Raw genomic sequence first — 57,671 nt, 5'->3', positions numbered from 1 at the left:
CCTCGCCTACGCCACCACCGCCGCGGTCGCCCGCAGGATCGGCGCCGGCGACCGGAAGGCCGCCGTCCAGCAGGGCGTGGACGGCATCTGGCTGGCCCTGCTGCTCTCCGCGGGCCTCGCACTGCTCATGGTGGCGTTCGCCCCGCAGACGGCCGACCTGCTGGGCGCCTCCCCGACCGCCGCCCCGTACGCCGTCACCTATCTGCGGATCAGCGCACTGGGGGTCCCCGCCATGCTGGTGGTGATGGCGGCCACCGGCGTCCTGCGCGGCCTCCAGGACACCCGCACACCGCTGCTGGTCGCGGTGGGCGGCTTCGCCGCGAACGCCGTCCTCAACCTCGGCCTGGTGTACGGCGCCGGCCTCGGCGTCGCCGGCTCCGCCTGGGGCACCGTGCTGGCCCAGAACGCGATGGCCGCCGCCTACCTGGTCGTGGTGGTCCGCGGCGCCCGGCGGGAGGGCGCGAGTCTGCGGCCCGACCCGGCGGGCATCCGGGCCGGCGCCAGGGCCGGGGGGCCGCTGCTGGTCCGCACGCTCAGCCTTCGGGCGGTGCTGCTGATCGCGACCGCCGTGGCCGCCGGCCTCGGCGACACGGAGATCGCCGCCCACCAGATCACCATGACCATCTGGGTGTTCGTGGCCTTCGCGCTGGACGCCATCGCCATCGCCGGGCAGGCCGTCATCGGCCGCTTCCTGGGGGCCGGCGACGTGCCGGGCACCCGGGCGGCGACCCGGCGGATGGTCGAGTGGGGCCTCGGCGCCGGGGTCCTGCTCGGCCTGCTGATGGTGCTGGCCCGGCCGCTGTACGTGCCGTTGTTCACCTCGGACCCGCAGGTGCAGGCGCAGCTCTCCACCGTGCTGCTGCTCGCCGCGCTCACCCAGCCGGTGGGCGGCCTGGTGTTCATCCTGGACGGGGTGCTGATGGGTGCCGGGGACGGCGGCTACCTGGCCGCCGCGATGCTCGGCACGCTGCTGGTGTTCGCTCCGGCCGCGTTCGCGGTGCCCGCGCTGGGCGGCGGGCTGGCCGCCCTGTGGTGGGCGATGAACCTCTTCATGCTGACCCGGGCGGCCTTCCTGGTACTGCGGGTGCGGACCGGGCACTGGCTGGTCACCGGGGCCGTCCGCGCGTAGCGGTGCTCGGGAGCGGGCCGGGCGGAGCACCGCAGCGGCTGACCCCGCGGGCAAAGGCCGAGGGCCGGCCTCCCTGGCGGGAGACCGGCCCTCGGACCGCTACCGGAGCGTTCAGCCGGCCACGACGTTGACGTCGAGGTTGGCCTGCACGTCGGAGTGCAGCTTGACCGAGACCTTGTGGGTGCCCACGGTCTTGATCGGCGAGGCGATCGCGACGGCGCGCTTGTCCACGGCCGGGCCGTCGGCGGCCTTGATGGCGTCGACGACGTCGGCCTGGGTCACCGAGCCGAACAGGCGGCCGGCGTCGCCCGAGCGGACGGCCAGCTTGATCTGCAGGCCCTCGAGCTTGGCCTTGACCTCGTTGGCCGCCTCGAGGGTCTGGATCTCGTGGATCTTGCGGGCGCGACGGATCGCGTCGACGTCCTTCTGGCCGCCCTTGGTCCAGCGGATGGCGAAGCCGCGCGGGACCAGGAAGTTGCGGGCGTAGCCGTCCTTGACCTCGACGACCTCACCGGCGCTGCCGAGACCGGGGACCTCGTGAGTGAGGATGATCTTCATTCTTCGGTCACCCTCTCTTAGCGCGTGGTGGAGGTGTAGGGCAGCAGCGCCATCTCACGGCTGTTCTTCACGGCCGTGGCGACGTCACGCTGGTGCTGGGTGCAGTTGCCGGTCACCCGGCGGGCACGGATCTTGCCGCGGTCGGAGATGAACTTCCGCAGCAGGTTCGTGTCCTTGTAGTCAACGTAGTTGACCTTGTCCTTACAGAAGACGCAAACCTTCTTCTTCGGCTTGCGAGCAGGCGGCTTCGCCATCATGTGCTCCATTGGGGATGGACGGTCCGGACGCGCGAGGCGGATCGGACCGCACGAAATCTCTCAGCATGCCGGGGCCGGCCTCGGGGGCCGACCCGGCGCGCACCGCTTAGAACGGAGGCTCTTCCGAGTAGCCGCCACCCGACGGGGCACCCCAGCCACCGCCGCCGCCGCCCTGGTTGCCACCAGAGGGAGCGGAGGAAGCCCACGGGTCCTCGGACTGGCCGCCGGAGTTGCCACCCCAGCCACCGCCGCCGCCGCCCTGCTGGCCGCCGCCCCAGCCGCCGCCGGACGGAGCGCCGCCCTGCTGGCCGCCGAAGCCGCCGCCACCGCCGGGGCCGCCGGACCGGTTGGCCCGGGTGACCTTGGCGGTCGCAGACCGCAGGCTCGGGCCGACCTCGTCGACCTCGACCTCGAAGACCGTCCGCTTCTCGCCTTCCTTGGTCTCGTAAGACCGCTGGCGCAGTCGGCCCTGCACGATCACGCGCATGCCGCGCTGCAGCGACTCGGCCACGTTCTCCGCCGGCTGGCGCCAGACGTTGCACGTGAGGAAGAGGCTCTCGCCGTCCTTCCACTCGTTCGTCTGGCGGTCGAAGGTGCGCGGGGTGGACGCGATGCGGAACTTCGCGACCGCGGCACCCGACGGGGTGAAACGCAGCTCGGGGTCGTCGACGAGATTGCCGACGAGGGTGATGACGGTCTCGCCTGCCATGGTGGTGATGACCTCTCGGAAAAAGGAGTTCTGCGGTGCTCGCTCGGTGTTTCACGTGAAACACCGAGCGTGAGTCACCTGACGCCGTCAGGCGTCAGCGGTGGCTCAGTGGGTGTCCGGGCGCAGGACCTTGGTCCGCAGAACCGACTCGCTCAGGCTGAGCTGGCGGTCGAGCTCCTTGACGACCTCAGGCGTGGCCTTCAGGTCGATGACCGAGTAGATGCCCTCGGACTGCTTGTTGATCTCGTAGGCCAGACGACGACGACCCCAGGTGTCGACCTTCTCGACCTTGCCGCCACCGGTGCGGACAACGTTGAGGAAGTTCTCGATCAGGGGGGAGACAGCGCGCTCCTCGACCGAGGGGTCGAGGATCACCATCACCTCGTAGTGACGCATGGGTAACCCACCTCCTTTGGACTCAGCGGCCACGGTCTCTCCGTGGCAGGAGGGTTGTGCAGCGTCGCACCGATGCGGTGACGACCTCCGACCACCGTAGTGGCGGGGTCTGACAACCGAGCCCGGCGAAGGGCATACGGGGGCACACCTACACCAGTGCAGACCGCACAGCCTACCGGGCCGGAGGGTCCGACCCAAAACGCATAGGGGTTGTGATCCAGGGCATACCGGCCTCAATCTGGACGGAACGGCACGCTGTCCGGTCCGTGCCGCCGACGGGCACCCGCCCGTCCCGCCCGTAGTCCACCCGGGAGGTGGGTCCCATGGCTCAGACCGTCCGCCGGTTTCCGGCCCTCACCCTCAACACCGACGGCCACGCGCACCCGCGCGAGAACACGATGGTCGCGGTGGCCGCCGTCTTCGGCGTACTGGCGTTCGTCAGCTGCTTCTTCCACAACCTGCACATCATGAGCTCCTGGACGGGGCTCTTCGGCATCGTCACCGGCATGTGGGGCCAGTTCATCTCGGTGACCACGGCCGAACGGTTCGCCCTGGTGATCTCGGTCGGCATGTCGGCGGTGGGGTTCTACCTGGGCCTCGCGCACGGGGGCTTCTTCGGGGGCGTGTGGTGACACCCGTACGCCGGAGCGCTGCGTGACCTCCGGTGCCCTCCCCGCGTAACTACTTGTGCTCAGGTATGCGGGGAGGGCACCGGCACGTCGGCGCCAGCCCCAGCGGAAACGGACCATTCGGGCGATAGGGTCGCCGTGATCCCGCCCTGGACCGCCCGACCGAGGAGGAGCACCCCAGCATGAGCCTGCGCCTGAGGACGATCAGCCGCGAGGAACACCTCGCCTTCATCCAGTCCCGGCCCTCCGCCAGCCACATGCAGGTACCGGCCTGGGCGGACGTCAAGGCGGAGTGGCGCTCGGAGAGCCTCGGCTGGTTCGACGGGTCGGGCGCGATCGTCGGCGCCGGCCTGGTGCTCTACCGGCAGATCCCCAAGCTCAAGAAGTACCTGGCCTACCTCCCCGAGGGCCCGGTGATCGACTGGTTCGACCCGGACCTCGACAGCTGGCTGCAGCCGATGCTGGCGCACCTGCGGACCCAGGGCGCGTTCTCCGTGAAGATGGGCCCGCCGGTGGTCGTCCGCCGGTGGGACGCCGCCACCATCAAGGGCGCCATCGCCGCCCAGCAGGCCAAGCGGCTGCGCGACGTCGACCCCGACTGGTACGAGCCGCGCGCCTTCGACGTCGCCGAGCGGCTGCGCAAGGCGGGCTGGCTGCAGGGCGAGGACGGCGGCGCCGGCTTCGGCGACGTCCAGCCCCGCTACGTGTTCCAGGTGCCGCTCGCCGACCGCTCCCTCGACGACGTGCAGCGCGGCTTCAACCAGCTGTGGCGGCGCAACATCAAGAAGGCCGAGAAGGCCGGGGTCGAGGTCGTCCAGGGCGGCTTCGACGACCTGTCGGTCTTCCACCGCCTCTACACCGTCACCGCCGAGCGGGACCGCTTCACCCCGCGCCCGCTGGCCTACTTCCAGCGGATGTGGAAGTCGCTCACCGCCGAGGACCCGAACCGGATGCGGCTCTACATCGCCTACCACGAGGGCGAGCCGCTGGCCGCGACCACCATGCTCGTGGTCGGCGAGCACGTCTGGTACTCCTACGGCGCCTCCGCCGACCACAAGCGCGAGGTCAAGCCGTCGAACGCGATCCAGTGGCGGATGATGCGGGACGCCTACGCGCTCGGCGCCACCGTCTACGACCTGCGCGGGATCAGCGACACCCTGCAGGAGGACGACCACCTCTTCGGCCTCATCCAGTTCAAGGTGGGCACCGGCGGCCAGGCCGCCGAGTACCTCGGCGAATGGGACTTCCCGCTGAACAAGCTGCTGCACAAGGCGCTCGACCTCTACATGTCGCGCCGCTGAGGCGCCCTCACCCTCACCACATCCCCGGGGAGTGACCGATGACCCTGTCGCTGTACGTGGACACCGCCCGCTGGCGGGCGCACCAGCAGGCGGTGCTGGCGGAGTTCCCCGGCCTGGTACCGGTCGCCAAGGGCAACGGCTACGGGCTCGGCAACGCCCGGCTCGCCGAGGAGGCCGCACTCCTGGGCACCGGCATCCTGGCGGTGGGCACCGCTCAGGAGGCGGCCTCCGTCTCCTTCCCCGGCGAGCTGCTGGTGCTCACCCCGTACCGCGTCGGCGAGGAGACGGCCGGCGTGCCGGAGCGGACGGTCCGCACGGTCGCCCATCTGGACGCCCTGCGCGCCGTGCCCCCCGGCACCCGGGTGGTGGTGGAGTGCATGACCGGCATGAGACGCCACGGCATCGCCCGCACCGACCTGCCCAAACTGCCCTTGGTGGGCCCGGTGGTCGAGGGCTTCGCCCTGCACCTCCCGCTGGACCGGCCGGACGGCTCGGACCCGGTGGCGGAGGTCGCCGACTGGATGCGGGCGATCTCCGCGGCCGGGCCGCCGCCGGCCACCGTCTACCTGAGCCACCTGGGCTCCGCCGACCTCGCCCGGCTGTCGGGGACGTTCCCGGACACCGTCTTCCGCTCGCGGATCGGCACCCGGCTGTGGCTCGGCGACGTCGGGGCGCTGCACGCCGCGGCCACCGTCCTGGACGTCACCCCGGTGGCCAAGGGCGACCGCTACGGCTACCGGCAGCACAAGGCGCCCTCCGACGGGCACCTGCTGGTGGTGACCGGCGGCACGGCGCACGGGGTCGGCCTGGAGGCGCCCAAGTACCTGCACGGAATGCTGCCCCGGGCCAAGGGCCTGGCCCGGGCCGGCCTCGCCACCGTGAACCGCACCCTCTCCCCGTACGCCTGGGACGGCCGGCAGCTGTGGTTCGCCGAACCGCCGCACATGCAGGTGTCGATCCTCTTCCTGCCCTGCGACGTCAAACCGCCGGTGATCGGCGACGAACTCTCCCTGATCGTCCGCCACACCACCACCCACTTCGACCGCGTGGTGTACCGCTAGGGCACGTCTTACGACGCGCCCCGGGCGTCGTCCTCGGGCGCCGGGGTGCCCCATTCAGGGGCGGCCCCCTGCCGGGCCGTCGGCTCTTCCCGCCGTTCCTGGGCGGCCCGGTGTTCCGCGGCCATGGCCACCAGCCAGTCCGCGTGCGGGGCGTAGGCCCCGTAGGTGGCCTCCTCGCGCAGGCGGCGGGCGGTGCCGAGCACGAACTTGTCCGGGGCGCCGTCCAGCACACCGCCGGAGGGGTCGTCGCTGCCGTCCCACCGGACGGGGTCGCGGTCCGGGTGCAGGATGTCGCGGACCACCATGGCGCAGAGGTACAGGGTGCCGATCAGGTGCAGCGCGATCGCCAGGTGGTACCAGTCCTGGCCGATGCCGTGCTGCTTGGAGTCGCCGGTGTAGGCCAGGTACGACCAGACGCCGAGGAAGTACAGCACCTCGCAGGTCTGCCAGATCAGGAAGTCCCGCCAGCGCGGCCGGGCCAGCGCGGCGAGCGGGATCAGCCACAGCACGTACTGCGGCGAGTAGACCTTGTTGGTGAGCACGAAGGCGGCGACCACCAGCAGCGCCAGCTGGGCGAAGCGGGGGCGGCGGGCGGCGGCCAGGGCGAGGAAGCCGATGCCCAGGCAGCACAGCACCAGCAGCACCGAGATCCAGGTGTTGAGGGTGGGCAGCTGCTGGTTGCGGTCCTGCATGAGGATCAGCCAGAACGAGCCGAAGTCCTCCTTCCGGACCTGGCTGAAGGTGTAGAAGGTCGCCCAGCCCTTGAAGTTGGCCACCATGATGGGCAGGTTGACGATCAGCCAGGCCGCGGCCGCGCCGCCGGCCGCCCGGCCGAAGTCGCGCCACTTCCCGGCCCGCCAGCAGAGCACCAGCAGCGGGCCGAGCAGCAGCACCGGGTAGAGCTTGGCGGCGGTGGCCAGGCCGATGAAGACGCCGGCGGCGGTGGGCCTGGAGTTCGCCCAGTACGCCATGGCGACGGCGGCCAGCGCGACCGCGAGCATGTCCCAGTTGATCGTGGAGTCCAGCGCCAGGCAGGGCGCCACGGCGAACAGCAGGGCGTCCCAGGGGCGGCGGCGGTGGGTGCGGGTGAGCGCGACGACGACCACCACCGCGCAGACCATCAGCATTCCGGCGTTGACCATCCAGAACCACTGCTCGCGGCCCTGGAGCTCACCGCCGGTCGGCGTGAGCCAGGCGGCGACCTGCATGAACAGGCCGGTCAGGACGGGGTACTCCAGGTACTGCATGTCCGCCGTGGGGAACGGCAGCGGGTCCAGGTACGGGTGGCGCCCGCTGTCGAAGCCGCGCCCGGAGAACAGGTGCGGGATGTCGCTGTAGCAGGCGTGCGTGTACTGGGTCGTGGCGCCGTGGAACCATCCGCCGTCGTAGCAGGGGATCTTCTGCACCAGGCCGAGCACGTAGGTCACGATGACGACCAGGGCCAGGAAGCGGGCCGGCGTCCACCAGGAGACGCCGAGCAGGGCGCGGCGTCCGGGCGGGCCGCCGAACACCTCGCTGCCGGCCGCCGCGACCGGGTCCTCGTCTGCCGGCACGACGACGGTGTTGGGCAGCGGGCCGGCCGCCGGGACGGGGGCGGGCCCGGCGGTCTCGTGGGTGCTGGACGTCATGGCGCACATACTGCCGCACCACCGCTCCCGCGACGAGGAGACCCCGGCAAAGACTCCGGCGCCGGCCCGCCCCCGAAGGGGTGGACCGGCGCCGGGGTTCCGTCACTGCCGGAGTTCCGTCACTGGGCGGGTGCCTGGACCGCCTGTGTGGAGGTGTCCGTGGCGGTCGGCGTGGGTTTGCCCGGCTTGGTGGGCGGGTTGCGGGTCGGGCAGAGGAGGAAGCAGCTGTCCGTCGCGGACGGCGACGGCGGGCCGCCGGACGGGCCGCCGGACGGGCTCGGCGTGGTCGACGGGGAGGCCGAGGCCGAGGCGCTGGCCGAGGCCGAGGCCGAGGCGGACGGCGACGCGGTGGACGGGGCACCGGAGGCGTCCAGCTTCACGCCGCTCTCCTCCGGGTCCGGGAAGTTCTTCGGCTTGCCCGGGCCGATGACCTTCATGTAGCGGGTGAAGACGTCGGTCGGGAAGTCACCACCGTGGATCTCGTTCTTGTTGGCGGTGCCGTTGAGCGAGAGCAGGCCGGGCTTGCCCGGCTCCTCGCGCCACATGCCGACCGAGGTCACCAGGCTCGGCGTGTAGCCGACCCACCAGGCCGAGGTGCCGGCGTCGGTGGTACCGGTCTTGCCCGCCACCGGGAAGCCCAGCTCGTTGGTCTTCTTGCCGGTGCCGTTCTTGGCCACGTTCTCCAGCACGTCGGTGACGTTGTCGGCGACGGCCTGCTCGAGCACCTTCTTCGCCTGCGGCTTGGCGAACTTCGGCACCTCGACGCCGTCCTTGAGCACCTTGCTCACCGAGTACGGGTCGGTCTGCTGCCCGCGGGCGGCGAACACCGAGTACGCCGAGGCCATCCGGATCGCGCTCGGGGTCGAGGTGCCGAGCGGGAAGGTGATGGTGCTGGACGGCGCCAGGCTGCCCTTCAGCAGGCCCATGCTCGTCACCAGGCTCTCGACGTTCTTTCCGCCGACGTCCTGGTTGAGCTGCACGAAGGGCACGTTGTAGGAGTTGCGCATGGCCTCCTTGAGCGTCACGTACCCGGGGCTGGAGGTGCTGTCGTTGCGCTGCTTGTAGGGCTGGCCGTTGTCGCCGATCACCGGGCTGCCGTCCGGCTTGAAGATCTCGGAGAGGTTGTTGGCCATGTAGCGGCTGTCGGTGCTGATCCGGGTCGGCTGGCCGTCCGAGTCCATCTTGGTCTGCACGCCGAGCTGCATGGCGGCGGCCAGGACGAACGGCTTGAAGGTCGAGCCGACCGGGATGCCGAACGCGTCGGCGTTGTTGGTGTAGTGGCCGTTCTCGACACCGGCGCCGCCGTAGATCGCCACGATCGCACCGTCGTTGGGGACGACCGAGGCCGCACCCATCTGCACGAACTTGTCCTGCTCGCGCTTGTCCGGCTTGAGGTTGTCCTTCTGGAAGCCGTCCACGGCGGCCTTCAGCGCGTCCACCTTGTCCTTCTGGAAGGTGGTGTAGATCTTGTAGCCGCCGCGCTGGAGAGCCAGATCGTTGATGGTCGGGTCCTTGGCGGCCAGGTACTTGTTGGCGGTCTGCACCAGGTAGTAGATCTCACCGGTCATGTTGGACGCGGGCTTGGGCGGGATCGGCTCCGGGAAGCTCTTCCCGCACTTGTCGCGCTCGTCCTTGGTGGTGAGGCCCGCGATGACCATCCGGTTGAGGACGTAGTCCCAGCGCTCCTCCATGCGCTTGTGGTTCTCGGGGTTGATGGAGGGGTCGTAGAGGCCCGCGCCCTTGAGCAGGCCGGCCAGCATGGCGCCCTCGCAGAGGTTGATCTTCGAGGCGTCCTTGCCGTAGTACGCCTGCGCCGCCGCCTGGATGCCGGTGGAGTTCCGGCCGTACCAGCTGGTGTTGAGGTAGCCCTGGAGCACCTCGTCCTTGCGGTCGGCGATCTTGAGCGTGATGAACATTTCCTTGACCTTGCGGGTCAGGGTCTGGTCCTGGCTCAGGTAGTAGTTCTTGACGTACTGCTGGGTGATCGTCGAACCGCCCTGGGTCTCGCCGCCGGTGGCCATCTTGTAGACGGCTCGGGCGATGCCCTTGGGGTCGATGCCCTTGTCGGTGCGGAAGGTCTCGTTCTCGGCCGCGATCGTGGTGTCCTGCGCGGCGCGGCTGATGTCGGCGAGCGGGACGATCTGGCGGTTGGTGGCGCCCTTGCGGGTCATCTCCGAACCGTCGGCCCAGAAGTAGATGTTGTTCTGCTCCTCGAACTGCTTGTTCGCGTCGGGAACGGGTGTCATCGCGAAGGCGACACCGACGACCGCGACAGAGCCGCCGAAGAAGACCAGGAACAGCGTGAGGATCTGCTTCCACGAGGGGATCCAGCGGCGGAAGCCGCTCTTGCCCCAGCGCGGGTAGTCGATGAAGCGCTTCTTGCCGGGGCCGCCGGCCCCCGCGGCTCCACGGCCACCACCACCGCCGCCGCCCTTCTGGGCCTGGCGGCGCATCTCGGCGCGGGTCAGCCGCGGCTGCTGCGCGGTCTCGCGGGGGCCGGCCGCACGGGCGCGGCGCAGCCCCTCGGAACGGACCTCGTCCGAGCCGCGTCCTTCGCCGTAGGAGGGCGCACCCTGCGGCGGCATGCCGTGGGGACGCGGCTGCCGGCCGTCGCCCCGACCGCCCGGGGGCCGGTCGCCGCCGCCGTTCGGCGACCTTCGCCGGTGTTCGCTCATCTCTCAGCAACTCCTCGGTCGGGCTCTTCGGGCCCGAAGGCAGGGTTCACTTCCGATGCCCGCAACCGCCTTAACCCCGGAGGTGGTCCTCGTGCACACGCGACAGCGTACGCACCCTTGAACTGTCAACAACTGGACATTAAAGGGCAAAAGGTACATAAGTCCGGCAGATCATTACATGGCCGTTGCCTAGCGGGCCGCGTCAGGCCTTGACCCGGGCCCTCCGCGCACTCCACGAGCACCTTGTGATCACGTTCACGCGCGCCCCCCTTGCCCGTTCCGGGACCCCGGTTTACTGTTCTCGATATATCGAGCCGATACATCGGGGCGGCATAGCCGCCGTTCGGGGGTCGGCCCACGGCCACGGGGAGAGGAGGCGGCAGGGGATGAGCAGGCGCTCCGGAGTGCTGGAATTCGCCGTTCTCGGCCTGCTGCACGACGCCCCGATGCACGGCTACGAGCTGCGCAAGCGCCTCAACGTCCTGCTCGGCTCGTTCCGCGCGTTCTCGTACGGCACGCTGTACCCCTGCCTGAAGAACCTGGTCGCCCAGGGCTTCCTGGTCGAGGACAACCCGGACACCGAGTACGTGCCCGCCACCGCACTCAACGGCAAGCGGTCGAAGATCGTCTACCGGCTCTCGGCCGAGGGCAAGCAGCGCTTCGAGGAGCTGCTCGCCGACTCCGGTCCGGACGCCTGGGAGGACGAGCACTTCGGCGTCCACTTCGCGTTCTTCGCGCGGACCGACAAGGCCGTGCGGATGCGCGTCCTGGAGGGCCGCCGCAGCCGGCTCGAGGAGCGGCTGGAGCGGATGCGCAGCTCGATCGCCCGCACCCGCGAGCGGTTCGACGACTACACGCTCGAGCTCCAGCGGCACGGCCTGGAGTCGGTCGAGCGCGAGGTCCGCTGGCTCAACGAGCTCATCGAGACCGAGCGGGCCAACCGCACCGGGCGCAACGGCGCGCCGTCGGGTGCGTCACAGACTTCGGACGGCCGTGGCCAGGAGGCCGGGTCCTCGGACCCGCCGGGGCCACCGCACGACCGCCCGGGGCGCTCCGCACAGGAGCGCTGAGACCCGAGGCCCCGGTGCCCACCGGTACCGGACCACGGGAGGAGTGGGCGCCGCGCGCCCGTCAGACAGTCATACCAGTAGGGATTCGAGAACCGCCTCACGGCGGGGCTCATGAGAACACAGGGAGCAACCGGAATGGGTTCGGTTCGCGTAGCCATCGTGGGCGTGGGCAACTGCGCCGCGTCGCTGGTGCAGGGTGTCGAGTACTACAAGGACGCCGACCCGGCCGGCAAGGTCCCCGGGCTGATGCACGTGCAGTTCGGCGACTACCACGTCCGTGACGTGGAGTTCGTCGCCGCGTTCGACGTCGACGCCAAGAAGGTCGGCTTCGACCTGGCCGACGCCATCGGCAACAGCGAGAACAACACCATCAAGATCTGCGACGTGCCGCCGACCGGCGTCACCGTGCAGCGCGGCCACACCCTGGACGGCCTCGGCAAGTACTATCTGGAGACCATCGAGGAGTCCGACGAGGCTCCGGTCGACGTGGTGCAGGTCCTGAAGGACCGCCAGGTCGACGTCCTGGTCTGCTACCTCCCGGTCGGCTCCGAGGCCGCGGCCAAGTTCTACGCCCAGTGCGCCATCGACGCCAAGGTCGCCTTCGTGAACGCCCTCCCGGTGTTCATCGCCGGCACCAAGGAGTGGGCGGACAAGTTCACCGAGGCCGGTGTGCCGATCGTCGGTGACGACATCAAGTCCCAGGTCGGCGCCACCATCACCCACCGTGTGATGGCGAAGCTGTTCGAGGACCGCGGTGTCATCCTCGAGCGCACCATGCAGCTGAACGTCGGCGGCAACATGGACTTCAAGAACATGCTCGAGCGCGAGCGCCTGGAGTCCAAGAAGATCTCCAAGACCCAGGCCGTCACCTCGCAGATCCGCGACCGCGAGCTGGGCTCCAAGAACGTCCACATCGGCCCGTCCGACTACGTCGCGTGGCTCGACGACCGCAAGTGGGCGTACGTCCGCCTCGAGGGCCGCGCCTTCGGCGACGTCCCGCTGAACCTGGAGTACAAGCTCGAGGTCTGGGACTCCCCGAACTCCGCCGGTGTCATCATCGACGCCGTGCGCGCCGCGAAGATCGCCAAGGACCGCGGCATCGGCGGCCCGATCCTGTCGGCCTCCTCGTACTTCATGAAGTCCCCGCCGGTCCAGTACTTCGACGACGAGGCCAAGGAGAACGTCGAGAAGTTCATCCGCGGCGAGGTCGAGCGCTGACCAGCGGTCGACGCCCGGCGCCGAGGCGCTGAGCAGGACCACCCGTGAGGGGCCCCGGTCGTGGACCGGGGCCCCTTCGGCATTCCGGCATCAATGCCGCGATGTTTCACGTGAAACTGCGCCGCCCGGCATGGCAACCTGTCCGGGTGGCGATCACCGAGGACAACGGCATGCAGGCACCCCACCGCGCCACCCTCCGCGGGCTGCTGCGCGGACGCGGATTCCGGCGGCTCCTCGTGGTCAGAATGCTCAGCCAGCTCTCCGACGGCACCTTCCAGGTCGCCCTCGCCGCATACGTGATCTTCTCCCCGGAGCGGCAGTCCTCCCCCGCCGACATCGCCGCGGTGCTGGCCGTCATGCTGCTGCCGTTCTCCGTCGTCGGCCCCTTCGCCGGCGTGCTGCTCGACCGGTGGCGCCGCCGCCAGGTGCTGTACCACGGCAACCTCGCCCGGTTCGGGCTCGGACTGGCCACCGCCGCCCTGCTGCTCGGCCGCGCCCCGGACTGGATGTTCTTCGCCGCCGCCCTGCTGGTCACCGCCCTCAACCGGTTCATCCTGGCCGGCCTCTCGGCCTCCCTGCCGCGGGTCGTCGAACCCGAGCAGCTGGTCACCGCCAACGCCGTCTCCCCCACCCTCGGCACGGTGGCCGCCACCCTCGGCGGCGGCCTCGGCTTCGTCGTCCACCAGATCCTGCCGCCCAGCCCCCGCGCCGACGCCGCTCTGGTCACCATCGCCGCGCTGCTCTACCTCTCCGCCGCGCTCGCCGCCCTGCTCATCGACCGCGACCTGCTCGGCCCCGAGGACCACCCCGGCCGGCCGCCCCTGAGCAAGGCCCTGGTCACCGCCGCCCGCGACCTCGGCACCGCCCTGCGGCACCTGGTGCACGACTGCCGGCCCGCCACCCACGCGCTGGGTGCCGTCACGCTGGCCCGGTTCTGCTACGGCGTGCTGATCGTCGTGGTGCTCATGCTCTCCCGCTACACCTTCAACCGGCCCGAGGACGCCGCCGGCGGACTGGTCAGCCTGGGCCGCGCGGTCGGCTTCTCCGCCGTCGGCTTCTTCCTGGCCGCCCTCGTCAGCCCCTGGTGCACCCGCCGGCTCGGCCTCACCGGCTGGATGGTCACCTGCCTCGCCTCCGCGGCGGTCTTCGTCCCCGCCCTCGGCCTCACCTTCCAGGAGGGCCCGGGGCTGGTCGCCGCCCTGCTGCTCGGCGTGGTCACCCAGGGCACCAAGATCTGCGCCGACACCCTCGTCCAGGAGTCCGTCGAGGACGCCTACCGGGGCCGCGTCTTCGCCGTCTACGACGTGCTGTTCAACGTCTCCTTCGTGGCCGCCGCCGGGGTGACCGCCCTGGTCCTTCCGCTGAACGGGCGCTCCGTGGCAGTGGTCTGCGGGGTCTCCCTGCTCTACGCCCTGGGCGCCCTGCTGTACGCCCGCGCGGCCCGTTCCGACCGCCGCCGCGGCGACCTGACGTCCCGTCGGCCCGCCCCGAGTCGCTAAGGTACGTCCGCGCACCGGCGCGACCTCAGCAGCCCACGGGGGGATCGATGAGCACACCGCACAATCCGTACGGCCAGCCGCAGTACGGCGGAGCACCGCAGCCGCAGCCGCCCTACGGGGCACCCCAGCCGCCGCCGGCGTACGGGCAGCCGCCCGCCTACGGACAGCCTCCGGCGTACGGGCAGCAGCCCCCCGCGTACGGGCAGCCCCCGGCCTACGGCCAGCCCGCACCGCCCCCGCCCGCGTACGGCTACCCGGGCCCGGGCCAGCAACCGCCCGCACCGCCGGCAGGCCCGCAGCCCCCGTACGGCGGCGGCCCCGGCCACCAGGCCCCCGCCTACCCGCCGCCGCCCGGCCCCGCGGTGCCCGCCGCGCCCAAGCCCAAGCGGGGATTCCGCTTCTGGCTGCGCGTCTGCGCGGTGGCGGCCGGCGCGGTCGTGCTGATCGTCGGCTTCTTCATCGCCGACTCCTCGCCCTCCTCGGCGAAGGCCGGCGACTGCGTGGAGAAGACCGGCTACAAGAGCGTCTCCAAGATCTCCTGCACCGACCCGAAGGCCAACTACAAGGTGCTGAACAACATCAGCGGCGGCAGCGTGGCCGCCTGCGACGGCACCCCGGGCACCACGGCGACCTTCAGCGGCAGCACCGGGCGGCGCTGGCGGAAGAAGCACTACGTGCTCTGCCTCGGCCCGGTGAACGGTACGGTCAAGTCCCCGACCTCGTCCGCCTCGCCGAAGAAGTTCTGACACCCGGTCGGGCTCGCCCGGCACTCGCCCCGGGGACCTTCGGCCACGCCGGCGACCGCCGCCTGGAGCGAGCCCTCGGGCCACCGGGGTGCGTTGTCCACAGGCTGCACGGCGCTGTCCACAGCCGCCCTGCGCGCAGCCCGTTCGGCGTCCAGCAGGTAGCAGCGCACCTGGCGTGCGGTCTCGCTGTCCCGCAGCAGCATGGCGACATTGAGCACGGTGCGCCGGGTGAACAGGGCCAGCGAGCGGGCGCGCGACTGAATTCCACTGACCTCCTTGAAGGAGGTCAGTCGCGGACCGGTCAGGACGGTGTGTCCGCTCGCCGCCAGTTCCGCCCTGTGGTCGGTCACCAACGAGTAGACCGCCTTCTGCCCCACCCCGAAGTACGCCGTCACTCCCTCGGTCGTGACGTGCACGCCGTCGGGCAGCAGTTCCAGTGCCCGCACCCGGTCGAGCACCTCGACCCGGTCCGCGACCGTCGCCCGCATGGTGGGCGATTCCAGAAGCACAGCATCCACAGCCACGGCCGTGTCCCTCCGTCCGGGGAAGGGCAGGTCCCCTCCCTCGGACGGAGCAACGCAGAGGCACCTATCCGGTTACGCTCCGCCATGCTCGGATGCGAGCCGGGTTGTCAGCCCTGCTGGGCGGCCCACCACTCCTGCAGGGCCGCGACGGCCGCCTCGTGGTCCATCGGCCCGTGCTCCAGGCGGAGCTCCAGCATGTGCTTGTAGGCCTGGCCGACCTGCGGGCCGGGCCTGATGCCGAGCAGTTCCATGATCTGGTTGCCGTCCAGCGCGGGCCGGATCGCGTCCAGCTCCTCCTGCTCCTTGAGGAGCGTGATCCGCTCCTCGAGCGAGTCGTAGGTGCGGGCGAGGGCGGCGGCCTTCTTGCGGTTGCGGGTGGTGCAGTCGGAGCGGGTCAGCTTGTGCAGGCGCTCCAGCAGCGGGCCGGCGTCGGTGACGTAGCGGCGCACCGCGGAGTCCGTCCACTCGCCGCCGCCGTAGCCGTGGAAGCGCAGGTGCAGCTCGACCAGCCGGGCGACCTCGTCGACCATCTCGTTGGAGTACTTGAGGGCACGCATCCGCTTGCGGGTCATCTTCGCGCCGACCACCTCGTGGTGGTGGAAGGAGACCCGGCCGTCGGGCTCGAAGCGGCGGGTGCGCGGCTTGCCGATGTCGTGCAGCAGCGCGGCGAGCCGCAGCGTCAGGTCCGGGCCTTCCTGCTCCAGCGCGATTGCCTGCTCCAGGACGGTCAGCGAGTGCTCGTAGACGTCCTTGTGGCGGTGGTGCTCGTCACTCTCCAGCCGCAGGGCGGGCAGCTCCGGCAGGACGTGCTCGGCGAGGCCGGTGTCGACGAGCAGCCGCAGGCCCTTCACCGGGTGGGCGGCGAGCAGCAGCTTGTTGAGCTCGGTCTGGACGCGCTCGGCGGACACGATGGTGATCCGCTCGGCCATCGCGGTCATCGCGGCGACGACCTCGGGCGCAGGAGTGAAGTCGAGCTGCGCGGCGAACCGGGCGGCCCGCATCATCCGCAGCGGGTCGTCGGAGAAGGACTCCTCCGGGGTGGCCGGGGTGCGCAGGACCCGGGCCTCCAGGTCGTCCAGGCCGCGGTGCGGGTCGACGAAGCCGCGGCCCGGCAGGTCGACGGCCATCGCGTTGACGGTGAAGTCCCGGCGGACGAGGTCCTGCTCGATGGTGTCGCCGTAGGTGACCTCGGGCTTGCGCGAGGTGCGGTCGTACGCCTCGGAGCGGTAGGTGGTGATCTCGATCAGGAAGGAGCCGTCGGCGGTGTCCTTGCGCGCGCCGACGGTGCCGAAGGCGATGCCGACGTCCCAGACCGCGTCGGCCCAGCCCTTGACCAGCTTGAGCACCTGCGGGGGGCGGGCGTCGGTGGTGAAGTCCAGGTCGTTGCCCAGCCTGCCGAGCAGCGCGTCCCGCACGGAGCCGCCGACCAGCGCCAGCCGGAAGCCGGCCGCCTGGAAGCGGCGGGCGATCTCGTCGGCGACCGGCGAGACCCGGAGCAGTTCCTGCAGGCCCAGGGTCTGGGCCTCGCTCAGCCCTGGCAGGGCCGTCGGCACGGTGGAACTGGAATGATGCACGCTGGAGTCATTGGCAGTGGACACGGCTCCCTAGGGTACGTGCCCGGCAGGTCCCGCCGCCCGTCCGTTTCCCGGCCGTGGCGCGTCGCCGCCGGGGGCGCGCCACGGGTGCTCGGGAGGGCAGTCGGCGGCCCGCACCACCGGCGGATCGGGCACGTCGTTACCATGCCGGGAGAGCCCGGTACGGGCGGCGCCCGCGGGTGCTCCGGTCGGTCGGGGCTGCCCGGCGCCGGACGAGCCCCCGACCGGGTCTGCGGTGGTCATGGCTATCCACGAATTCGAACGAGAAACGGCGAGGGCACAGCACGTGGGCGAGGCGCGGCACGGCCTGACAGCGTACGGACGCGTGGGACGGGCGGCCCGCCGCCTGGCCGCGGTGCTGGCCGGCGGCACCGTCCTGCTGTCCGCCGTGCCCGCCGCCTCGGCAGCCGCGCCCGCGCGGACGGGCTTCCCCGCCGCCTCCCCCGAGTACCCGGCGACCGTGCAGATCGACTCGCTCTCCGCGCCGGTCGCGGGCGAGGGCACGATGATCACCGTCTCCGGCCGGGTCACCAACTCCGGCTCGTCCACGGTGAAGGCGGCGCACGTGGTGCTCCGCTCGCCCAAGGAGCAGCTGGACACCCGCAGCGCGATCAACCTGGTCGCCGGGCGCACCGGCCCGGGCAGCAAGGACGGCACCGTCCTGCCGGGCCACAAGGCCGACCTCGGCGACCTCGCGCCCGGCCAGTCCCGTCCGTACAGCATCCAGGTGAACCCCGGCGACCTGGGCCTGAAGTCGGCCGGCGTGTATGAGCTGGCGGTGGACGTCCGCGACGAGGACGAGGACCGGCCGCTGGGCATCGCCCGCACCTTCCTCCCGTACAACACCGCCCCGGGCGGCAAGCAGACGCAGGTCGCCACGCTGTGGCCGATCACCCACTCCCCCGAGCTGGTCGCCCAGACCATGCCGGACAACGACCAGATGCCGGTGCTGCGCGACGACAGCCTCGCCACCGAGCTCGCACCGGGCGGCCGGCTCGGCAGGCTGGTGAGCATCGGCCAGACCCTGCCCAACCTGACCTGGGTGATCGACCCGGACCTGCTCGACACGGTCTTCGCGATGACCAAGCCGTACCGGGTGCAGAAGCCCGGCACGGCGGGCGAGTCGGCGAAGGAGGAGAACACCGTCGCCGGCGTCGGCCAGAACGCGGCAACCGCCTGGCTGGCCCAGCTGCGCACCGCGGTGGCCGCCAACGGCTCGCAGGTGGTCGCGCTGCCGTACGCCGACCCGGACCTGGCCTCGATCGCCCACAACGGCAGCGGCCTGCCCGGCATGGACACCGCGCTGCGCAAGGCCGCCACGGCCGGCAAGGTCACCGCGGAGGGCCGGCTGGCGGTGGACGTCCGCGGCGGGGTCGCCTGGCCGTACCAGGGCCGGCTGGACCAGGCCACGGCCGGCGTGGCCCGCACCACCGGCTCCGACCTGGTGCTGGTGAACGGGGAGAGCATGCCGGAGTCCCGCTCCCTCTCCTACACCCCGAACGCGGCCCGGCCGATCGGCAACGGGCAGACCGCGGTGGTCGCCGACCCGGTGCTCTCCTCGCTCTTCGCCGGCGACCTCGACTCCGACCAGGCACAGAGCCTCGCCGAACAGCGCTTCCTCGCCGAGACCATGACGATCACCGGGCAGCGCCCGGACGACCAGCGCAGCCTGCTGGTGATGCCGTCCCGGACCCTGACCGTCGGCACCGCCGAGGCGCTCGCCGAGGCCCTGCGCGCGGCGTCCCAGCCGAACGGCTGGGTGGCCCCGACCCGGCTCGACGCGGTCGCCACGGCGCCCGCCGACCAGGACGCCAACAGCTCCGTCCCCGGCGACTACCCGGGCGACCTGCGGGGCTCCGAGCTGTCCTCGGCCGCGCTCGGCTCGGTGATGGGCGTGCAGACCGGGCTGGACCAGCTGCTGCTGATCCTGACCCAGCCGCAGCGCGTCCGGGGCCCGTTCAACGCGGCGATGGTCCGCTCGATGTCCACCCAGTGGCGCGACCACACGGAGGCAGGCGCCGCCTACCGGGACGGCGTGCAGAGCTACCTCGCCAACCTGGCCGCCGCGGTGAAGGTGCCCGCGAAGAGCGTGATCACGCTGCCGGGCGACAACGCCACCCTGCTCATCAGCGTCAAGAACGACCTCAACCAGGCGGTCGGCAACCTCCAGCTGCGGGTCTCCTCCTCCCAGGTCAACCGCCTCAACGTGGGCGAGGCCGCGACCGTGGTGCTGGACGCCACCACCAGCCGTACCTTCCGCTTCCCCGCCGAGGCGCAGGTCAACGGTCCGGTGCAGATGACCGCCCAGCTCTGGACGACCGGGCCGAACTCGCAGCCGTACGGCAAGCCGATCACCTTCACCGTCGAGGTCACCTCGGTGGCCAGCGGCGTCATGTACGTCATCGGCGGCGGTGTGGTGCTGATGGCGCTGGCCGGTGTCCGGTTCTACCTTCAGCGCAAGAAGCGCTCCGCGGCCGGCGAGGTCGACCTCGACCCGGAGCGGCTGCTGGAGGCGGACGAGACCCCGGCGCCCGGGGAGGACGCGGCCGAGGCCGAGCCCGTCACCGGACCGGTGTCCCGGGCGGCCGCCGAAGGCCCCGGCACCGCACCGGACGGGCCCCCGGGGGAGCCGTCCGACTCAACACCGGAGTCCGCCTCAGATGCCCGGGATCGGGCCACCGGTGATGAGAAGGTTGGTCACTGAGGGAACCCCGTCCGGGCTCCACCGACCAGCGAAGAGGTGGCATGAGCAGCGGTCCGCGCGAGGAGCGAGCACAGGGCCGGGGCGGCACCGGCAGCACGGGCGCGCCGGAGGCCGCCGAGCCCGCCGCCACCGACTGGTACGTGGACGACACCTACTCCCGTGATCCGTACGCCGACGACGCTTTCGGCAGCGCGGCCGAGCAGGACCCGTACGGGCTGCGGGCCGCCGAGGCGGCCGCGGCGCTGCCGCCGCAACAGCACGGCCCCCAGCCGGCCGAGACGCAGGCGCCGCCGCTGGGCAAGCCCGTGCCGCACTGGGCGGCCACCCCTGTCCTGACCGCCGAGCAGCCGGACGGCCCGGACGGCGACTCCGAGGACGCCGCCGACGGGCCCGGCCCGGACGACGAGGACGAGGCGGCGGCCCGGGCGGAGGCCGAAGCAGAGGCCGAGGCGGAGGCCGCCGACTACCTGGGCGTGGACGCGCTGCTCAGCGGCGACCGCAGCGCCCCCGAGCCGCAGCCCTTCGTGCCGCCGATCGAGTTCGACCCGCCCCTCACCGCGGAGGAGGCGAGCCTGCACGAGGCCCTCGCCGAGGGCACCCCGCCGCCGCCTCCGACCGCACCGCCCCGCCCGGCCGCGGCCGCCCCTCCGCCGGCCCCCGCCGAGGTCGCACCCGCCGCCCCCGCCACCGGATCGCCGGCGGCCGGCCGGATGGCGAGCCTGGTCAACTCCAGTGCGGTGATGGCCGCCGGCACGCTGGTCTCCCGCGGCACCGGCTTCCTGCGCACGATGGTGATCGCCGCCGCGATCGGCGTCGGCACCATGGGCGACTCGTACAACGCCGCCAACACCCTGCCGACGCTGCTCTACATCCTGATCGGCGGCGGCGCGCTGAACGCCGTCTTCGTGCCGCAGCTGGTCCGCAGCATGAAGAACGACGAGGACGGCGGCACCGCGTACGCCAACCGCCTGCTGACCCTGGTCGTCACCGGCCTCGCGGGGGTGGCGTTCGTCGCGGTGCTCGCCGCCCCGCTGCTCGTCCAGCTGATCTCGCACTCGCTGATGCGGGACGCCGACAGCGCCGCGACCACGGTCGCGCTGGCCAGGTACTGCCTGCCCACCATGTTCTTCATGGGGGTGCACGTGGTGATGGGGCAGATCCTCAACGCCCGCGGCCGGTTCGGCGCGATGATGTGGACGCCGGTCCTGAACAACCTCGTGGTGATCTTCACCTTCGGCGCCTACATCTGGATCTACGGCACCTTCCAGCACAGCCAGGTGACCCCGCAGACGGTCTCCCCGGAGGGCGTCCGGCTGCTCGGCATCGGCACCCTGCTCGGCCTCGCCGTCCAGGCCCTGGCGATGATCCCCTACCTGCGCGCCTCCGGGTTCTCCTTCAAGCCGCGCTTCGACTGGCGGGGCCACGGCCTCGGCAAGGCCGCCCGGCTCGCCAAGTGGACGTTCCTGTTCGTCCTCGCCAACCAGGCCGGCTTCCTGGTCGTCACCCAGCTCGCCACCGCCGCGGGCATCGCCGCCGAGGCCGACGGCCACCTCGGTGTCGGCCTCGCCGCCTACTCCAACGCCCTGCTGATCTGGCAGCTGCCGATGGCCGTGGTCACGGTGTCGGTGATGAGCGCCGTCCTCCCCCGGCTCTCCCGGGCGGCCGCCGACCACGACGCCGGCTCGGTCCGCGACGACCTGTCGTACGGGCTGCGCACCTCCGCCGTCGCGATCGTGCCCGCGGCCTTCCTCTTCCTCTCCCTCGGCCCGGTCATCGGCTACGCGGTCTACGGCCTCGGCAACGGCGGCGACGCGGCGCACGGCGCCCTGTCCATCGGCTACATGCTCTCCGCCTTCGCCCTCGGCCTGATCCCGTACTCCGTGCAGTACGTGCTGCTGCGCGGCTTCTACGCCTACGAGGACACCCGCACCCCGTTCTCCAACACCGTCTGGGTGGCGGCCTGCCAGGCCGCCACGGCCGTGCTGTGCTGGCTGGTGCTGCCCGCCCAGTGGGCGGTCACCGGCATGGCCCTGTGCTACGGCGCCTCGTACGCGGTCGGCGTCGCCGTGGCCGTCCCCCGGCTGAAGGCCAGGATCGGCGGCCTGGACACCGGCCGGATCGGCCGGACGTACGTCCGGCTGGTGATCGCCTCGCTGCCGGCCGTCGCCCTCGGCCTGGCCGTCGAGCTGCTGATGCTCGACCTGCTGGACGGCTGGCCGGCCGGCGTGCTGACCCTGGCGGTCGCCGCCGCGCTGCAGATCGGGACGTTCCTGCTGGTCGCCCGGCGGATGCGGATCGAGGAGCTGAACTCGATGCTCGGGATGGTGCGCAGCCGACTCGGCCGCTGAGCATGACATGACGTCAACCCGGTGCGGCCCGAGCGTCCGCGCCGAGTGGGGACCCCGATGACGGGCCGTCCACCGGATCGCGGATGATTGCGCAACCGGTAGGGCGGCCCAGCGGTCGTACCAGGGGAGAAACAGTGGGCACAATTGTCCTGGCGGGACCCGGGGCCCCGGCGGCCGGGCAGGCCGATTTCTCAGGACCGGGCCGGAACTAAGGGGAGGCAGGACCACGGTGGCTGATGGCACCAAGGCGGTCGTCGACACGTCCGTCGCGGACGGGGCGGCGCTGGCCGTGGCAATCGAGGACATCGCCGAGGACGGCACCGGGTCGACCGGGCCGGCGCCCGCCGACGGGGACTCTGACGACGCCTCGGACGCCGCTGACGCCGCCTCCGGCACCGCCGCAGCCACCACCCGCGACGAGGAGGCCGAGGAGGCCCGCGCAGGGTCCTCCGAGGCCGCTGGGGGGCCGTCCGGCGCCGAGGAGGGCGAGGAGGCCGGTGCCGTCCGGAAGGCCGCCTCCGAGGCCCTCGTGGCGGCCGTGACGGCACGTGAGTCCGCCCTCGAATCCGACCTCGGCTCCGACCCCGGCTCCGACGCCTCCGCCGGCGACCGGCCCGCGGCCGCCGCGCCCGCCGAGCGCGCCGAGGACGCCGAACAGCCCGAGGCGGCCGAGGAGCCCGAGGAGTCCACCGCCCAGCTCTCCGCCTCCGAACTGGCCGCCGAGCTCACCGCCCGCGGCGCTGCCGCCCCCGCCCGCCGCCCGTCCGGCCGCTCCGTCCGCACCTCCCCGACCCCGCCGGAGCGCGAGGCCCGACCCGCCGTCAGCACCGAGACCCTGGATGCGGACACCGGCACCCTGCCCGCCGCCAAGCCCGCCCCGCTCCGGCACAGCGGCGACAAGATCGGCGGCCGCTACCGGCTGGAGGAGTGCATCACCCAGTCGGAGACGTTCAGCAGCTGGCGCGCGGTCGACGAGAAGCTCCGCCGGGCCGTCGGCGTCCACCTGATGGCGGCCGGCCACCGCCGGGCCAAGGCCGTCCTCACCGCCGCCCGTGCCGCCGCACTGCTGAACGACCCGCGCTTCGTCCAGGTCCTCGACGCCGTCCAGGAGGGCGACCTGGTCTACGTCGTCCGCGAGTGGCTGCCGGACGCCTCCGACCTGGCCCAGCTGCTCTCCGACGGGCCGATGGAGCCCTACGACGCATACCAGATGGTCCGTCAGGTCACCGATGCGGTCGCCGCCGCCCACCGGCGCGGCCAGGCCCACCTGCGGCTCACCCCGCGCTGCGTGCTGCGCACCGACACCGGCCAGTACCGGATCAACGGCATCGCGGTGGACGCCGCACTGCGCGGCCTGCCCACCGAGGAGGCCGAGCGAACGGACACCCGCGCCATCGGCGCCCTGCTGTTCGCCGCGCTGACCCACCGCTGGCCCTACCCCGAGGACCGCTACGACCTGCGCGGCATGCCCAAGAGCATCGGCTGCGTCCCCCCGGACCAGGTCCGCGCCGGGGTCCACAAGGGCCTCTCCGAGCTCGCCGCCCGCGCCCTGTGCGAGCACCCGCCGCACCACCAGGACCCGATCACCAGCCCCGAGCAGCTGGCCAAGGCGATCGCGCTGATGCCGAAGATCCGGCAGCCCGAGCAGCCCGCGCCCGCGTTCACCGCCAAGCCGAAGCCCAAGCCGCAGCCCGCGCCGCACACCGCGGCCGCCCGGCCCGCCCCGCACCCCCGGCCCGGGCACCACCCGGCCCACCAGGACACCACCGCGCCCGCCAGCCCGCGGCCCCGTCGTCGGCGCCGCAGGCTGCTGCGGACGGCGCTGCGGGCCACCGCCTCGCTGGTGGCGCTGACCGCGATCGTCGTCGGCTCCTGGCAGGCCGTCGAACACCTCAACCGGAACAAGGACGAGCAGGGCGCCCCGCCCGCCCGGCAGTCCTCCGCGGCGCCGGCCCAGCAGTCCTCCGCGCCGCTCGCGGGCGTCACCCTCGACTTCACGCCGATCTCGTTCAACGCCTACGGCGACGAGAAGGCCGAGCACGCCGGCGCGCTGCCCAACGTCAAGGACGGCAAGACCGACACCGTCTGGTCCACGCAGTCCTACCAGGACCCCTTCACGGCCGGCGGCTACAAGCCCGGCACCGGCCTGCTCCTGGACCTCGGCACCGCCCGTGCGGTCGGCTCGGTCGACGTGAAGACGGCCGGCGGCAGCCACACGGTCGAGCTGAAGGCCGCTCCCGGCGCCTCCTCCGCACCCCAGGTCAGCGCTGCGGGCTTCGCGTCCTTCGGCAACGCCGTCGCCACCGAGAGCGGCACCGACCTCCACCTCAAGCCCGCGAAGCCGATCACCACCCGCTACCTCTTGATCTGGCTGACCGCCATCCCCAACGATGGTGGCGGCTACCAGGGCAAGGTCGCCGAGATCACGGTGAACGGCTGAGCGAGAACGGGCAGGGGGTGGCGGACATGGCGGAGGAGTCCTCCGACGCCGATCTGCTGGCCCGGCACGTCGCCGGCGACCCCGACGCCTTCGGCCTCCTCGTCCGGCGCCACCGGGACCGGCTCTGGGCCGTCGCACTGCGCACCCTCGGCGACCGCGAGGAGGCCGCCGACGCCCTGCAGGACGCGATGGTGTCCGCGTTCCGGTCCGCCCACACCTTCCAAGGCCGCTCCCAGGTCACCACCTGGCTGCACCGCATCGTGGTCAACGCCTGCCTCGACCGCGCCCGCCGGGCGGCCTCCCGCCGCGCCGGATCGCTGGACGAGGACCCGCAGCGGCTCGACGCCGCCCTCGGCACCGCCGAGGCCACCGACACCGCGGTCGTCCGGGCCGAGCTCCAGCGCGAGGTCACCGACGCGCTGTCCGCGCTGCCGGTGGAGCAGCGTGCCGCGCTCGTCCTGGTCGACATGCAGGGGTACTCGGTCGCCGAGGCCTCCGCGGTGCTGGGCGTGCCCGTCGGCACCGTCAAGAGCCGCTGCGCCCGCGGCCGGGCCCGCCTCCTGCCGCTCGTCCGCCATCTGCGCGGCGGCGATGTTTCACGTGAAACCGCCGAGGACGGCTCCCCCGGCGACGCGGCCCGCGCACGTGTTTCACGTGAAACGGCGGCGAAGCGCGGGAACCCGTCCGGCCCCGGCACCGTCCCAGGTACGGACGCCGCCGGACGCCGAACACTGCTGGAAGGAGATGCGAAGAAGCGATGACGCCGCACACGCCTTCCTCCCCGTCCGCACCCGAGCCCCGGCATCCCGACATCGAGGCACTGGCCGACCTCGCCGAGCAGCTCACCGACCCGGCCGACGAACCGGCGCTCCGCGCCCACCTCGCCGAGTGCGCGGAGTGCGCGGACACCTTCGCCGCGCTCGCCGAGGTCCAGGATCTGCTCGGCTGCGTCGACGCCCCGCCCATGCCCGAGGACGTCGCCCTCCGGATCGACACCGCCCTCGCCGCAGCCCGCACCGAGGCCGCCGACACCGCGGCCGGCCCTCCCGGCGGGCCGGGGAAGGCCGCCGGCCGGCTCCCCCGGACGGCAGGGCGTACCTCCGCCGAGACCGGCCCCGCGGGCCCCTCCGGCACCGCGGGCACCGGCCCAGGCCGCGGCCGCCGCAGGCGGCGTGCCCGCATCGCCCTCGCCACCGCCGCTGCGGCCGTCGCGATCGGCTTCGGCGCGCTGCTCGTCCCCATCACCTCCCAGAACGGCGGCACCGCGAGCGACGCACCGGCCGACAGCGCCGCCCGGCCCGCCGTCGGCGGGGCACAGCAGCCCGCCCTCGGCAGCAGCACCGAATTCAGCGACCAGGCCCTCGCGGCCCAGGTCCGGCAGCTGCTCGACGCGGCCTCGGCCACCCCCTCGGCAGGCACCCCCAAGACACCCGAAGGACTGACCCAGGGCGGCGGCCGGCCGGCCGCCGGCGCCTCCGCCCCGGCCTGCGCCGCCGCGATCACCGGCCAGGGCGAGCGAGCCCCGCTCGCCGCCGCGCCCGGCAGCTACCACTCCTCCCCCGTCACCGCCCTGGTCTATGCCGTCCCCGGTACGAGCGACGAGGTCGACGTCTACCTGATCACTCCGGACTGCTCGGCCCCGGGCGTCCTGCTGCACCGCACCCTCCCCGCCCGCTGACCTCACCCGCCCGTCCGGGCCCGGGTCCGCCACCGGAAAGCGGTCACCCATCGGAACATCCGCTCCCACAGTGCGGTCACGTGGTACAGCCGGGCCCGGGAATGCGGGAGACTGGGCAGTCGTTGTCCCGGGCGGCGGAGCAGGACCGCCCTCCCCGCACCAGCGCGGGTCGCGAAGCGAACCAGGAGACTCAGTGAGCGACGTCCGAAACGTGATCATCATCGGTTCCGGCCCCGCCGGGTACACCGCTGCGCTGTACACCGCACGTGCCTCCCTCAAGCCGCTGGTCTTCGAGGGCGCGGTCACCGCCGGCGGCGCGCTGATGAACACCACCGAGGTCGAGAACTTCCCCGGCTACCGCGACGGCATCATGGGCCCGGAGCTCATGGACAACATGCGCGCCCAGGCCGAGAAGTTCGGCGCCGAGCTCGTGCCGGACGACATCGTCTCCGTCGACCTCACCGGCGACGTCAAGACCGTCACCGACTCCGAGGGCACCGTCCACCGCGCCCGCGCCGTGATCGTCGCCACCGGCTCCCAGCACCGCAAGCTCGGTCTGCCCCGCGAGGACGTGCTCTCCGGCCGCGGCGTCTCCTGGTGCGCCACCTGCGACGGCTTCTTCTTCCGCGACCAGGACATCGCGGTCGTCGGCGGCGGCGACACCGCCCTCGAAGAGGCCACCTTCCTCTCCCGCTTCGCCCGCAGCGTCACGGTCGTCCACCGCCGCGACTCGCTGCGTGCCTCCAAGGCGATGCAGGAGCGCGCGTTCGCCGACCCGAAGATCACCTTCGCCTGGGACAGCGCCGTCCAGGAGATCCACGGCGACCCGAAGCTCACCGGCCTGACCCTGCGCGACACCACCACCGGCGAGACCCGCGAGCTCCCGGTCACCGGCCTGTTCATCGCCATCGGCCACGACCCGCGCACCGAGCTCTTCACCGGCCAGCTCGACCTGGACGCCGAGGGCTACCTCAAGGTCGAGGCCCCCTCCACCCGCACCAACATCCCCGGCGTCTTCGGCGCCGGCGACGTCGTCGACCACACCTACCGCCAGGCCATCACCGCGGCCGGCACCGGCTGCGCCGCCGCCCTCGACGCCGAGCGCTACCTCGCCTCGCTCGCGGACCTGGAGGCCCAGGCCGCCGCCGTCGCGGTCTGACCGCCGCCCCCGAAACAGAACAGCCCTCGCGGTTGTTATCCCGTCCGAAGGTGCCGAGCCGCCCGCAGAGGCGGCCAGGCACCGCCTCGTCCGTGACCCCAAGGAGAGTTCCGTGGCCGGCGCCACCATCAACGTGACCGACGCGACCTTCGACGCCGAGGTGCTCAAGAGCGACAAGCCCGTCCTGGTCGACTTCTGGGCCACCTGGTGCGGCCCGTGCCGCCAGGTCGCCCCGATCCTGGAGGAGATCGCCGCCGAGCACAGCGACAAGCTGACCATCGCCAAGCTCGACGTCGACAACAACCAGCAGACCGCTGCCGCCTACAACGTCATCTCGATCCCGACGCTGAACGTGTACCAGAACGGCGAGCTGGTGAAGACCATCACCGGCGCCCGCCCGAAGGCCGCCCTGCTCCGCGAGCTGGCCGAGTTCATCTGAGCCGACGCCGTTCGCCGCGGAGGGCCCCCGGAGGATCCGGGGGCCCTCCGGCGTTCCTGCGGTCGGACGCACCCACGGCACGTGGCGCCGGCGCGACCCGCACGAGCCGCTCAGAACGGCCGCAGCGCGGGTTCCTTCCGCGCCCCGCCCAGCAGCCGCTCCAGCGCCCCCTCGACGTCGCTGCGCCAGGTGAGCGTCGTCCGTGCCTCCAGCCGCAGCCGCGGGTAGCGGTGGTGCGGCCGCACCGTCTTGAAGCCCACCGCGAGCAGGTGGTCGGCCGGCAGCACACAGCTCGGTGTCGGGCGCCCGACCGCCCCGAAGGCCTCGATCGCCCGCACTCCCCTGTGGAGCAGGTCCTTGGCCACCGCCTGGACCAGCACCCGGCCCAGCCCCTGCCGCTGGTAGCCCGGCACCACCCGGCTGATCATCAGCTGAACGGCGTCCGGCGAGACCGGGCTCGTCGGGAACGACTGCGACCGCGGCACGTACGCGGGCGGTGCGTACAGCACGAACCCCGCCGGGACGTCGTCCACGTAGACGATCCGCCCGCAGGAGCCCCACTGCAGCAGCACCGCCGAGATCCACCCCTCCTTCTCGAGCTCCCCCTTGCCCCCGTCCACCGCCGCCCGCCCGCTGACCGGGTCGAGTTCCCAGAACACGCACGAGCGGCAGCCGTCCGGCAGATCGGCCAGGTTGTCCAGCGTCAGCGGAGCGAGCCTGCGACCCACGCCCCACACCTCCTCCGGCTCGGTCCCACACCACGAGCTTGCTCCGAAAAACGCGAGGGGTGCACGTTTCACGTGAAACATGCACCCACTCGTCCGTTTCCCGGCGGGCCGCCGGTCAGCCCTGGGAGAGTCGCAGCCCGTCCTCGCCGGGGGCGAGGCTGTCGAGGATCCGGTTCAGATCCTCGACCGAGCCGAACTCCAGCACGACCTTGCCCTTGCCGAGCTTGCCGTTGCGCTGCGAGACCTCGACCTTCACCCGGGTCTCGAACCGGTCGGAGAGCCGACCGGCGAGGTCGTCGAAGGCCGGCGAGAGGACCCGCCCGGCTCGCGGCGCCGCCGACCGCTTCGGCTTCTCCTCGGCGGTCATCAGCCTGACGATCTCCTCGGTGGTGCGCACCGAGAGGCCTTCCTCGTTGACCCGCTTCGCCAGCGCCTCCTGCCGTTCGGCGTCCGGCACTCCGAGCAGCGCCCGGGCATGCCCGGCGGTCAGCACACCGGATGCGACCCGGCGCTGCACCACCGGCGGGAGGTTCAGCAGCCGCAGGGTGTTGGAGACGTGCGACCGCGAGCGGCCGATCCGGTCGGCCAGCTGGTCGTGGGTGCAGGAGAAGTCCCGCAGCAGCTGGTCGTAGGCGGCCGCCTCCTCCAGCGGGTTGAGCTCCGCCCGGTGGAGGTTCTCCAGCAGCGCGTCCAGCAGGAGCTTGTCGTCCTCGGTGGCGCGGACGATCGCCGGGATCACGTCGAGCCCGGCCTCCTGGGAGGCCCGCCAGCGCCGCTCGCCCATGATCAGCTCGTAGCGGTCCGCCCCGACCTGCCGGACGACCACGGGCTGGAGCAGGCCCACCTCCTTGATCGAGGTGACCAGCTCCCTGAGCTTGTCCTCGTCGAAGACCTCGCGGGGCTGCCGGGGGTTGGGCGTGATGGCGTCCAGCGGCAGCTCGGCGAAGCGCGCGCCGTCGACCGGGGCCAGCGCGGGCTCCGGCAGGCTGCGCGCATGTGCCTCTGCCGCCAGCTCCCGCAGGCTCTCCGCGGCGGCCTGGGCCGCCACCGTGCCGCGACCGGCCGGCAGGACGGGGACGGCCGTCGCCGCTGCCCCGTCGGCCACCGGCACCGTCTCCGGCACCGCCGCTGCGGGCCCGGCCGGCAGAAGCGCCCCCAGACCCCTGCCCAGTCCCCTGCGACCACCACTCACCGGTTGCCCTCCATCGTGCCGTGCTGTGCCACCGCGGCGCTCGCCGCTCCGGCAGCGGTCCGCTGCTGCCCGACCGCACCGTAGCCCGCCGCGGCCCCGGCGGCGAAACCGACCTCCGCGGCCCGCAGCGCGATCTCCCGGGCAGCCTCCAGGTAGGAGAGCGCGCCGGTGGAGCCGGGGTCGTAGGTGAGGACGGTCTGCCCGTAGCTGGGCGCCTCGGAGATGCGGACGGAACGCGGGATGGCCGTCCGCAGCACCTCGTTCTCGAAGTGGGTGCGGACCTCCTCGGCGACCTGGGCGGCCAGCCGGGTGCGGGCGTCGTACATGGTGAGCAGGATGGTGGAGACGTGCAGCGCCGGGTTGAGGTGGGCGCGCACCAGCTCGACGTTCCGCAGCAGCTGGCCCAGACCCTCCAGCGCGTAGTACTCGCACTGGATCGGGATCAGCACCTCCTGGCCGGCGACCAGGGCGTTGACGGTCAGCAGGCCGAGCGAGGGCGGGCAGTCGATGAGGATGTAGTCCAGCGGCTGCTCGTAGGCGGCGATGGCGCGCTGGAGGCGGCTCTCCCGGGCGACCAGCGAGACGAGCTCGATCTCCGCGCCGGCCAGGTCGATGGTGGCCGGGCAGCAGAACAGCCCCTCCACGTCGATCACGGGCTGGACGACGTCGGCGAGCGGCTTGCCCTCCACCAGGACGTCGTAGATCGACGGCACCTCGGCGTGGTGGTCGATGCCGAGCGCCGTGGAGGCGTTGCCCTGCGGGTCGAGGTCGACGACCAGCACGCGCAGTCCGTGCATGGCGAGGCCGGCGGCCAGGTTGACGGTGGTGGTGGTCTTGCCCACCCCGCCCTTCTGGTTGGCCACCACGATCACCCGGGTCGCGGCCGGCCTGGGCAGCCCCTCCTCTGCCCGCCCGATGGCCTGGACGGCAGCCTGGGCGGCGCGCCCGATCGGCGTGTCGTCGATCTGGTGGATGGTCTCCGAGTCCTGCATGGGGGTCAGTGTTTCACGTGAAACCGGAGCGGCAACAGTCACCGCCATGGCGCGGTCGAGGATTCCGGGGAGCATTGAGCGACGTTTCACGTGAAACACCATGCCCGGAATGTCATAAATCTGACGGTGCGACACTCCGTACCCGCCCCGACGCCACCCGGTCGGCGAACAGCCACCCACGGACAGCCGAACGAGGGCTCCCACCAGGGGAAACAGCGGAGCGGGCAGCCCGAGGGCCACCCGCTCCGAAATCCCTGCCGCGCCCCGGTCAGCGCCGGCGGCGCGCCCCGCCGCGGCCGCCCTCCCGGGCACCCCGGCCGGCCCGCGCGGCCTTCGCCCGCCGAGTGGCGGCCTTCACACCGCCGGGGCTCTCGCCCGCCTCCACCCGGACCACCCGGGTCGAGGTCTCCAGCGTCCCCTCACCGACCGAGATCACCGACCAGCTCACCGCACCCAGCCGGGTCAGTGCCGAGCGCGAGTCCGCGATCTCCTGCTCCGCGGTGTCGCCCTTGAGCGCCAGCATCTGGCCGTACGGGCGCAGCAGCGGCATGCCCCAGCCGGCCAGCCGGTCCAGCGGGGCCACGGCCCGCGCCGTCACGACGTCGACGGCGACCTTGCCGACCATCTCCTCGGCCCGGCCGCGCAGCACGGTGACGTTCTCCAGGCCGAGCTCGCGGACCACCTCCTCCAGGAAGGTCGTCCGCCGCAGCAGCGGCTCCAGGAGCGTCACCGAGACGTCCGGGCGGGCCATCGCCACCGGGATGCCCGGCAGGCCCGCCCCGGAGCCGACGTCGCACAGCGAGGCGTTCGCCGGCAGCAGTTCGGCCAGCACGGCGCAGTTCAGCACATGGCGGTCCCACAGCCGGGGCACCTCCCGCGGGCCGATCAGCCCGCGCTGCACGCCGGCCGTGGCCAGCAGTTCGGTGTACCGCACCGCGACCGGCAGCCGATCGCCGAAGATGCCGCTCGCCGAGGCCGGGGGCTCGCCCGGACCCTCCGCCGCCGCGGCACCGCTCCCCTCCACGCCCTCCGCCGGAGCACCCGCGCCGGGCGCGTCCTCCGACGGCCCGCCCTCGGTCGCCACGCCGTCCGTCTCCATGTCAGCCTCTCCGCTCACCGTATCCACCCCACATCAGGCATCCCATCCTCACGCGGGCCCCGGCCCCGCGCGCAAACCGGGCCGTACGAACCGTCCCCGAAGGGACGACGACCCCGCCCGCACACGGCGGACGGGGTCGCTCGACACGGCACCGGCGTCAGTTCGGCAGCACGACCACGCACCGCTGGGGCTCCTCGCCCTCCGACTCGCTGCGCAGCCCGGCGGCGGCGACGGCGTCGTGCACCACCTTGCGCTCGAACGGGGTCATCGGCTTGAGCTTCACCTGCTCGCCGGTGGACTTCGCCTGCTCGGCGGCCTTGGCACCCAGCGCCGCCAGCTCGGACCGCTTGCGCGCCCGGAAGCCCGCGATGTCCAGCATCAGGCGGCTGCGCTCGCCGGTCTCCCGGTGCACCGCCAGGCGGGTCAGCTCCTGCAGCGCCTCCAGCACCTCGCCGTCCTGGCCGACCAGCCGCTGCAGCGCCCGGTCGGTGCCTTCGCTGACGATCGAGACCAGCGCCCGGTCGCCCTCGACGTCCATGTCGATGTCGCCGTCCAGGTCCGCGATGTCCAGCAGACCCTCCAGGTAGTCGGCGGCGATGTCGCCCTCGCGCTCCAGCCGGGCCACGAGGCCTTCGCCGGACTCCACTCCTGCCTCGACGTCGACGGCGGAGGTGGTGCCTTCCGTCACTGATGGACTCCTTCGGGGATGGGCCCTCGGGTGGGGCCGAGAGGGAAGATCTGGGGCCGCTCGGACCGGCTACGGCCGGTCAGGACTTCTTCTTCGGCCGCTGGCCGCCGCCCTGGCCGCCGCGCTTGGGCTGCTGGCGCGGGCCCGGCTTGCCCGCCGGCTGCTTGGCCGCGGACCGGCCGGCCGGCACCGCGTCCTGCTTGGTGAGGGCCACCGGCTGCTCCCCGGCCGCCGACTCCTCGGCGTGCTCGGCGGTCGCCTGCGCCCCCTGGTGTCCGGCGGCCTGCTGGCGCTGCGCCTTGCTCTGCTTGCGCGGCTGCTGGCGGCGGACCTGCACGGTCTCGGCGACCACGGCCTCGGCGCTCACGGCGGGCTGCTTGTTGCCGCCGGTCAGCGCGGCCACCCAGCCGGCCTTGCGCACGGAGCCGTCCGGGTTGAGCCGGCCGGCCTTCTTCAGGCGCGCCTGGCGCTCGTCCCAGGCCTTCGAGCCCGGCGTCGGGTTGTTGCGGATGACGATCAGCTGCTGGCCCATGGACCAGACGTTGGTGGTCAGCCAGTAGACCAGGACACCGACGGGGAAGTTGATGCCCATCACCGCGAAGATGATCGGGAAGACGTACATCAGCATCTTCTGCTGCTGCATGAACGGCGTCTTGACCGTCAGGTCCATGTTCTTGGTCATCAGCTGGCGCTGGGTGACGAACTGGGACAGCGACATCAGGACGATCATCACGGCGACGACGATCTTGACGCTCAGCTCGCTGCTGCCGAGGAAGGTCGCCGACAGCGGGGCGCCGAAGATGTGCGCCTGCTTGGCGCTGTCGAGCAGCTGCTCGTTGATCACGCCGATCGTCTTGTCGGCGGCGACCGAGGCCAGCACGCCGTAGAGGGCCGTGAAGAACGGGGCCTGCACCAGGATCGGGAGACAGCTCGAGAAGGGGTTGGTGCCCGCCTCCTTGTAGAGCTTCATCATCTCTTCGGACTGGCGCTGCCGGTCGTTCTTGTAGCGCTCCTGGATGGCCTTCATCTTCGGCTGGATCGCCTGCATGGCCCGGGTCGCCTTGATCTGCTTCACGAAGAGCGGGATCAGGCAGATCCGGATGACGACCACCATCGAGACGATCGACAGACCCCAGGCCCAGCCGCCGTCAGGATCGAAGACGTGGCTGTACAGCGAGTGGAACTGGACGATGATCCAGGACACCGCTGTGTAGAGGGGATTCAGGAAGGAGAAGGTCACCGGTCAGGCTCCTTGGACATCAGGATTGGCCACCGGCTCCGGCCCGGCGGTCCCACTCTTCGGGCTCAGCAGATTGCGGACCCGGCGGTGCCACACCGGGTGCTTGCGCGGTGGCACATGGTCGACCCCGCCCGGCGACCAGGGATTGCAGCGCAGGATGCGCCACGCGGTCAGACCGCTCCCCTTGATCGCACCGTGCAGGCGCACCGCCTCGTACCCGTAGTGCGAGCACGAGGGGTAGTAACGGCACACCGGCCCGAGCAGCGGACTGATCGTCCACTGGTAGAGCCTGATCAGCCCCATCAGCAGGTACTTCATCGCCCTGCTCCCGTCGGCGCACTGCCGGTCGGCTCCGCCCGGAGCAACCGCCGCAGCGCCGCGTCCAGGTCGTGTTCGAGATCGAGGTACGACGCCGACCCTGCCGGGGGCAGCGCGCGTACCACTATCAGGCTACCTGCGGGCAGCCGGGGCAGACGCTCACGGACCAGGTGACGAAGCCGACGCTTCACGAGATTCCGCACGACCGCGGATCCCACGGCCTTGCTCACGACGAAACCCGCACGCGCCGAAGGAAGCCCCTCGGCGACGTGCGGGCCACAGTCGCTGTCCCGGTCCGCCCGCCCCGGCCGACCGCCCTCTCTGTCGAGATGGACGACCAGCAGGGGCTTTCCGGCCCGGCGACCGCGTTTCACCGCGGTCGAGAAGTCCTGGCGCCGCCGCAGCCGATTCTCGGAGGGCAGCACGGTCAGAACCTGCGCGCCGGATCAGGCGGACAGGCTGGCGCGGCCCTTGCCACGGCGGGCGGCCAGGATGGCGCGGCCGGCGCGGGTACGCATCCGCAGCCGGAAGCCGTGGGTCTTGGCGCGACGACGGTTGTTCGGCTGGAAGGTGCGCTTGCTCACTCGGGGGCTCCTGAGGTGAATCGTAGGATGACGGGACGTCGCTTGGCCGTCACCGTGCGTCCGCGCGATCTCCCCTTCGCGGGAAATCCGCCCCAACGGCCCAGGTCTGCTGGTGTTGAGGCCATCCACGGCGCCCGTGCTGCGCGCCTCGTGGAAGCGGGTGGACCCGCGGGCATGCGGCAGCGGCCATCGACAACTCGACCTGGTTACGGTACGCGGCGGCGGCCCGGAGGGTCAAACCGGCAGCCCCTGTGCCCGCCGCCCACAGCCTGTGGACAACAACTTGAATCAGCTCTGTCCGCTGACTACCGTTGCAGGACTTGTCGGGTTTGTTCATCGATCGGACCGGCACCCCGAGTCCCCTTGACACCCTCCCCCGCGCCGGAGGCACCCCCGGCCGAAGACCGGGGGGCGGAACGAGAAAGCGTGCACCAGTGGCTGATGTCAACAGCGATCTCGTCCCGCTCTGGGCGAAGGTCGTCGAGCGGCTGGTCAACGACTCCGGGGTCGGGGACAGCGACAAGATGTGGCTGCGCCGCACCCAGCCGATGTGGATGATGCACGACACCGCCCTGCTGGCGGCCCCCAACGAGCGGGCCAAGCAGGTGCTGGAGGGGCGTCTCCTCCCCCAGCTCACCGAGGCGCTCACCTACGAGTTCGCCCGCCCCGTCCGGATCGCCGTCATGGTGGACGCCAATGCGCTGCCCGTCCCGGCCGCGCCCGAGCCGCAGCCGGCCGAGCCGCCGCGCGCACCGGCCGCCGACGAGTGGTCCGACCGCCCGTACCACGGCGAGTCCGCCCCCGAGCGCTACGAGACCACCCGCTACGAGGCCCCACGCCACGAGCAGCACCAGCCCGAGCGGTACGAGCCGCCCCGCTACGAGCAGGCCCCGGCGCCGTACGCCGAGGAGCAGCGCCCGTGGGGCGAGCAGCCCGCCGCACCGGCCGGCTGGGGGCAGCCCGGCTACGAGCAGCCGCCGGCGGCCGCCGAGCAGCACCCCGAGCCGCCGCGGGCGAAGGGCCTGCCGGCGGGCACTCCCGCACAGGGCGACCTCTTCGGCGGCGTGCTCGGCCCGGACCCGTCCGAGGCCCGGCCGCGCTCCGGCGGCGCGGGCCGCCGCACCGCCGCACCCCGGCCGCCCGTTCAGCCGCCCGCGGCCGCCCCGGCACTGCCCGAGCGCACCCCCGCCCCCGGCGTCCCCGCCCCGCCCGGTGCTCCCCCGGCCGGCGGCACCCGGAAGGACGAGCCGGCCCGGCTGAACCCGAAGTACCTCTTCGACACCTTCGTCATCGGCGCGAGCAACCGCTTCGCGCACGCGGCGGCGGTCGCGGTGGCCGAGGCCCCGGCCAAGGCGTACAACCCGCTCTTCATCTACGGCGAGTCCGGGCTGGGCAAGACCCACCTGCTGCACGCCATCGGGCACTACTCGCGCAGCCTCTTCCCGGGCACCCGGGTGCGCTACGTGAGCTCCGAGGAGTTCACCAACGAGTTCATCAACTCGATCCGGGACGGCAAGGCGGACGCGTTCCGCAAGCGGTACCGGGACATGGACATCCTGCTGGTGGACGACGTCCAGTTCCTGGCGAGCAAGGAGTCCACGCAGGAGGAGTTCTTCCACACCTTCAACACCCTGCACAACGCCAACAAGCAGATCGTGCTCTCCTCGGACCGGCCGCCCAAGCAGCTGATCACCCTGGAGGACCGGCTCCGTAACCGCTTCGAGTGGGGTCTGATCACAGACGTCACCCCGCCGGAGCTGGAGACCCGGATCGCGATCCTGCGGAAGAAGGCGATCCAGGAGCAGCTGAACGCGCCGGCCGACGTGCTGGAGTTCATCGCCTCCCGGATCACCCGGAACATCCGCGAGCTGGAGGGCGCACTGATCCGGGTGACGGCCTTCGCCAACCTCAACCGGGCGCCGGTCGACCTGGAGCTCGCCGGGATCGTCCTCAAGGACCTGATCCCCGGCGGCGACGAGGACGCCGGCCCGGAGATCACCGCCCAGGTGATCATGCAGCAGACGGCCGCCTACTTCGGCCTGGGCGTCGAGGACCTCTGCGGATCCTCGCGCAGCCGCGTCCTGGTGACGGCCCGCCAGATCGCCATGTACCTCTGCCGGGAGCTGACGGACCTTTCGCTGCCGAAGATCGGGGCGCAGTTCGGCGGCCGGGACCACACCACGGTGATGCACGCCGACCGGAAGATCCGCTCGCTGATGGCCGAGCGCCGGTCCATCTACAACCAGGTCACCGAGCTGACCAACCGCATCAAGAGCTGACGGCCCCACAGGGATGCTGAAAGCAACCCTGTGGGCATCCGAGGGCCCCGTCGACGGCATCGTCGGCGGGGCCCTCGCCGTACCCCGCCCCGGGGCGCGAGCGGGCGTGCAGGCCGCCACGGAGCGGTCTGCGGCGATCTGCGCCAAGAGGTGTGGACGCCGCCGGGGCCGGGCAGCATCCCGGTGGCGGCGCGAGGGGCGGGAAATGCGCCGAATGGAACATCCGAGCGGCAATTCGAACGGGCTCGGCGCGGGGCGGCGCAATCCACAGGGCGGCGGGGTTTCTCCTTGTCCACAGCCCTGGAGCGCCCCGGTTATCCAGAATTCGTCCACAGGGCTCTCCGGGTTACGCTCTTCCCCTGCAGGTCAGGCGGCTGTGGACTTGTGCACAACAGTTATCCACAGGCTGTGGACAGTTGACACCCCGCCAGTTGGCCGAACGGGTTGTCCACCGGTTGTCCCCAGGAAGCCGACGGTTATCCCCAGGTTCTCCACAGGCTTATCCACAGTTCGACAACTCAGCGCCAATGTTCACCCCCAGGTGTGAAAGGCGTCACGTGATGTTGCCCGGCGCCCGTGGATAACCCGGGCATGATCTGGGGACAGTCCTGGGGATAACCTGTGGATACTCAGCGTGCCCTGTGGGTAACTCTCGGTCATCCACAGCGGGGCCTGGTTTTCCACATCCGCCGTCCACAGCGACTGTGGACAAAATATCGGGCCTGACCTGCGCAAACGGGGTTATCCACGGTTTCCACAGGCCCTACTACTACCGCTACACATAGAGAGCCCGGACCTTGATCAACGGTGGGGCGGGCCGAAATCTGTGGACAACGGATTCCCGACACCTGTTCGGGTTGCTTCCGCCCATCTGCTCCGTCTGTCGGTGGAGTACGTCAGACTGTTCTCGGCAACTGGAAGCCGGGTGGTTGCGCCGGGCGGCCCAGTGCACGCAGACGATCGAGCGCACAGCGCGCAGCAGTGAGCCAGGAGGCGGTTACCGGTGAAGTTCCGGGTGGAGCGTGATGTCCTCGCGGAGGCGGTGGCCTGGGCTGCTCGCAGCCTCCCGGCGCGGCCGCCGGTGCCGGTGCTCGCCGGCCTGCTGCTGACGGCACAGGAGGGCTCGCTGGCCCTCTCCGGCTTCGACTACGAGGTGTCGGCCAGGGTCGAGCTCGAGGCGGACGTCGAGGAGGCGGGCACCGTGCTGGTCTCCGGCCGCCTGCTCAACGACATCTCCCGCAACCTGCCCAACCGCCCGGTGGAGATCTCCACCGACGGCATGCGGGTCAGCGTGGTCTGCGGCAGCTCGCGGTTCACCCTGCCGACCCTGCCCGTGGACGAGTACCCGGCCCTGCCGGCGATGCCCACCGCCACCGGCACGGTCTCCGGCGACGTCTTCGCCTCCGCCGTCAGCCAGGCCGCGGTCGCCGCCGGCCGGGACGACACCCTGCCGGTGCTCACCGGCGTCCGGGTCGAGATCGAGGGCGACCGGATCACCCTGGCCGCCACCGACCGGTACCGCTTCGCCGTCCGCGAGCTGCTGTGGAAGCCCGAGCAGCCGGACATCAGCGCGGTCGCCCTGGTGCCCGCCAAGACCCTGCAGGACATCGCCAAGTCCCTCGGCAGCGGCGACACGGTCTCCATCGCGCTCGCCTCGGGCGGTGCGGGCGAGGGCCTGATCGGCTTCGAGGGCGCCGGCCGCCGCACCACCACCCGGCTGTTGGAGGGCGAGTTCCCGAAGTTCCGCAGCCTCTTCCCGACCGAGTTCTCCGCGGTCGCGGCGATCCAGACGCAGCCGTTCCTGGAGGCGCTCAAGCGCGTCTCGCTGGTGGCCGAGCGCAACACCCCGGTCCGGCTCAGCTTCGAGCAGGGCGTGCTGACCCTGGAGGCCGGCTCCGGCGACGACGCCCAGGCCACCGAGCGGATCGACGCCGATCTCGAGGGCGACGACATCTCGATCGCCTTCAACCCGGGCTACCTGGAGGAGGGCCTCAAGGCCATCGACTCCGCCTTCGCCCAGCTGAGCTTCACCACCCCGACCAAGCCGGCGCTGCTCAGCGGCAAGCCCGCGGTCGACGCCGAGGCGGACGAGGCGTACCAGTACCTGATCATGCCGGTCCGGCTCTCCGGCTGACCGGCGGCCCGCCCTCCACAGGGCGGGCGCATCCGGTCCACAGGCTGTGGACGACGAGGCCTCGCCCGGTCGGCTGCGACCCGGCGGGGCCTCACCCCTGGGCGGCGTAGGCTCAGGGCAGTGCGGCAACGGCGCCGCCGTCTAGGCACGACACCACAGTGAAGGACTTGTCATGGAGCTCGGCCTCATCGGTCTCGGCAAGATGGGCGGCAACATGCGCGAGCGCATCCGCCGCGCCGGCCACACCGTCATCGGCTACGACCGCAACCCGGATCTTGCGGACGTCGACAGCCTCCAGGAGCTCATCAGCAAGCTGCACGGCCCGCGCGTGGTGTGGGTGATGGTCCCGGCCGGCGGCCCGACGCAGGAGACCGTGGAGCAGCTCGCCGAGCTGCTCTCCCCCGGCGACGTGGTGGTGGACGGCGGAAACTCCCGCTGGACGGACGACATCGAGCACGCCGAGCTGCTGGCCGCCAAGGGCATCGGCTTCGTCGACTGCGGCGTCTCCGGCGGCGTGTGGGGTCTGGAGAACGGCTACGCGCTGATGTACGGCGGCGACGCCGAGCACGTCGCGAAGGTGCAGCCGGTCTTCGACGCGCTGAAGCCCGAGGGCGACTTCGGCTCGGTGCACGCGGGCAAGGTCGGCGCCGGCCACTTCGCGAAGATGGTCCACAACGGCATCGAGTACGCGATGATGCAGGCCTTCGCCGAGGGCTGGGAGCTGCTGGAGGCGGCGCCCGAGGTCACCGACGTCCGCGAGGTGTTCCGCAGCTGGCAGGAGGGCACGGTCATCCGTTCCTGGCTGCTCGACCTGGCCGTCCGCGCGCTGGACGACGACGAGCACCTGGCCAAGCTCAAGGGCTGGGCCGCGGACTCCGGCGAGGGCCGCTGGACGGTCGAGGCCGCGATCGACCACGCGGTGCCGCTGCCGGCGATCACCGCCTCGCTGTTCGCGCGCTTCTCCTCCCGCCAGGAGGACTCGCCGCAGATGAAGATGATCGCCGCGCTGCGCAACCAGTTCGGTGGCCACGCGGTCGAGTCGAAGTAGTCCACGGAAGGCGGGCGCAGTCCACCACCATGCATGTCGCGCATCTGTCGCTCGCCGACTTCCGTTCCTACGCCCGGGTCGAGGTGCCCCTCGACCCGGGCGTCACCGCGTTCGTCGGGCCCAACGGCCAGGGCAAGACCAACCTGGTCGAGGCGATCGGCTACATCGCGACGCTGGGCAGCCACCGGGTGGCCACCGACGCCCCGCTGATCAGGCTCGGCGCGGAGCGGGCGGTCGTCCGCTGCTCGATCGTGCGGGAGCAGCGGAACACGCTGGTCGAGCTGGAGATCACCCCGGGCAAGGCCAACCGGGCGCGGATCAACCGCTCCGACAACGTCCGCCCGCGGGACGTGCTGGGGCTGCTGCGGACGGTGCTGTTCGCACCGGAGGACCTCGCCCTGGTGAAGGGCGACCCGGGGGAGCGGCGGCGCTTCCTCGACGAGCTGCTGACCGCGCGGGCACCGCGCCTGGCCGGTGTCCGGCAGGACTACGAGCGGGTGCTGAAGCAGCGAAACGCCCTGCTCAAGACGGCCGCGATGGCCCGCAGGGCGGGCGGCGGCAAGGGGGCCGACCTCTCCACCCTGGAGATCTGGGACGGCCACCTGGCGCGGGCCGGCGCCGAACTGACGGCCTTCCGGCTGCAGCTGGTCGCGGCGCTGCAGCCGCTGGTGTCGGAGGCGTACCGGCAGCTGGCGCCCGGCGGGGGAGAGACGGTGCTGGAGTACCGCAGCTCCTTCGAGGGGGCGCTGCCGACCAGCCGGGAGCAGGCCGAGGAGCAGTTGCTGGCGGCACTGCAGGCCGTCCGCAAGCAGGAGATCGAGCGCGGTGTGACCCTGGTCGGCCCGCACCGGGACGAGCTGGTGCTGCGGCTCGGCCCGCTGCCGGCGAAGGGGTACGCGAGCCACGGGGAGTCCTGGTCGTTCGCGCTGGCACTGCGGTTGGCCTCGTACGAGCTGCTGAAGGCGGACGGCGGCGAGCCGGTGCTGATCCTGGACGACGTGTTCGCGGAGCTGGACGCCCGCCGGCGGGACCGGCTCGCGGAGCTGGTGGCCGACGGCGAGCAGGTCCTGGTGACGGCGGCGGTGGCGGAGGACGTCCCGAAGGCGCTGGCAGGGGCGCGCTTCGGCGTCTCCGAGGGCACGGTCGCCCGGCTCGATCCCTGACCGCGCTGTTCCCCGCGCCCCTGGCGGGTGGTCCGTTGCGTACCCTGGAAGGCTCATCCGTTGCCGGGATCGAGGGAGAGCCGCGCCATGAGCGAGACGCCGCAGCCGTCGGGGGTGGATCTCGCCCGGGTCGCCCTGCGGGCGGCCAAGGAGCAGGCGCGGCAGCGCGGCGAGCAGGTCAGCCAGAAGCGCGAGGCGAAGCGGCACGGTCTGCGCAGCGGAGCGCGTGCGGACGGCCGCGACCCGGTGCCGCTGGGGGCTGCGCTGAATCGTTTGATCACGGAACGGGGTTGGGAGGCGCCGGCCGCGGTCGGCGGGGTGATGGGCCGCTGGCCGCAGATCGTGGGCCCGGACATCGCGGCGCACTGTGTTCCCAAGCAGTTCGACGAGGCCGAGGCCGTGCTGACCGTGCAGTGCGACTCGACCGCATGGGCCACCCAACTCAGACTCCTGGCAAGGCAGTTGGTGGCGAGACTGAACCACGAGCTGGGGCACGGCACGGTCCGGGTGATCAAGGTGCTGGGTCCGGACGCCCCGCGGCGGGGGTACGGCCGGCTGCGCGCGCCGGGCAGTCGGGGACCGGGTGACACCTGGGGCTGACGGGATCACCCGGAGTGAACGAATCCGGAACGCCTGGCGGCCCGCGTAGGGGCTCTGAGCCCCCCTGTCGAGTATCGGGACATGTGCGGAGGGGATTCAGGGCGGCACATCTGCCCTCAGGGGCTGCCAAACGCCCGTCTCTGTCAGTCGTACCGGTAGACTGAAGTGCAAACGCTGTTGCTCGCAGCAACCGAGTCGAAACGCCGTGGTCGCAGACCCGCCCGACGATGGGCGGGGATGCGGCCCGCGCTGTGCCAGAGAGGGCGCTTCGTGGCCGATTCCGGCAATCCCAGCCAGACCAATGAATCCATCGACCCGGCGACCGGGAAGTCCTACGACGCCAACGCCATCCAGGTGTTGGAGGGTCTGGACGCCGTCCGCAAGCGCCCGGGCATGTACATCGGCTCGACCGGTGAGCGCGGCCTGCACCACCTGGTGTACGAGGTCGTGGACAACTCCGTCGACGAGGCGCTGGCCGGGCACGCGGACACCATCGGCGTGACGATCCTCCCCGACGGCGCGGTCCGGGTGGTCGACAACGGGCGCGGCATTCCCGTCGGCATCGTGCCGGGGCAGGAGAAGCCCGCGGTCGAGGTCGTCCTCACGGTGCTGCACGCGGGCGGCAAGTTCGGCGGCGGCGGCTACGCCGTCTCCGGCGGTCTGCACGGCGTCGGCGTCTCGGTCGTCAACGCGCTGTCGACGCGTCTCGCGGTCGAGATCCACACGGACGGCCACCGCTGGACCCAGGACTACAAGATGGGCGCGCCGACCGCCCCGCTCGACCGGCACGAGGCCACGGAGCGCACCGGCACCAGCGTCACGTTCTGGGCCGACCCGGACATCTTCGAGACCACGGTCTACTCCTTCGAGACGCTCTCGCGGCGCTTCCAGGAGATGGCGTTCCTCAACAAGGGCCTGACCATCTCGCTGACCGACGAGCGTCCCGAGCACCACGACGACGAGGGCAACCCGCTCTCCGTCACCTACCGGTACGACGGCGGCATCGCCGACTTCGTGGCGCACCTCAACTCCCGCAAGGGCGAGCCGGTCCACCCGTCCGTCATCGACTTCGAGGCCGAGGACAAGGACCGGACGATCTCCGTCGAGGTCGCCATGCAGTGGAACGCCTCGTACAGCGAGGGCGTGTACTCCTTCGCCAACACCATCCACACCCACGGCGGCGGCACCCACGAGGAGGGCTTCCGCGCCGCGCTGACCGGTCTGGTGAACCGCTACGCGCGCGACAAGAAGCTGCTCCGCGAGAAGGACGACAACCTCTCCGGCGAGGACATCCGCGAGGGCCTGACCGCGATCATCTCGGTCAAGCTCGGCGAGCCGCAGTTCGAGGGCCAGACCAAGGACAAGCTCGGCAACACCGAGGCCAAGACCTTCGTGCAGAAGGTCGTCAACGAGCACCTCGCCGACTGGCTGGACCGCAACCCCAACGAGGCCGCGGACATCATCCGCAAGTCCATCCAGGCCGCCAGCGCCCGCGTCGCCGCCCGCAAGGCCCGCGACCTGACCCGCCGCAAGGGCCTGCTGGAGACCGCCTCGCTGCCGGGCAAGCTCTCCGACTGCCAGTCCAAGGACGCGGCGGAGTGCGAGATCTTCATCGTCGAGGGCGACTCGGCCGGCGGCTCCGCCAAGCAGGGCCGCGACCCGCGCACCCAGGCGATCCTCCCGATCCGCGGCAAGATCCTCAACGTCGAGAAGGCGCGGATCGACAAGGTGCTGCAGAACACCGAGGTCCAGGCGCTGATCTCGGCCTTCGGCTGCGGCATCCAGGAGGACTACGACGCCGAGAAGCTGCGGTATCACAAGATCGTCCTGATGGCCGACGCCGACGTCGACGGCCAGCACATCCGCACCCTGCTGCTCACCCTGCTGTTCCGCTTCATGCGGCCGCTGGTGGAGGCCGGGTACGTCTACCTGGCCATGCCCCCGCTGTACAAGATCAAGTGGGGCAAGGACGACTTCGAGTACGCCTACTCCGACCGCGAGCGCGACGCCGTGATCGCAGCCGGCGTCGAGGCCGGCCGCCGCCTCCCCAAGGACGACGCCATCCAGCGCTTCAAGGGTCTCGGCGAGATGAACGCCGAGGAGCTCCGGGTCACCACCATGGACCCGGCCCACCGCCTGCTGCTGCAGGTGACCCTGGAGGACGCCGCCCGCGCCGACGACCTGTTCTCCGTCCTCATGGGCGAGGACGTCGAGGCCCGCCGCTCCTTCATCCAGCGCAACGCCAAGGACGTCCGCTTCCTGGACGTGTGATCCCCTTCGGGATTCCACGGACCAGTCACGCGTGAAAGGAAACTGACCACCAGTGGTCGACGACAACCGTCCGGACGGCGACGAGACTCCGGAGAACACCGAGGCCCAGGGCGCCCTGCGGATCGAGCCGATCGAGCTCGAGACGGAGATGCAGCGCTCCTACCTCGACTACGCGATGAGCGTCATCGTCAGCCGTGCCCTGCCCGAGGTCCGCGACGGCCTCAAGCCGGTGCACCGGCGCGTGCTCTACGCGATGTACGACGGCGGCTACCGGCCCGAGAAGGGCTACTACAAGTGCGCCCGCGTCGTCGGCGACGTCATGGGCAACTACCACCCGCACGGCGACTCGTCGATCTACGACACCCTGGTGCGCCTCGCCCAGCCGTGGTCGATGAGGATGCCGCTGGTCGACGGCAACGGCAACTTCGGCTCCCCGGGCAACGACCCGGCCGCGGCGATGCGCTACACCGAGTGCAAGATGATGCCGCTGGCCATGGAGATGATGCGCGACATCGACGAGGAGACCGTCGACTTCGCGCCCAACTACGACGGCCGCTCGCAGGAGCCGGGCGTCCTGCCCTCCCGCATCCCCAACCTGCTGATCAACGGTGCCACCGGCATCGCGGTCGGCATGGCCACCAACATCCCGCCGCACAACCTCCGCGAGGTCGCCTCCGGCGCCCTGTGGTCCCTGGAGCACCCCGAGGCCACCAACGAGGAGCTGCTGGAGGCCCTGATCGAGCGGATCAAGGGCCCCGACTTCCCCACCGGCGCGCTGATCGTCGGCCGCCGGGGCATCGAGGACGCCTACCGCACCGGCCGCGGCTCCATCACCATGCGCGCGGTCGTCGAGGTCGAGGAGATCCAGGGCCGCCAGTGCCTGGTCATCACCGAGCTGCCCTACCAGGTCAACCCGGACAACCTCGCGCTGAAGATCGCCGACCTGGTGAAGGACGGCCGGATCGCCGGCATCGCCGACGTCCGCGACGAGTCCTCCTCGCGCACCGGCCAGCGCCTGGTCATCGTGCTCAAGCGCGACGCGGTCGCCAAGGTCGTGCTCAACAACCTGTACAAGCACACCGACCTGCAGACCAACTTCGGCGCCAACATGCTCGCCCTGGTCGACGGCGTGCCCCGCACCCTCTCGCTGGACGCCTTCATCCGGCACTGGGTGGCCCACCAGATCGAGGTCATCGTCCGCCGGACGACCTTCCGGCTGCGCAAGGCCGAGGAGCGCGCCCACATCCTGCGCGCCCTGCTCAAGGCCCTCGACCAGATCGACGCGGTCATCGCGCTGATCCGGGCCTCGGAGAGCGCCGACGCCGCCCGCACCGGCCTGATGGGCCTGCTCCAGATCGACGAGCTGCAGGCCAACGCCATCCTCGAGATGCAGCTGCGCCGCCTCGCCGCCCTGGAGAGCGCCCGCATCCTCAGCGAGCACGACGAGCTGCAGGCGAAGATCAACGAGTACAACCAGATCCTCGCCTCCCCCGTCCGCCAGCGCGGGATCGTCTCCGAGGAGCTCACCGCGATCGTCGAGAAGTACGGCGACGAGCGCCGCTCCACCCTCATCCCCTCCGACGGCGACCTCTCCATCGAGGACCTCATCGCCGAGGAGGACATCGTCGTCACCATCACCCGCGGCGGCTACGTCAAGCGCACCCGCTCCGACCTGTACCGCTCGCAGAAACGCGGCGGCAAGGGCGTGCGCGGCGCCCAGCTCAAGCAGGACGACATCGTCGACCACTTCTTCGTGACGACGACCCACAACTGGATCCTGTTCTTCACCAACAAGGGCCGGGTCTACCGGGCCAAGGGCTACGAGCTGCCGGACGCCGGCCGCGACGCCCGCGGCCAGCACGTCGCCAACCTGCTCGCCTTCCAGCCCGAGGAGCACATCGCCCAGGTCATGGCGGTGCGCACCTACGAGGACAAGCCCTACCTCGTCCTCGCCACCCGGGCCGGCCTGGTCAAGAAGTCCCCGCTGAAGGACTACGACTCCCCCCGTTCCGGCGGCCTGATCGCGATCAACCTGCGCCAGGACGACGAGGGCCGGGACGACGAGCTCATCGGCGCCGAGCTGGTCTCCGCCGAGGACGACCTGTTGCTGATCTCCCGCAAGGCCCAGTCCATCCGCTTCACCGCGACGGACGAGGCGCTGCGCCCGATGAGCCGCGCCACCTCCGGCGTGAAGGGCATGGCGTTCCGCGAGGACGACGAACTCCTCTCGATGAACGTCATCCGGCCGGGTACCTTCGTCTTCACGGCCACCGACGGCGGCTACGCCAAGCGGACGTCGGTCGACGAGTACCGTGTGCAGGGACGCGGTGGCTTCGGCATCAAGGCGGCGAAGATCGTCGAGGGCCGGGGCTCGCTGGTCGGCGCCCTGGTCGTCGAGGGCAGCGACGAGATCATGGCCATCACCCTGTCGGGCGGTGTGATCCGCACCAGGGTTTCCGAGGTCCGTGAAACCGGACGTGACACCATGGGCGTCCAACTGATCAACCTCGGAAAGCGCGACGCGGTCGTGGGCATGGCCCGCAACGCGGAGGCGGAGGACGAGGACACCGTGGAGGACGAGGCCGGCGAGGCCGAGGCCGCCACGGACACGACGACGGCGGACGGCGCGGCCGACCAGGCCTGACCGCACGTCCTGGCGGCCGGTGCAGCCCTCCCCCGAGGGCCGCGCCGGTCGCCGACCGGCAGCGGCCGCCCGGCCGCTGCCGGTACGGAGACGATGACCGGGCGGCGGCGGCCGCCCGGGAGGGAACGGCGGGAGGACGAGGGTGAGTGGAGCCACGGGCGGTGCGGGAGGTGCCGCCGGCGGAGCGCAGGGCGCCGCGCAGGGCGGTGCGCCCTACGGCGGCGTGCCGCAGCCGCCGGCCGAGCACCCGGCCGCATCCACCTCGCTGATGCCCCCCGTCGCCTCGGCCGGCCAGCCCGGTGCCGGCGGTCCCGGCTTCGGCGCCGGCGGCACGCCGCCCGGTGCCCCGCCCGCGCCGGCGAGCCCGCCGTCCGCCGGCGGGTACTCCCAGCCGACCACCTACGCCAAGGGCCAGCCCACGCCGGCCCGCGGCACCCGGGTGCCGGGCGGCCAGTCCGGCTCCGCGGCCCGCCGCCCCGCAGCCCCCGGTGCCGGCACCGGCGCCGCCGGCGGCCGCGTCCGCAAGGCCCGCCTGCGGATCGCCAAGGCCGACCCGTGGTCGGTGATGAAGGTCAGCTTCCTGCTGTCGCTCGCCGTCGGCGTGATCATCATCGTCGCCACCGCGGTGCTGTGGATCGTCCTCAACATGCTCGGCGTCTTCGACTCGCTCGGCGGCACCCTGAAGGACGTCACCGGCTCGGACTCCTCCGCCGGCTTCGACCTGATGGAGTACATCGGCTTCGGCCGGGTGATGGTCTTCACCACCCTGATCTCCATCGTCGACGTGGTGCTGATGACGGCGCTGGCCACCCTCTCGGCGTTCATCTACAACACCGCCGCCGGCTTCACCGGCGGCATCGAGCTCACCCTCGCCGAGGAGGACTGAGCGCACCCCGCACGCTGACACCCGGTCAACTCCCGGGAACAGACGGGCCCCGACGGCTGTTGCAGCTGTCGGGGCCCGCTGGCATCCGGGTGACAGCCGCGGCCGCCCCGGCGCGCCGGACGGCCTTCCGGTGCCCGGCGGCGGTTGGCTGTGGCGGTGCCGGGGGCGCCCGGACTGTCCGGTATGGCTGCTCGGAGGTGTCTGATGGCCGAGATCGCGACGGAACTCGTCGACGCGGTGGAAGCACTGCTCGGCGCCGGTGTCCCGGTGCGCATCACGGCCTGGGACGGCAGCACCGCCGGCCCGCCCGGCGCCCCCGGCATCGTCCTGCGCAACCGCCGCGCCCTGCGCCGCCTGCTCTGGCAGCCCGGCGAGCTCGGCCTCGCCCGCGCCTACGTCTCCGGGGACCTCGACGTCGCCCCGGACACCGACCTCTACGAGGTCCTCTCCGCCGTCGGCCGGTTCGGCGAGCGGCCCGACCTCCACCACCCGGGCCTGCGCGACGCCTTCGGCCCCGCGGGCCGCCGTGCCCTGCACACGGCCCTGCGGGCGGGCGCTGTGGGCCCGCAGCCCGCTGCCCCGCCGGAGGAGGTCCGCACCGGCCGCGGGCGCGCCCACAGCCGCGGGCGGGACCGCGCCGCGATCAGCCACCACTACGACGTCGGGAACGACTTCTACCGCCTCGTCCTCGGTCCGACCATGGTGTACTCCTGCGCCTACTGGGCGCCCGGGGCGAAGAGCCTGGAGGCCGCCCAGGAGGCCAAGCTCGACCTCATCTGCCGCAAGCTCGGCCTGCGGCCCGGGATGCGGCTGCTCGACGTCGGCTGCGGCTGGGGCTCCCTGCTGATCCACGCGGCCCGCCACTACGGCGTGACCGCGGTCGGCGTCTCCATCTCCACCGAGCAGGTGGACCTCGCCCGCAGCCGGGTCGCCGAGGCCGGCCTGGCCGACCGGGTCGAGGTCCGCCTGCAGGACTACCGGGAGATCTCCGACGGGCCCTTCGACGCCGTTTCCAGCATCGGCATGGCCGAGCACGTCGGGGCCGTCCAGTACCTCACCTACGCCCGCGGCCTGTACGGGCTGCTGGCCCCCGGCGGGCGGCTGCTCAACCACCAGATCTCCCGCCGCCCCGACCGCCCCGGCGAGCCGTACGTCCCCAGCCCCTTCATCGACCGGTACGTCTTCCCCGACGGCGAGCTCGCCCCGGTGGGCAGCACCGTCGGCCTGCTGGAGGAGGCCGGCTTCGAGGTGCGGGACGTCGAGTCGCTCCGCGAGCACTACGCGCTGACCCTGCGCGAGTGGGTGGCCAACCTCCAGGCGCACTGGTCCGCCGCCGCGGAGCTGGCCGGCCGCGGCCGCGCCCGGGTGTGGCGGCTGTACATGGCGGCCTCCGCGGTGGCCTTCGAGGAGAACCGCATCGGCGTCAACCAGGTGCTCGCCGTCCGCACCACCGACGCCGGTGCCAGCGGCCTCCCGGCCACCCGCGACGAATGGCTCGCACAGGCCCGCCACAGCTCCGACCGGCCCCGTTCGGCGGAGCCCGCGGATACGGATTTGGGGGATCGGCCGTCGGTCCGCTAATCTTTCAGTGCGGCAAGGGGCTATAGCTCAGACGGTTAGAGCGCTTCCCTGATAAGGAAGAGGCCACAGGTTCAAGTCCTGTTAGCCCCACCTGCCAGAAGGGCCCGGATGACTCGTCATCCGGGCCCTTCTGTTTGGCCGTTGCGCCCGTCGTTTACGACAGTGGCTCCTGATGGCCCATGACCCACGTAACTGAATTCAGTACGTGGGTAGTGATCCACATCACCCCCTCTCGTCCATTGATCGCATCGCGCAGTTCGGCACCCGGCTTCACGTCACCACCCGCGTGGTCGCCGACCACGTCGAGGTCGGCGGGCGCGCGATCGACGCAGTTGTCCACAGGTGCCGCCCCGGGCTTGTGGACAGCGGGACGAAGATTGTCCACAGTCAGGCAAACGACCAGGTCAGATCGGGCTTCGTTGTGCAGCCTGACCCGAATGGCGGATGGCGCACGGCGCTCTGTCCGCGCCGTGCGGTACTCGACATCGCGATGCTTCTGCCGAGGCCGGTGAGCGGCTCTCCGCCCGTGAGCGGCCGCGCAGACGGGGCCCGGCCGCTGACCCTGGACCTTCCGTCCCGTGGCGGGCAGGCTTGTCCCCGCGGGACGGAAGGAGGCCGGTGTGGCGATCTTCTGGGCGATGAGCCTGCCGGGGCTGGTCTGTGCGCTGGTCGTGCTGGCCCTGGTGGACCAGCTGGCCCTGCGGGCGCGCCGGGCGGGCCGGCTTCCGTGGCGCGGCTCCGGCCGCGAGGGCCAGATCTCCGCAACCGGCTTCGAGCAGCTGCACGCGCAGTTCGCCGTGGGCAAGCACCACGAGCTGGAGCAGCGCACCACGACCCTGATGCTCAGGGACGAGGAGGGCGACGGCGCGCCGCCGCGCGGTGGCGTCGACCTGCAGCGCGGGACGGCCGTGCCGCCCGTCCGGGGTCCGGTGCCAACCGGGCACGGGGACGGCCGGGTTGGACGCGGTGGCGGCCCGCTCGGAAGCGGGTTACCGGTGTGTATCATCGGCCGCAGGGCGGTCTGTCGGCCCGACCGCTCGTAGGTGCTCGTACATCCGATCTGCAAGAAGGACGAGGTCCCGCGGTGAAGAAGCTTCTCCTGGTCGCCCTGGTCGCCCTCGGCGGCTTCTTTGTCTACCGTCAGGTCCAGGCGGACCGCGCCGAGCAGGACCTGTGGACCGAGGCCACCGACCCGGTCCCGGCCGGTCGCTGAGACTCCGGACGATCTTCGTCGGCCCTGTCCCGGCCCGCCGGGACGGGACCGACCGGCGGCCCGCTCAAGATTTCCTTCGGGAGCGGGTACGCTAGTGCGCAGCGCACGGCTTCGTGTGCTGTTGCTGGGGCTTTAGCTCAGTTGGTAGAGCGCTGTCTTTGCATGGCAGATGTCAGGAGTTCGAATCTCCTAAGCTCCACACGCGGATCGGCCGCTGACCTGGGATCAGGTCGGCGGCCGATCGTCGTTTCCGGGCCCGTGCCGTCCGTCGTCCGTGTCGTCCGTCGGGGGAGCGCGCCCGGTCAGTGCGGCTTGCGCGGGTCGTGCGGCTTCGGCCGGTCGGTGTCCGGCCGGTCGGTGTCCGGCCGGCTCGACGACGGGCCGGGCTTGGGGGCGGCGTCGTCGGGCTGCTGCTCGTGCGGGACGGAGCCGTTCACCGGGGCGTCGGACGCGGTCGGGATCGTGCTGCCGGGGGAGGTGTCCGCCTCGGCGGCCCCGGTGGCGGTGTCGTCCTGGGCGTCGTCCGCGTCGGCCGGCGGCTCGACCAGCCACTCGGGGTTGTTCTGCTTGCGCCACCACTGCCAGGCGAAGACGCCCGCGCCGATCGCGACGACACCGGTCACCGCGAGGCCGGTCGCCCAGCCGCTGCGGTTCTCCTTCTTGATGTTCTTGGCCGCGAGGTCGCTGATCTCGGCCGCGGTGACGTGGCCGTGCAGGGCGGTGAGCGCCGCCGCGCCGCGCACCTGCGCCTCGTGGGCGACCGGGACGACGGTGGCCTTGGCGCCGGTGTACGCGTCGCTGACCTTGGGGCCGAGGGTCGTCCTGGCCTGGTCGGCGGCCTTGCCCGCACTGATCTTGGCCGCCAGGGCGGCCTCCTGGGCGCGGTGGACGGCCTTCAGGGTGCTCTGCTGCGCACCGGGGGGCAGTGCGGAGAAGGCCTGCTCCAGCTGCGGTGCGACGTGCTTGGCGTACTGGATGCGGGCGGCCTGGGCCGCCTGGGTGGCGCCGGTGCGGGCCTGTGCACCGGCCGCCGCGGCCTTCGGCCCGAGCGCCTCGATGGCCGGGCCGAAGCGCAGCCTGGCTTCGTCCGCGTAGTGGAGGGCGGCGTCCTTGGCAGTGGCGGCGTAGACGGCGGCGGCCTCCTTGCTCCAGCCGGTGTTTTCGCGCGCTGAGTCCAGACGGGTCACGGGCTTCTCCTCTTCGGTGGCGTCCGGTATGCACATTTCCACCTCTTTCGAGATCATGCATCCCGTTATGGCGAGAGGCACGCCGGGCTGAGCCGTCCGCGGGGCCGTGGGATGATTCCGGTGTTGATCGAGACTGGAGAGAAGGAGGGCAACCGTGGCCCAGGAACTGACTGCCACCCTGAAGACGAACCACGGCGACATCGTGATCGCGCTCTTCCCGAACCACGCCCCGAAGACGGTGGCGAACTTCGTGGAGCTCGCCGAGGGCACCCGTGAGTGGGCGGACCCGGACACCGGCAAGAAGGAGGCGAAGCCGCTGTACGACGGCACCGTCTTCCACCGGGTGATCAGCGGGTTCATGATCCAGGGCGGGGACCCGCTCGGCAACGGCACCGGTGGCCCCGGTTACAAGTTCGCCGACGAGTTCCACCCGGACCTCGCGTTCACCAAGCCGTTCCTGCTCGCGATGGCCAACGCCGGCCCGGGCACCAACGGCTCGCAGTTCTTCATCACGGTCGAGCCGACCACCTGGCTGACCCGCAAGCACACCATCTTCGGCGAGGTCGCCGACGCGGCCAGCCAGGACGTCGTCAAGAAGATCGCCGCCGTGGCGACCGACCGCAACGACCGCCCGCTGCAGCCCGTCGTGATCGAGTCCGTGGAGATCACCCGGGGCTGACGCGCCCGCAGTAGCCTGGACGGTCCCGGTGGTGCCCCGCAGGGGCGGCCGCCGGGACCTGTCGCGCGAGGAGGGAATCCCGGATGCTCCCGGACGAGCCCGTACGTCCCACGCCCGAGGGCACGGCGCAGCTGCCCGGCTGCTACCGGCATCCCGAGCGGGAGACCGGGGTGGCCTGCTCGCGCTGCGGCCGGCCGATCTGCCCGGACTGCATGGTGAGTGCCTCGGTGGGCTTCCAGTGCCCGGAGTGCGTGCGGGGCGGGGCTGCCGAGTCGCGGCCGACCAGGACGCGGTTCGGCGGCCTGCCGACGGCGGACGGTGCGCTGGTCACCAAGGTGCTGATCGGGCTGAACCTGCTCGTCTTCCTGGTGACCGAGTACCTGAGCCCCGAATGGGGCGTCCGGCTGGCGATGCTCAGCGGGACCAGCTTCGGCGGCGTCCCGGTGCGCTACGGCGTGGCGCAGGGACCCGAGGAGTGGTACCGGCTGCTGAGCGCGGTCTTCGTGCACTCCGGGCCGTTCCACGTGCTGATGAACATGATCTCGCTGTGGGTGCTGGGGCCGCAGCTGGAGCGGGTGCTGGGGCGGGCGCGCTATCTCGCGCTCTACCTGCTCTCCGGCCTGGCGGGCAACGCCTTCGCGTACGTGGTGACCGGGGGCAACGTCTTCTCGGTGGGCGCGTCCGGGGCGATCTTCGGCCTGCTGGGTGCGACGGCCGTGCTGTTCCGGGTGACCCGGACGCCGCTGGGGCCGGTGATCGCCCTGCTGGTGTTCAACCTGGTGATCACCTTCTCGGTGTCGGCGATCGACTGGCGGGCGCACGTCGGCGGGCTGATCGCGGGCGCGGTCACGGGCGCCGGGCTGATGTACGCGCCGAGGGCGCACCGGAACCTCGTCCAGGGGCTGACGATGGCCGGCGTGCTGGCCGTGGTGGTGCTGCTGGTGGCCCTGCAGACGGCCAGTCTGGCGGCCTGAGGACGGCCTGAGGACGGCCTGGGGACGGCCTGGTGCAGGCGGGTTGTCCACAGCGCGCGCAGCGTTGTGCACAGCGGGTGCAGGTGCCGGGCCGCGGACACTGCGTCTACGCGCGTCTTACTGGTGGAATTGCCGGTCGCGCGGAATGCGCAGGGGCGTGTGGACGGAATCCACGAGCAGGTTATCCACAGGCTGGGGCGAGTTTTCCCCAGTGTGGATAACCGTGTGGATAAACGTACGATCGGCCGCCGGCGGGGCAGCGAAACGCCGCCCCGGACCGAGCCGGGGCGGCGATGGCAGGAGCGCGGCTGCCGGGGCCGCTACTTCCACTGCGTGGAGACGCCGAATCCCGCCGCGATGAAGCCGAAACCGACCAGGATGTTCCAGTTGCCCCAGCTGCTGATCGGCCAGTCGCCGCTCGTCACGTAGTAGGTGACGATCCACACCAGTCCGATCAGGAACATCGCCAGCATCAGCGGGGCGACCCAGCCGCGGCCGGAGCTGATCTTCACGGCGGTGGTGGCCGGCGGCGTGTAGTCGGCCTTCTTCCGGACTCGGGACTTCGGCACGAGTGGCTCTCCTGTCGATGCGCTGTGACCGCGCGGTGTGCAGCGGAGCGGGGCGGCTGTGGGGGCCGGTCCGTACGTGAGACGTGCTCCGCACATGCCACCGGCGTCCGTTAGCGTAGTGGTTCGCCGGGTCTGAAGGAGATAAGGGTACGGTGCCTAATTCCATGATTCCCCCTTCTCCGGCAGTTCGCCGCCCCTCGCGCATCCGAATTGTCGGCCGTGCCCTGACCTGCACCGTTTTTGCGCTGGCCGGACTGCTCTTCTACATCAGCGCCCGGACCGCCCAGGGCACCGACCTGCGCACCGACGACTCCCTGCTGCGGCTCAGCGACGTCATACAGCAGCGCAGCACCCAGAACCAGGAGATCCAGGCGCAGATCGGCGAGCTGCACGACCGGGTGGACGGGCTGGCCGGCGTCCAGAGCCAGAACCCCTCCGACACCGCCCTGCTCGGCAGCCTGGAGCGCAGCGCCGGCCTCGAACCGCTGCGCGGCCCCGGTCTCACCGTCACCCTCAACGACGCCCCGCCCAACGCCACCGCCCGCATCGCCGGGGTGCCCGAGCCCGGCGTCAACGACCTGGTCATCCACCAGCAGGACATCCAGGCCGTGGTCAACGCCCTCTGGCGCGGCGGTGCCGAGGGCATCCAGGTCATGGATCAGCGGCTGATCGCCACCAGCGCGGTGCGCTGCGTCGGCAACACCCTGCTGCTCCAGGGCCGCGTCTACTCCCCGCCGTACGTCGTCAAGGCGGTCGGGAAGACGGACGCCCTCCGCTCGGCGCTGAACGCCGACCCCACCATCGAGAACTACCTGCAGTACGTCGCCGCGTACGGCCTCGGCTGGAAGGTCCAGGAGAGCAACGACCTCACCGTCCCCGGCTACCAGGGCTCGGTGGATCTCGGCCCGGCCGGCAGCCGTTAGAGGGGGAGGAGGGCGATCGGCGGCGTGCCCCGGCGGCACGGCGTCTACGCTTGACCCGACCCGAACCCGAGGAGCTCGATGTACGGCTGGATCTGGCGCCACCTGCCGGGGCCCACCCCGGTCCGCGCGATCATCTCGCTGCTGCTCGTCGTCGGGGCGGTCTACGTCCTGTTCCAGTACGTCTTCCCGTGGGCCGAACCGCTGCTGCCCTTCGGCGACGTCACGGTGGAGGACGGCGGCGCCGGCTGACCGCCCGCCGCTCCCCGTCCCAGCCCGATCCGCACCCGGACCCCTCCAGGAGAAGCCCCGCATGAGCTCGGCCGGCTCGCCCCGCATCCTCGTGGTCGACAACTACGACAGTTTCGTCTTCAACCTCGTCCAGTACCTCTACCAGCTGGGTGCCACCTGCGAGGTGGTGCGCAACGACGAGGTGACCGTCGAGCACGCCGTGCGCCGCGCCGGCGACGCGGGCTTCGACGGGGTGCTGCTCTCCCCCGGTCCGGGCACCCCGGAGGAGGCCGGCGTCTGCGTCGACATGGTGCACCACTGCGCGTCGATCGGCCTGCCGGTGTTCGGCGTGTGCCTCGGTCTGCAGTCGATCGCCGTGGCGTACGGCGCCGTCGTCGGCCGGGCTCCGGAGCTGCTGCACGGCAAGACCTCGCTGGTCGAGCACGAGGACGGCGGCGTCTTCGAGGGGCTGCCCTCGCCGCTGACCGCCACCCGCTACCACTCGCTGGCCGTCGAGCCGGGCACCGTGCCGGACGGCCTGGTGGTGACCGCGCGCACCGAGAGCGGTGTCATCATGGGCCTGCGCCACCGGGAGCTGCCGGTCGAGGGCGTGCAGTTCCACCCGGAGTCGGTGCTCACCGAGGGAGGTCACCGGATGCTCGCCAACTGGCTCGCCGAGTGCGGGTTCCCGGAGGCCGTCGGGCGCTCCCGCGGGCTCGCCCCGGTGATCGGCCGGAGCTGACCGGGTGACCGCCGTACGCCCGGAGGGGGGCGCGCAGCCGGGCCGGGGGGAAGACGAGTGGGGCGTGTACGAGCCCGCTCCCCCCGAGGCCCCGTCCTGGCCCGCCGCGGCGCCGCACACGGCCGCCGCAGACACCGCTGCTCCCGAGGCCGGGCAGAGCGCCGCACAGGGCGCCGGGCAGGGTGCCTGGCCGCTCGACGACCGGACGATGCAGCTGCGGACGGTGCCCGAGCCCGCCGCCCCGCTGCCCGGCCCGGGGACGGCGCCCGTCGCCGAGCCGCAGGGCCGCGCCGAGCGCCGCCGGGCGGCCGCCGGGCTGGGCGCCCCGGGCACCGGCAGGCGCCGGGCCTCCGGCCGCCAGGCCGCGCCCAAGGTACGGCCCCGGGAGAAGAAGCGGGTCGTGGTCGCCCGGGCCGTCGGCGAACTCTTCATCACGCTGGGCCTGGTGATGCTGCTCTTCGTCGCCTACCAGCTGTGGTGGACCAACGTGCAGGCCGACGCCTCGGCCAGCGCCGCGGGGGACCGGCTGGAGCAGCAGTGGAACAGCGCCCCGCAGCCGACCGCGCCCGTCACCCCCGGTGCCCCGCCTGCCGGGCAGTTCGAGCCCGGCAGGGGCTTCGCGCTGCTGTACATCCCCAAACTGGGCCTCAAGTACCCGATCGCCGAGGGCACCCAGAAGCAGCAGGTGCTCGACAAGGGCCTGGTCGGCCACTACACGGGCACCGCGATGCCGGGGGACAAGGCAGGCAACTTCGCGGTCGCGGCGCACCGCACGACGCACGGTCAGCCGTTCCGGAAGATCGGCCAGTTGGCGCCCGGTGACAAGATCGTGGTGGAGACCTCCACCGCCTTCTACACCTACGAGGTCGCGGGCGGCATCCCGGAGACGCCGCCGACCAATGTGTCGGTCATTCAGCCGGTGCCCAAGGGCTCGCCGTTCACCCAACCGGGTCGTTACATCACGCTGACCACGTGTACACCCGAGTTCAGCGCCCGCGGACGCCTGATCGTGTTCGGGAAGATGCTCGAGGAACGGCCGAGGAGCCAGGGCAAGCCCGCCGCGCTCACCGGCTAGTCCCGCACCCCCGGGAGGCCCGCCGTGAGCCCTGTCGCCGTCAGCAAGCGGATCGCGGCGGTGGCCGGGGCCGCGGGCGAGCTGATGATCACACTCGGCGTGGTGGTGGCGCTCTTCGCGGCCTGGTCGCTCTGGTGGACGGACGTGATCGCGGACCGGGCGGCGGCGCAGGCCGGCGCCCGGTTGCGGGCCGGCTGGAACGCGGCCCCGGCCGACCGGGGCCGGGTGGAGGGCGCCGGTGCCGGGGCCGTCGGCTTCCTGCACGTCCCCGCCCTGGGCCGCGGCAACGAGGTGCTGATCAGGTCCGGCACCGGCCCCGAGGTCCTCGACACCGGCGTGGCGGGCCTGTACGAGGCGCCGTACCGCTCGGCGATGCCCTGGGACACGGAGGGCAACGTCACCCTGGCCGCCCACCGGGACGGGCACGGCGCGCGGTTCCACGACCTGGACCGGCTCGGCCCCGGCGACCCGGTGGTCGTCGAGACCGACGACCACTGGTACGTCTACCGGGTCGACGGCGTCCTGCCGGAGACCTCCCCCGGGAACACCGGGGTGATCGCCCCCGTCCCCGAGGGCTCGCCGTACCGGAGCCCCGGCCGCTACATCACCCTGACCACCTGCACGCCCGTCTACACCTCGCTGTACCGGCTGGTGGTGTGGGGGAGCCTGGTGCGGGTCGATCCGGTGGACGCCCGGCGCACTCCGCCGCCCGAACTCGCCTGAGCAGTGCCCGGGGCTCCTCCTGGCCCCGGGAACGCCGGAGGGGGCGGGGCGGGGGGGGGCCCCCCCGGGCGGGGGGGGGGGGGTGTGGCGGCGGGGGGGGAGCCCGGGTGGGGGTGGGGGGGGTGGAGGGGGCCCGGGGCGTGGTGCT

General features: G+C 72.0%; 52 protein-coding genes and 2 tRNA genes (1 of these 54 running past the window's edge). 35 read left to right on the top strand and 19 right to left on the bottom strand.

The annotated features are described in order from the left end of the window. Positions 1–1,129: the 3' portion of an MATE family efflux transporter gene (locus AB0M03_RS29440; protein WP_363496576.1), read on the top strand. Its footprint begins 197 nt before the window's first position; 1,129 of the gene's 1,326 nt are visible here — the last part of the coding sequence; the start codon falls outside the window, past its left edge; the stop codon is at positions 1,127–1,129. 111 nt (positions 1,130–1,240) lie between these two features. Here the strand turns inward: AB0M03_RS29440 and rplI are convergent, their stop codons facing one another. The 4 genes from rplI to rpsF all read right to left on the bottom strand — a co-directional run bounded on the left by rplI (position 1,241) and on the right by rpsF (position 3,049). Next, positions 1,241–1,687, bottom strand: a complete 447-nt coding sequence (rplI, locus tag AB0M03_RS29435; RefSeq protein ID WP_363496573.1) for a 50S ribosomal protein L9 — start codon at positions 1,685–1,687, stop codon at positions 1,241–1,243. Between the two features lie 17 nt (positions 1,688–1,704). Further along, positions 1,705–1,941 carry a 30S ribosomal protein S18 gene (gene rpsR, locus AB0M03_RS29430; protein WP_030270170.1) on the bottom strand — a complete coding sequence of 79 codons (237 nt, stop codon included), beginning with the start codon at positions 1,939–1,941 and terminating at the stop codon, positions 1,705–1,707. Between the two features lie 109 nt (positions 1,942–2,050). Next, positions 2,051–2,653, bottom strand: a complete 603-nt coding sequence (locus tag AB0M03_RS29425) for a single-stranded DNA-binding protein (protein ID WP_363496570.1) — start codon at positions 2,651–2,653, stop codon at positions 2,051–2,053. Positions 2,654–2,758: 105 nt separating this feature from the next. After that, on the bottom strand, positions 2,759–3,049 hold the full coding sequence (rpsF, locus tag AB0M03_RS29420) for a 30S ribosomal protein S6 (RefSeq protein WP_363496567.1): 291 nt from the start codon (positions 3,047–3,049) through the stop codon (positions 2,759–2,761). Positions 3,050–3,372: 323 nt separating this feature from the next. Between rpsF and AB0M03_RS29415 the strand changes: the two genes are divergently transcribed. The 3 genes from AB0M03_RS29415 to AB0M03_RS29405 all read left to right on the top strand — a co-directional run bounded on the left by AB0M03_RS29415 (position 3,373) and on the right by AB0M03_RS29405 (position 6,040). Continuing rightward, complete coding sequence (locus AB0M03_RS29415) at positions 3,373–3,681, top strand: hypothetical protein (RefSeq protein WP_363496564.1); 309 nt, start codon at positions 3,373–3,375, stop codon at positions 3,679–3,681. Between the two features lie 179 nt (positions 3,682–3,860). After that, entirely contained in the window at positions 3,861–4,979 is a 1,119-nt protein-coding gene (locus AB0M03_RS29410; RefSeq protein WP_363496561.1) for a peptidoglycan bridge formation glycyltransferase FemA/FemB family protein, read from the top strand. Positions 4,980–5,017: 38 nt separating this feature from the next. Further along, positions 5,018–6,040 carry an alanine racemase gene (locus tag AB0M03_RS29405; protein ID WP_363496558.1) on the top strand — a complete coding sequence of 341 codons (1,023 nt, stop codon included), beginning with the start codon at positions 5,018–5,020 and terminating at the stop codon, positions 6,038–6,040. A gap of 8 nt (positions 6,041–6,048) precedes the next feature. On the opposite strand, the gene AB0M03_RS29400 is transcribed toward AB0M03_RS29405, so the two are convergent. Together AB0M03_RS29400 and AB0M03_RS29395 are read right to left on the bottom strand one after the other, a co-directional pair. Continuing rightward, entirely contained in the window at positions 6,049–7,677 is a 1,629-nt protein-coding gene (locus AB0M03_RS29400) for a glycosyltransferase 87 family protein (protein ID WP_363496555.1), read from the bottom strand. Between the two features lie 110 nt (positions 7,678–7,787). After that, complete coding sequence (locus tag AB0M03_RS29395) at positions 7,788–10,343, bottom strand: transglycosylase domain-containing protein (RefSeq protein ID WP_363496552.1); 2,556 nt, start codon at positions 10,341–10,343, stop codon at positions 7,788–7,790. A 386-nt stretch (positions 10,344–10,729) separates the two neighbouring features. Here AB0M03_RS29395 and AB0M03_RS29390 point away from each other — a divergent pair, with 386 nt between their 5' ends. The 4 genes from AB0M03_RS29390 to AB0M03_RS29375 all read left to right on the top strand — a co-directional run bounded on the left by AB0M03_RS29390 (position 10,730) and on the right by AB0M03_RS29375 (position 14,876). Further along, a complete protein-coding gene (locus AB0M03_RS29390) occupies positions 10,730–11,413 on the top strand; it encodes a helix-turn-helix transcriptional regulator (protein WP_363496550.1) in 684 nt (227 codons plus the stop codon). Positions 11,414–11,548: 135 nt separating this feature from the next. Further along, positions 11,549–12,631 carry an inositol-3-phosphate synthase gene (locus tag AB0M03_RS29385; protein ID WP_363496547.1) on the top strand — a complete coding sequence of 361 codons (1,083 nt, stop codon included), beginning with the start codon at positions 11,549–11,551 and terminating at the stop codon, positions 12,629–12,631. 170 nt (positions 12,632–12,801) lie between these two features. Further along, complete coding sequence (locus AB0M03_RS29380) at positions 12,802–14,130, top strand: MFS transporter (protein ID WP_363496603.1); 1,329 nt, start codon at positions 12,802–12,804, stop codon at positions 14,128–14,130. A gap of 47 nt (positions 14,131–14,177) precedes the next feature. After that, complete coding sequence (locus tag AB0M03_RS29375) at positions 14,178–14,876, top strand: hypothetical protein (protein ID WP_363496544.1); 699 nt, start codon at positions 14,178–14,180, stop codon at positions 14,874–14,876. On the opposite strand, the gene AB0M03_RS29370 is transcribed toward AB0M03_RS29375, so the two are convergent. Both AB0M03_RS29370 and AB0M03_RS29365 read right to left on the bottom strand, forming a co-directional pair. After that, on the bottom strand, positions 14,801–15,394 hold the full coding sequence (locus AB0M03_RS29370) for a hypothetical protein (RefSeq protein ID WP_363496541.1): 594 nt from the start codon (positions 15,392–15,394) through the stop codon (positions 14,801–14,803). The two genes, AB0M03_RS29375 and AB0M03_RS29370, sit on opposite strands and share 76 nt — an antisense overlap. A 113-nt stretch (positions 15,395–15,507) precedes the next feature. Beyond that, complete coding sequence (locus AB0M03_RS29365) at positions 15,508–16,932, bottom strand: CCA tRNA nucleotidyltransferase (RefSeq protein ID WP_363496600.1); 1,425 nt, start codon at positions 16,930–16,932, stop codon at positions 15,508–15,510. A gap of 388 nt (positions 16,933–17,320) precedes the next feature. Between AB0M03_RS29365 and AB0M03_RS29360 the strand changes: the two genes are divergently transcribed. From AB0M03_RS29360 to trxA, 7 genes are all read left to right on the top strand, one after another. After that, positions 17,321–19,699: a DUF6049 family protein gene (locus AB0M03_RS29360; RefSeq protein WP_363496538.1), complete on the top strand. Its 2,379-nt coding sequence runs from the start codon at positions 17,321–17,323 to the stop codon at positions 19,697–19,699. Positions 19,700–19,740: 41 nt separating this feature from the next. After that, positions 19,741–22,047 (top strand): murein biosynthesis integral membrane protein MurJ, encoded by a 2,307-nt coding sequence (murJ, locus tag AB0M03_RS29355; protein WP_363496535.1) that lies wholly within the window; start codon positions 19,741–19,743, stop codon positions 22,045–22,047. A gap of 229 nt (positions 22,048–22,276) precedes the next feature. After that, on the top strand, positions 22,277–24,487 hold the full coding sequence (locus AB0M03_RS29350) for a protein kinase family protein (protein ID WP_363496532.1): 2,211 nt from the start codon (positions 22,277–22,279) through the stop codon (positions 24,485–24,487). A gap of 26 nt (positions 24,488–24,513) precedes the next feature. Further along, a complete protein-coding gene (sigM, locus tag AB0M03_RS29345; protein WP_363496529.1) occupies positions 24,514–25,248 on the top strand; it encodes an RNA polymerase sigma factor SigM in 735 nt (244 codons plus the stop codon). After that, positions 25,245–26,165 carry a hypothetical protein gene (locus tag AB0M03_RS29340; RefSeq protein WP_363496526.1) on the top strand — a complete coding sequence of 307 codons (921 nt, stop codon included), beginning with the start codon at positions 25,245–25,247 and terminating at the stop codon, positions 26,163–26,165. Before sigM ends, AB0M03_RS29340 begins: the two co-directional genes overlap by 4 nt. Positions 26,166–26,358: 193 nt before the next feature. After that, positions 26,359–27,324 carry a thioredoxin-disulfide reductase gene (gene trxB / locus AB0M03_RS29335; RefSeq protein WP_363496523.1) on the top strand — a complete coding sequence of 322 codons (966 nt, stop codon included), beginning with the start codon at positions 26,359–26,361 and terminating at the stop codon, positions 27,322–27,324. A 112-nt stretch (positions 27,325–27,436) separates the two neighbouring features. Next, on the top strand, positions 27,437–27,763 hold the full coding sequence (gene trxA / locus AB0M03_RS29330) for a thioredoxin (protein ID WP_363496520.1): 327 nt from the start codon (positions 27,437–27,439) through the stop codon (positions 27,761–27,763). 110 nt (positions 27,764–27,873) lie between these two features. Here the strand turns inward: trxA and AB0M03_RS29325 are convergent, their stop codons facing one another. The 9 genes from AB0M03_RS29325 to rpmH form a co-directional block, all read right to left on the bottom strand. Further along, entirely contained in the window at positions 27,874–28,491 is a 618-nt protein-coding gene (locus tag AB0M03_RS29325) for a GNAT family N-acetyltransferase (RefSeq protein WP_363496518.1), read from the bottom strand. Positions 28,492–28,606: 115 nt separating this feature from the next. Then, a complete protein-coding gene (locus AB0M03_RS29320) occupies positions 28,607–29,683 on the bottom strand; it encodes a ParB/RepB/Spo0J family partition protein (RefSeq protein WP_363496516.1) in 1,077 nt (358 codons plus the stop codon). Next, positions 29,680–30,648, bottom strand: coding sequence for a ParA family protein (locus AB0M03_RS29315; RefSeq protein WP_363496597.1), 969 nt, complete (start codon positions 30,646–30,648; stop codon positions 29,680–29,682). Before AB0M03_RS29315 ends, AB0M03_RS29320 begins: the two co-directional genes overlap by 4 nt. Positions 30,649–30,943: 295 nt before the next feature. After that, positions 30,944–31,774: a 16S rRNA (guanine(527)-N(7))-methyltransferase RsmG gene (gene rsmG / locus AB0M03_RS29310; protein ID WP_363496513.1), complete on the bottom strand. Its 831-nt coding sequence runs from the start codon at positions 31,772–31,774 to the stop codon at positions 30,944–30,946. Between the two features lie 157 nt (positions 31,775–31,931). After that, positions 31,932–32,420, bottom strand: coding sequence for a R3H domain-containing nucleic acid-binding protein (locus tag AB0M03_RS29305; protein ID WP_363496595.1), 489 nt, complete (start codon positions 32,418–32,420; stop codon positions 31,932–31,934). A 121-nt stretch (positions 32,421–32,541) separates the two neighbouring features. Then, positions 32,542–33,702 carry a membrane protein insertase YidC gene (yidC, locus tag AB0M03_RS29300; protein ID WP_363496510.1) on the bottom strand — a complete coding sequence of 387 codons (1,161 nt, stop codon included), beginning with the start codon at positions 33,700–33,702 and terminating at the stop codon, positions 32,542–32,544. Between the two features lie 3 nt (positions 33,703–33,705). Next, entirely contained in the window at positions 33,706–34,020 is a 315-nt protein-coding gene (gene yidD / locus AB0M03_RS29295; protein WP_095873843.1) for a membrane protein insertion efficiency factor YidD, read from the bottom strand. Further along, the gene (gene rnpA / locus AB0M03_RS29290; RefSeq protein WP_363496506.1) at positions 34,017–34,445 is read right to left on the bottom strand and encodes a ribonuclease P protein component; all 429 of its coding nucleotides are present in this window, start codon (positions 34,443–34,445) and stop codon (positions 34,017–34,019) included. Before rnpA ends, yidD begins: the two co-directional genes overlap by 4 nt. Positions 34,446–34,466: 21 nt before the next feature. Then, positions 34,467–34,604 (bottom strand): 50S ribosomal protein L34, encoded by a 138-nt coding sequence (gene rpmH, locus AB0M03_RS29285; protein ID WP_030059672.1) that lies wholly within the window; start codon positions 34,602–34,604, stop codon positions 34,467–34,469. A gap of 434 nt (positions 34,605–35,038) precedes the next feature. Between rpmH and dnaA the strand changes: the two genes are divergently transcribed. The 13 genes from dnaA to AB0M03_RS29220 all read left to right on the top strand — a co-directional run bounded on the left by dnaA (position 35,039) and on the right by AB0M03_RS29220 (position 50,622). Further along, the gene (gene dnaA / locus AB0M03_RS29280) at positions 35,039–36,883 is read left to right on the top strand and encodes a chromosomal replication initiator protein DnaA (RefSeq protein WP_363496504.1); all 1,845 of its coding nucleotides are present in this window, start codon (positions 35,039–35,041) and stop codon (positions 36,881–36,883) included. A 1,003-nt stretch (positions 36,884–37,886) separates the two neighbouring features. Beyond that, positions 37,887–39,017: a DNA polymerase III subunit beta gene (gene dnaN, locus AB0M03_RS29275; RefSeq protein ID WP_030270114.1), complete on the top strand. Its 1,131-nt coding sequence runs from the start codon at positions 37,887–37,889 to the stop codon at positions 39,015–39,017. A 172-nt stretch (positions 39,018–39,189) separates the two neighbouring features. Next, the gene (gnd, locus tag AB0M03_RS29270; protein WP_363496500.1) at positions 39,190–40,065 is read left to right on the top strand and encodes a phosphogluconate dehydrogenase (NAD(+)-dependent, decarboxylating); all 876 of its coding nucleotides are present in this window, start codon (positions 39,190–39,192) and stop codon (positions 40,063–40,065) included. Between the two features lie 29 nt (positions 40,066–40,094). Further along, entirely contained in the window at positions 40,095–41,228 is a 1,134-nt protein-coding gene (gene recF / locus AB0M03_RS29265) for a DNA replication/repair protein RecF (RefSeq protein ID WP_363496497.1), read from the top strand. An 87-nt stretch (positions 41,229–41,315) separates the two neighbouring features. Next, entirely contained in the window at positions 41,316–41,828 is a 513-nt protein-coding gene (locus AB0M03_RS29260) for a DciA family protein (RefSeq protein WP_363496494.1), read from the top strand. 237 nt (positions 41,829–42,065) lie between these two features. Beyond that, a complete protein-coding gene (gyrB, locus tag AB0M03_RS29255; protein WP_363496491.1) occupies positions 42,066–44,099 on the top strand; it encodes a DNA topoisomerase (ATP-hydrolyzing) subunit B in 2,034 nt (677 codons plus the stop codon). A gap of 115 nt (positions 44,100–44,214) precedes the next feature. Next, the gene (gene gyrA, locus AB0M03_RS29250; protein ID WP_363496592.1) at positions 44,215–46,743 is read left to right on the top strand and encodes a DNA gyrase subunit A; all 2,529 of its coding nucleotides are present in this window, start codon (positions 44,215–44,217) and stop codon (positions 46,741–46,743) included. A 142-nt stretch (positions 46,744–46,885) separates the two neighbouring features. After that, the gene (locus tag AB0M03_RS29245) at positions 46,886–47,629 is read left to right on the top strand and encodes a DUF3566 domain-containing protein (RefSeq protein ID WP_363496489.1); all 744 of its coding nucleotides are present in this window, start codon (positions 46,886–46,888) and stop codon (positions 47,627–47,629) included. A gap of 204 nt (positions 47,630–47,833) precedes the next feature. Then, positions 47,834–49,210, top strand: a complete 1,377-nt coding sequence (locus AB0M03_RS29240; protein ID WP_363496486.1) for a cyclopropane-fatty-acyl-phospholipid synthase family protein — start codon at positions 47,834–47,836, stop codon at positions 49,208–49,210. 16 nt (positions 49,211–49,226) lie between these two features. Next, positions 49,227–49,300, top strand: a tRNA-Ile gene (locus AB0M03_RS29235). 530 nt (positions 49,301–49,830) lie between these two features. After that, positions 49,831–50,253 carry a DUF6191 domain-containing protein gene (locus tag AB0M03_RS29230; protein ID WP_363496483.1) on the top strand — a complete coding sequence of 141 codons (423 nt, stop codon included), beginning with the start codon at positions 49,831–49,833 and terminating at the stop codon, positions 50,251–50,253. A gap of 41 nt (positions 50,254–50,294) precedes the next feature. Beyond that, complete coding sequence (locus AB0M03_RS29225; protein WP_014137031.1) at positions 50,295–50,423, top strand: DLW-39 family protein; 129 nt, start codon at positions 50,295–50,297, stop codon at positions 50,421–50,423. Between the two features lie 126 nt (positions 50,424–50,549). Next, positions 50,550–50,622: transfer RNA gene (locus AB0M03_RS29220), tRNA-Ala, on the top strand. A 103-nt stretch (positions 50,623–50,725) separates the two neighbouring features. On the opposite strand, the gene AB0M03_RS29215 is transcribed toward AB0M03_RS29220, so the two are convergent. Next, positions 50,726–51,610, bottom strand: coding sequence for a DUF5324 family protein (locus tag AB0M03_RS29215; RefSeq protein WP_363496480.1), 885 nt, complete (start codon positions 51,608–51,610; stop codon positions 50,726–50,728). 154 nt (positions 51,611–51,764) lie between these two features. Between AB0M03_RS29215 and AB0M03_RS29210 the strand changes: the two genes are divergently transcribed. Both AB0M03_RS29210 and AB0M03_RS29205 read left to right on the top strand, forming a co-directional pair. Continuing rightward, positions 51,765–52,289 carry a peptidylprolyl isomerase gene (locus AB0M03_RS29210; RefSeq protein WP_363496477.1) on the top strand — a complete coding sequence of 175 codons (525 nt, stop codon included), beginning with the start codon at positions 51,765–51,767 and terminating at the stop codon, positions 52,287–52,289. Between the two features lie 83 nt (positions 52,290–52,372). After that, positions 52,373–53,263 (top strand): rhomboid family intramembrane serine protease, encoded by an 891-nt coding sequence (locus AB0M03_RS29205; RefSeq protein ID WP_363496474.1) that lies wholly within the window; start codon positions 52,373–52,375, stop codon positions 53,261–53,263. 320 nt (positions 53,264–53,583) lie between these two features. Here the strand turns inward: AB0M03_RS29205 and crgA are convergent, their stop codons facing one another. Then, positions 53,584–53,832: a cell division protein CrgA gene (crgA, locus tag AB0M03_RS29200; protein WP_363496472.1), complete on the bottom strand. Its 249-nt coding sequence runs from the start codon at positions 53,830–53,832 to the stop codon at positions 53,584–53,586. Positions 53,833–53,996: 164 nt separating this feature from the next. Here crgA and AB0M03_RS29195 point away from each other — a divergent pair, with 164 nt between their 5' ends. From AB0M03_RS29195 to AB0M03_RS29175, 5 genes are all read left to right on the top strand, one after another. Next, positions 53,997–54,755, top strand: a complete 759-nt coding sequence (locus tag AB0M03_RS29195; protein WP_363496471.1) for a DUF881 domain-containing protein — start codon at positions 53,997–53,999, stop codon at positions 54,753–54,755. A 78-nt stretch (positions 54,756–54,833) separates the two neighbouring features. Beyond that, the gene (locus AB0M03_RS29190) at positions 54,834–55,004 is read left to right on the top strand and encodes a hypothetical protein (RefSeq protein WP_363496469.1); all 171 of its coding nucleotides are present in this window, start codon (positions 54,834–54,836) and stop codon (positions 55,002–55,004) included. Positions 55,005–55,065: 61 nt separating this feature from the next. Then, positions 55,066–55,725, top strand: coding sequence for an aminodeoxychorismate/anthranilate synthase component II (locus AB0M03_RS29185; RefSeq protein ID WP_363496466.1), 660 nt, complete (start codon positions 55,066–55,068; stop codon positions 55,723–55,725). Between the two features lie 64 nt (positions 55,726–55,789). After that, positions 55,790–56,800, top strand: a complete 1,011-nt coding sequence (locus tag AB0M03_RS29180; protein WP_363496463.1) for a class E sortase — start codon at positions 55,790–55,792, stop codon at positions 56,798–56,800. Between the two features lie 24 nt (positions 56,801–56,824). Beyond that, positions 56,825–57,523 carry a class E sortase gene (locus AB0M03_RS29175; protein WP_363496460.1) on the top strand — a complete coding sequence of 233 codons (699 nt, stop codon included), beginning with the start codon at positions 56,825–56,827 and terminating at the stop codon, positions 57,521–57,523. The last annotated feature ends 148 nt before the right edge of the window (positions 57,524–57,671 follow it).

Source organism: Kitasatospora sp. NPDC051914, assembly GCF_040680995.1.
Classification (GTDB): Bacteria; Actinomycetota; Actinomycetes; order Streptomycetales; family Streptomycetaceae; genus Kitasatospora.
The sequence above is the reverse complement of the archived record's forward strand: the minus strand, read 5'-3'. Positions and strand labels throughout refer to the sequence as shown.

Excerpts from the sequence above, each read along its gene's own strand:
- rplI (WP_363496573.1), bottom strand. The coding sequence starts at position 1,687 with ATGAAGATCATCCTCACTCACGAGGTCCCCGGTCTCGGCAGCGCCGGT.
- rpsR (WP_030270170.1), bottom strand. The coding sequence starts at position 1,941 with ATGGCGAAGCCGCCTGCTCGCAAGCCGAAGAAGAAGGTTTGCGTCTTC.
- AB0M03_RS29425 (WP_363496570.1), bottom strand. The coding sequence starts at position 2,653 with ATGGCAGGCGAGACCGTCATCACCCTCGTCGGCAATCTCGTCGACGAC.
- rpsF (WP_363496567.1), bottom strand. The coding sequence starts at position 3,049 with ATGCGTCACTACGAGGTGATGGTGATCCTCGACCCCTCGGTCGAGGAG.
- AB0M03_RS29415 (WP_363496564.1), top strand. The coding sequence starts at position 3,373 with ATGGCTCAGACCGTCCGCCGGTTTCCGGCCCTCACCCTCAACACCGAC.
- AB0M03_RS29410 (WP_363496561.1), top strand. The coding sequence starts at position 3,861 with ATGAGCCTGCGCCTGAGGACGATCAGCCGCGAGGAACACCTCGCCTTC.
- AB0M03_RS29405 (WP_363496558.1), top strand. The coding sequence starts at position 5,018 with ATGACCCTGTCGCTGTACGTGGACACCGCCCGCTGGCGGGCGCACCAG.
- AB0M03_RS29400 (WP_363496555.1), bottom strand. The coding sequence starts at position 7,677 with ATGTGCGCCATGACGTCCAGCACCCACGAGACCGCCGGGCCCGCCCCC.
- AB0M03_RS29395 (WP_363496552.1), bottom strand. The coding sequence starts at position 10,343 with ATGAGCGAACACCGGCGAAGGTCGCCGAACGGCGGCGGCGACCGGCCC.
- AB0M03_RS29390 (WP_363496550.1), top strand. The coding sequence starts at position 10,730 with ATGAGCAGGCGCTCCGGAGTGCTGGAATTCGCCGTTCTCGGCCTGCTG.
- AB0M03_RS29385 (WP_363496547.1), top strand. The coding sequence starts at position 11,549 with ATGGGTTCGGTTCGCGTAGCCATCGTGGGCGTGGGCAACTGCGCCGCG.
- AB0M03_RS29380 (WP_363496603.1), top strand. The coding sequence starts at position 12,802 with ATGCAGGCACCCCACCGCGCCACCCTCCGCGGGCTGCTGCGCGGACGC.
- AB0M03_RS29375 (WP_363496544.1), top strand. The coding sequence starts at position 14,178 with ATGAGCACACCGCACAATCCGTACGGCCAGCCGCAGTACGGCGGAGCA.
- murJ (WP_363496535.1), top strand. The coding sequence starts at position 19,741 with ATGAGCAGCGGTCCGCGCGAGGAGCGAGCACAGGGCCGGGGCGGCACC.
- sigM (WP_363496529.1), top strand. The coding sequence starts at position 24,514 with ATGGCGGAGGAGTCCTCCGACGCCGATCTGCTGGCCCGGCACGTCGCC.
- AB0M03_RS29340 (WP_363496526.1), top strand. The coding sequence starts at position 25,245 with ATGACGCCGCACACGCCTTCCTCCCCGTCCGCACCCGAGCCCCGGCAT.
- rsmG (WP_363496513.1), bottom strand. The coding sequence starts at position 31,774 with ATGGAGACGGACGGCGTGGCGACCGAGGGCGGGCCGTCGGAGGACGCG.
- yidD (WP_095873843.1), bottom strand. The coding sequence starts at position 34,020 with ATGAAGTACCTGCTGATGGGGCTGATCAGGCTCTACCAGTGGACGATC.
- gnd (WP_363496500.1), top strand. The coding sequence starts at position 39,190 with ATGGAGCTCGGCCTCATCGGTCTCGGCAAGATGGGCGGCAACATGCGC.
- recF (WP_363496497.1), top strand. The coding sequence starts at position 40,095 with ATGCATGTCGCGCATCTGTCGCTCGCCGACTTCCGTTCCTACGCCCGG.
- AB0M03_RS29260 (WP_363496494.1), top strand. The coding sequence starts at position 41,316 with ATGAGCGAGACGCCGCAGCCGTCGGGGGTGGATCTCGCCCGGGTCGCC.
- gyrB (WP_363496491.1), top strand. The coding sequence starts at position 42,066 with ATGCGGCCCGCGCTGTGCCAGAGAGGGCGCTTCGTGGCCGATTCCGGC.
- AB0M03_RS29240 (WP_363496486.1), top strand. The coding sequence starts at position 47,834 with ATGGCCGAGATCGCGACGGAACTCGTCGACGCGGTGGAAGCACTGCTC.
- AB0M03_RS29205 (WP_363496474.1), top strand. The coding sequence starts at position 52,373 with ATGCTCCCGGACGAGCCCGTACGTCCCACGCCCGAGGGCACGGCGCAG.
- AB0M03_RS29195 (WP_363496471.1), top strand. The coding sequence starts at position 53,997 with ATGATTCCCCCTTCTCCGGCAGTTCGCCGCCCCTCGCGCATCCGAATT.
- AB0M03_RS29190 (WP_363496469.1), top strand. The coding sequence starts at position 54,834 with ATGTACGGCTGGATCTGGCGCCACCTGCCGGGGCCCACCCCGGTCCGC.
- AB0M03_RS29185 (WP_363496466.1), top strand. The coding sequence starts at position 55,066 with ATGAGCTCGGCCGGCTCGCCCCGCATCCTCGTGGTCGACAACTACGAC.